A 57,671-nucleotide genomic window follows, 5' to 3' on the forward strand; every position below is an offset into this window, starting at 1 on the left:
GTCCGAACTCTATACAGACGTCCTGGTGGAGAATTATTGAGATGGGAATCGAACTGAAGATGCCCGCGCTCTCCCCCACGATGGAAGAGGGCACGCTGGCAAAATGGCTCGTCAAGGAAGGCGACGAGGTTAAGTCTGGCGATATCCTGGCCGAAATCGAAACCGACAAGGCGACGATGGAGTTCGAGGCGGTCGATGAAGGCACGATCGGCAAGATCGTGGTTCCCGAAGGTACGGAGAACGTGAAGGTCGGCACCGTGATCGCGGTGATCGGCGAAGACGATGGCACCGCTTCCGCTCCGCCGCCGCCTGCCGCCGCTGGAGAGCCAGCTCCGGCGCCCGCCGCCGCAACGGAACCGCCTGCGCGGCCCGTTCCCGCGGAAAGTGCAAAGCCCGTCGCCCGTGATCCCGAAGTGCCCGAAGGCACCGCGATGACGTCCGTCACCGTGCGCGAGGCCTTGCGTGACGCGATGGCCGAGGAAATGCGCGCGGACGACCGCGTTTTCGTGATGGGCGAGGAAGTGGCCGAGTACCAGGGCGCCTACAAGGTTACGCAGGGCCTGCTGGAAGAGTTCGGCCCGCGCCGCGTGATCGATACGCCCATCACCGAATACGGGTTTGCCGGCATCGGCACCGGCGCGGCGATGGGCGGACTGAAGCCCATCGTCGAGTTCATGACGTTCAACTTCGCGATGCAGGCGATCGACCACATCATCAACTCGGCTGCCAAGACCAACTATATGTCGGGTGGCCAGATGCGCTGTCCGGTGGTGTTCCGCGGACCCAACGCTGCGGCCAGCCGCGTGGGGGCGCAGCACAGCCAGAACTATGGTCCCTGGTATGCCAGCGTTCCCGGCCTGGTCGTAATCGCGCCTTATGACAGCGCGGATGCCAAGGGCCTGCTGAAAGCGGCGATCCGCACCGATGACCCGGTCGTGTTTCTTGAAAACGAGCTGGTTTATGGCCGCAGTTTCGACGTGCCCGAAGTGGACGACTGGGTGCTGCCGATCGGCAAGGCGCGGGTGATGCGCGAAGGATCGGACGTGACCATCGTTTCCTATTCCATCGGCGTGGGCTTTGCGTTGGAAGCGGCAGAGGCTCTCGCGGGTGAGGGTATCGATGCCGAAGTGATCGATCTTCGCACTTTGCGCCCGCTCGACAAGGAAACGGTGCTTGCCAGCCTCGCCAAGACCAATCGCATGGTCGTGGCGGAAGAAGGGTGGCCGCATTGCTCGATTTCCAGTGAGATCGTTGCGATCTGCATGGAGGAGGGTTTCGACCTCCTCGATGCGCCGGTCCTGCGTGTGAACGACGAGGACGTGCCGCTGCCCTATGCCGCGAACCTTGAAAAGGCGGCGCTGATCGATGCGTCACGCATTGTCGAGGCCGCGAAGAAGGTCTGCTACAAGGCTTGACGCTTCAACCGGGCGCGGCGGCCACACGCAGGCGCCGCGCCCGGATCACGTTTTGGGGTAACCTTCGAATACATCGCACGAGGCGACCCGGTCCGGATTGTTCGGATCGCGCTGGTATATCTGCGTAAGGTCGCGGCTGTCGCGCACGTTGAAGGCGGCCGTCGTCGAAATCGTCTTGGCCGCAGTGAAAAGCTTCGAGACGATCGGCTGGTAATCGTAGGTCACTTCCACGAACATCACCGCGTCGCCCTTGCTGGCGGTGATCTCGTCTCCCGCAGGGCCCATTCCCGATAATCCGCCGCCAAGGCCGGTCCCTTCGCCGCCATAGGCCGACGTCACGTCCTTTGCGCCCATGCAGCGTTGCCAGTGGATATATTGCTGGTCCGCTTCTCCGGGCACGACCTCCAGGCTGGAGATGATCACCCGCCCGTGATCGAACAGCCCGATGTTGCCCGACTGGATGTTCGCTCCGGCCAGGATATCGTCGATATCGCTTTCATAGATCTTCCGGTTTGACAGTTGCGATGTGTCTCCGATGCGCGAAGCGTTGTCGGCAATCTGCGTGGCGAGCTGGTTGATGCGCATGTGCACCATCGCGACGTTCGCGGTTTCCACGCCCCACAGGCCCACGCTCAGCAGCAGCGGAACCGAAAGCGCGAACTCGATCGTCGCAACGCCGGAGCGTGCGCGCAGCAAGTCGTGGAAAGCAGTAAGGGCGCGGCAACGGGTCATGGGCAATTCCTGATCTTTCCGTGTACCGCCTGGGCCTGGTACGGCTGGTTGCGCAGCACGGTGGTTGCCTTCATCGTCACGGTTTCGGGCAGGCCGATAAGCCCTGCCATCGGGAACAGGCGGGGATAGGTGGCGGTGACGGTATAGAGCACGGCATCGCGCGCACCGCCCAACCCGGCCGAACCGCGATCGGCGTCCCAGCTGCCGTTGTCGTTCGCGTCTTCGTATGGCTCACCGTTGTCGCAGGCGCCGTCGCCGTCGGTATCGGTGTAATCCTCGGGCAGGCCCACGTCGGTGAAGTTCGCATAGGACTGGCGCGCAAAGCTCATCGTGGCATCGGGAATCACGTCTTTCACCGCGTCGGTCACCAGCGTGTCGATGTCGGTAAGGTTTCCTGCCGCGGATTTTACAGTGGACGAGCGCGCCGCTTCCTGCACCGCGCCTTGCAGCATTGTTTGCGCATAGACGTTGAAGCCCATGTCGAACAGGCCCAGCACCGTCACCAGCAGGAACGGCGCCAGCAACGCGAACTCCACCGCGGTCACCCCGTCGCGGGCATGGCGCAAACGGCGGATCATTTGGAAAGCCTCAGGTCGCCGATGGACCTGGCGATGGCCGCGAAGGCATCGTTCAGGTCAGCGGAGTTCGCGGCATAGAAATAATGACCCGCCCCCGCACAGTTCTTCATCATCGGGTTGAGGTTGGTGCCGAAGGCGATGAATCACACGGTGATGTTGTGGTTCTTCACTTCGTTGCAGACGAAGCTGAAACGCTTTTCGACCGTCTGGTTCAGCGTAAGCGAGTCCGACGGATTCCAGCGCCTGTGGCTGAGCGGTTCGACCCCGTAAGCACCATAGCTGAGGTCCAGTGTCGCCGTCTGGCCGTCGGTCAGGAAGATCAGGTGGCGGTTTACGTCCTTGCCGTCGACGGTGTTCTCGTTCGCGAAAAGGCCCTTTGGAGAGATCAGCCGCGCGGCCCAGAGCAGGCCGATGTCGTGATACGTGCTGCCGCCGGCAGACAGCGAATCGACATAGCTGTCGAGGTTTGACTTCGACCATTCCTGCAGCTTCTTTGCCGGGGCGGGGCAGGCGGCAAGGCCGATCAAACCGGGCGCCACGTACTCTGCGTTCGTTGTGGATTCCGCCGCGTCCATTGTGCCCCGGCCGTTCCACTGCAGCGCGCGGTCATAGATGATGTCGGGGTATTCGGGCTTCCACTGGGTATCGGTGTCGCCTGCATCCGGAACGCCATCGATATCGAGATCCAGCGCCTGCGACAGGTCCACGTTGTCGTAATCGTCGATGTCGTAGGTCGCGCGCTCTTCCATGCAGCCGTTGCTGCCGGTGCGCCAGTCGCTGACATCCTTGGACAGCGACTTGTAATCCCACTTGCTGGAATGCTCCATCGTGGGGATCGTGATGTAGGGGATGGTATCGATATAGTTGTCATACGTCGTCCTGGTCACGACGCAGGTCTTGTCCTTCAGCGCAACCGAATAGAAGCTGCCGTCGCGCGTGCGGTTCCAGACGTCCGTCGTCTTCGTGCCGGATGGCGGGCCGGCATAGTCTTCCGAGGAGGTCGATATCTTTTTGGTCGTGTTGGTGCCCGTGCCGGTGGGCAGCGAGTGAAGGCACCGGTAGGTGTTCGACCTTGAATCGAACGAGGCCGTATAGGTCTGGTCGACGTTCGAACTGGATGAGCCCGATACCGGCGACCAGGCCCCCCAGAAGCTGGTCGTGCCGAATGCATCGCCGCTGCCGTTCAGTACGCGGGTGTCATAGTTCCATTCGGGCGCGACCCAGTCGTCCTTCAATATCGCGCCCACATTGACGTTGGTCGAATAGGGCACGAACCCCATGCGGATGGTCGACCCGGCCACCTTGTTGGCCATGATAGAGGTGTAAAACCCCTTCACCGTGCTTTTCAGCGTGGCCAGTTTCGACTGGCTGTCACCGGCCAGTGTCTGGTTCATCGATCCGGTGACGTCCAGCGCCATCATGATGTCGGTGTTGGCGTTATCCAGCTGCGCGGTGCAATCCACCGAAACGGGGATCTGGCTGAAGTTGAAAATCTTCATGATCGTTGTCGGCACGATGGCAGAGGCCGTGCCCCGCACCGCGTAATCGCTTCCGATCTCAAGTTTGAACGCACGCTGCCTGGTGCCATAGATTCCGGTTGGGAAATTGGCGTTGAAGAAGCGGTCGCCCTGGTCTTCGACCTTCATCGTATCGGCGCCGGAATCGAAGTTGGCGAATGTCGCCAGTTCCTTGCGTCCGCTCAACACCCCGGCATCGCAGGCGCGCTGCAAGCGCGACTGGACAAGGTAGGACCGGCCCATGTCCACACCGCTGCCGACAAGCGCCAGCAGCGGGAGGATTGCCGCCGCAACAAGGACGATGGTGTTGCCGGCGCGGTCTTGCAGCAGGCTTTTCGCAAGCCGTTTCAGGCGCTGGCATCTTGGTTTGAGTGCGATCCCGTTCATGTAACCTGGCTAACGCGCAGGCGTACAATTATCGCAAATAAACGTGGTTATCCAAGCTCTTACGATCGATCCGAATCGTACATTTCCGCGGGCTTCACGCCGAAGGAACGTAAAGATCCTTGTGGAAGCTGAGCGTGATGCCGTTAACGTCGAAGAACTGCAGGAAGTCGGCGGACTTGTATTCCAGGTCCAGCGTCACCTTGTCCGCGCCCGTGATGGCTGATGTGCCCGTCGTCGAATTGACGCTGAGGAACGCGGTGTCGAGATAATAGGGCTTGCTGGCTGCAATCGACACCGCGGTATCCTGAATGTCCGATTGGCTTACCGGCGCGCCCTTTTGATGCTGGACCACCACATAGCGCGAAAGGTCGTCCCCTACCGAACGCAGCGCGTTGTAGTTCTGGATCAGCACGGCAACCTGGAACACGCCGAACAGCATGGCCAGGAAGGCGGGGCCGATCAGCGCGAATTCCACCAGCGTCGAACCGCTCTGATTGCGGGCGAGCCGCTTCAGGAAGGGGATTGTCCGGGTCATGCTACCTGCGATGTCCTTGTAACGTCATAGGTAATGTCGTGACCGACGCCGAATTCAGTCCACATCGGTTTGTACGTGTCAGTGATGGTCACCTGGAGGTAGGTCGAAACCTCCTCGCCCGTGGTGCAGGTGGACGAACTGTCAAGCAGCGTGGGATCGTCGCCGCAGCGGTATTTCTTCAATACCGTGATCTGGTCGGCTGGCAGCTTGCTGGATTGCACCAGCACGTCCTTGATCTGGTTGACGTCGGTCGTCGCGCCCGAACCTGCCGCAAGCGCGATGGCCGTCGCTTCGCCGATGGCGCTTTGCAGAAAGGTCTGCCGTGCAAACATGCGCCCGGTGTCGAAGACGCCCAGCGAAATCACCACCAGAACGGGCATGACGATCGCGGTTTCGATCACCATCGTACCGGCGATGCTGCTCCGCAGGCGCGCGGACAGCGATTTGAGGGTCTGTTTCATGGTCATGCCACCAACTTCACTTCGCCGGGTGCGTAGCCAACGCCGTCGGTCTGGTCTGCGGTGCACAGCGTCTGCAACCAGGCGCCGCCCTGAACGGTAATCGTCTTGGCGGTGATCTGCAGGCACTGGCTGCTGACATAGGAATTGCCGCTGACCGTAACGTCGCCGGACGGCAGGTAGATGTTGCCTTCGATCATCGACGTCGCGTTGCCATTGATGACGTGGCCGGGCGATCCGGGATTGTTGTTGCGGTCCTCGTAAACGAGAATCCCGGAATAATCCTTTGAATAGCTGCTTGGATATGCCGGGGTCATCGCTTCGAAGTCGCCCGCCTGGATCGGTGAGAGGCTGATCGTGTTGGAGGTGGTGCCCTGGCCGCCCAGCTTTATCGTGGCGCCGTTCTTCAGAACGAACATCACGCCCTTTCCGGTAACATCATAATTCGCGCTCATGTCGAGCACGCCGCCGTCGATCACGTAGATTCCAGCGGCCAGACTGGTCGTGCATTTGACGACCAGTGACGAATAGGTGCCCTGCACCAGATTCGCCTGCTGCGTCTTCCTGCCGCCTTTGTTGACGTTGTTGCAGGAATAGTTCTGCGTGGGACCGTTGGTTTCCGGCGTGGAGAGATCTCCGAACGGATCTGTCAGACCCTGAACGTGTTCGCTGACCACGCTCTGCAACTCCGAGGGCACATCCGCGGTGCCGCATGTGGCAATCGAATCCGTTTCGACCGTTGCGCTGTCGGCAATCTGCACGGCTCCGTCCGAACAGGACAGCGCAGCCAGGCCGCATTGTGCCTTCACCGTCGCATTGCCGCCGATCGAAAGCGTGGTGCCGCCCTGCTTGATCGTGCGGATGCAGGCGTTGTAGGCCTTGCCCGGCGTAAACGCCGCCTGTGCCGCGGCCCTGAGAAGAAGCGGCTGGTTGGTCAACATGCCGCTGAACGGCAACATCTTCGAGATCGAGGCGCTGACGATGACGGAGTTGTTGGTGTCACCGGCATAGTCGGCCAACGCAATCGTGGGGGCAGAGGCCATGTTCTGCGTGATTTGCAGGTTGGCGTCGTATTCCTGAAGTGCGCGCTGCGTATATGTGGTGCTGGCCTTGTCTTTCGACAGGCTATAGGCACCGGCCAGCGCGGCCTGGTCAACCGCGTGCTGCAGTTCCTGCTTCCACATGTAATATTGCGCGGTATCCACCGCAAATCCGGCACCGCCGATCAGCGCGGGCATACCCATCGCTATGATAAGGGTGGCATTGCCGCTGGTATTCGCGGCAAGGTTTCGTGCCAGCTTTCCAAGCTTTATCAACATTGAGAAAGTGTCCCGTTACAGCATGCACCTCGTCGATCGTCGGAGGGTTTACGGGGGGTGTGGTAACGGGAATCTGTAAGTTTACGGTTAATGAATTGGTCAGCGCTTAAAAAGCTCGCAAGACGATGGATGAACAGCTGAAATCCCTGCAAAACGCGGTTCCGCTGGACCCGCTGCAACGCTTCGCGCTTGCCTATTGCCCCGCGCGTGCGCGGGATCACTGGCGCGGGCTGTTCGCGTTGGAAACGCGCCTTGCCGATGCGGCGCGCGCGGGACGCGAACCGATCGCCGTGCAGATGCGCCTCGCTTGGTGGCGCGACCGTTTCGCCTCCCCGGCGAGGACGTGGCCAGCCGGCGAGCCGCTGCTTGCCCTGCTTGAGGCGTGGGAGCGTGAGCGCGCCGCGCTCGGCTTGCTGGTTGACGGCTGGGAGGCGGCCAGCGTGGGTGAAGACGGCGGCGCGGAATTGCGCGCGGCACGTGTCGAGGCGATGGTCGCGCTGGCACGCCTGCTGGATTGCGAGGACGAGGATGCGGTGCGCGCAGCGGCAAAAGGCTGGACAGAGCCGGGCAGGGGGGAAGCGTTGCCGGTCCTGCCGCGCGTCATGCGTCCGCTTGCGGTGCTGCGCGGCCTTGCCGTGAGAGAGGCGCGCGCGGGCAAGCGGCGGCCGTTCGGCGATCTGTTTGCCGGTATGCGCATCGGGCTGACCGGGCGCTGATCGCTCCATCACGGAGGCGGTTGCCGTTCCGGTGGCTGCACGGGTCCGGTATGTTCCCGGCAAGGTAACCAGGGGATGCCGTTTGTGAATCGCAGCCTGCTCGGCGCGCTTGTTGCCCTGCTGATGGTGGCGGCAGGAACGTTCTGGTGGCAGGGGCGTGCTGCCGTCGAAACCGGTGCCCCGCCGCCCGATCTTTCGTCGGCTGCCGCGCTGAACGGGCAAGCGACCGATCCCGGCGCGCTGCCGAAAGCGGACGTTTCGGGGATGGAAGGGCCGGAACCGCCGGTGGCGCGTAAGGCGACGCGGGAAGAGCGACGCTTCAACCGTTATGACCGAGATGCCGACGGGCGCATCACCCGCAACGAGATGTTGGCCACCCGCACCGCTGCGTTCCGCAAACTCGATGTCGACGGCAACAACCTGCTGACGTTCGAGGAATGGGCGGCCTCCACCTCGGACCGCTTCAAAAAGGCCGACGCAAATGGCGACAACTGGTTGAGCCGCAAGGAGTTTGCCACCACGCGGCCGAAGCGCAAGCCGAAGCCCCGATGCAAGTGCTAGGACCGGTGCAAGTGCCAGGCGGCGTGTCGCCTTATGCGGAAACCTCTGCCAGCCAAGGCGCGATGTCCGCCTTGGCGCGCGCAGTGTAGGCTTCCTTGCGCTGCTTTTTCTTCACGCTTTCGTCAACCGGCGGGAACAGACCGAAATTGACGTTCATCGGCTGATAGCTCTCCGCTTCCGCATCGCCGGTGATGTGGGCCAGCAGCGCGCCCAGCGCGGAGGTGCGCGGCGGCGGCGTCCATTGTCGGCCCGAAAGCTCGGCTGCGGACATAAGCCCGGTCATCAATCCCACGGCGGCGCTCTCGACATAGCCTTCGCAGCCGGTGATTTGCCCGGCAAAGCGGATGTGCGGCGCGCCTTTCAGACGTAGCTGGCGGTCAAGCAGCATGGGCGAATTGAGGAACGTGTTGCGATGCAGCCCGCCCAGCCGTGCGAACTCTGCGTTCTGCAAGCCCGGAATGGTGCGGAACAGCCGCACCTGTTCGGCGTGCTTCAGCTTGGTCTGGAAGCCCACCATGTTCCAAAGCGTGCCCAGCTTGTTGTCCTGCCGCAGTTGCACCACGGCATAGGGCCATCGCCCGTTCGGATGTTCGGGCGTCGCCCAGTGCGGGTTGTCCAGCCCCACGGGCTTCATCGGGCCAAAGCGCAGCGTATCCTCGCCCCGCGCGGCCATAACCTCGATCGGCATGCACCCTTCGAAATAGGGCGTGTCGGCTTCCCACTCGCGAAACTCGGTCTTCTCGCCGTCAAGCAGCCCCTGACGGAAGGCGAGATAGTCGTCCTTCGTCATCGGGCAATTGATGTAATCCTTCCCGTCACCGCCCGCGGGGCCAATCTTGTCCCAGCGGCTGGCCATCCAGCACACGTCCATGTCTATGCTTTCGCGATAGACGATGGGCGCGATGGCGTCGAAGAAGGCCAGGCTTGCCGCGCCGGTTGCCGCGCCGATACTGGCGGCAAGCGATTGCGCGGTAAGCGGCCCTGTGGCGACGATGGTCAGCCCCGCCTGCGGCAGCGCGTCCACCCGTTCCCGCACGATATCGAGGTTGGGAAGGGTGGACAGGGCCTTTTCGACCGCGCCCGAAAACACGTCTCGGTCCACCGCCAGCGCCGATCCCGCCGGAACGCGCGCCGCATTCGCCGCTTCCATGACCAACGATCCGCAACCGCGCATTTCGTGATGCAGCAGGCCGACGGCGTTCTTTTCGTCGTCGTCCGAACGGAACGAGTTGGAGCAGACGAGTTCGGCCAGCCCCGCGCCCTGGTGCGCGGGCGTGGTATCGCCGCCGCCGCGCATTTCGGACAGCTTTACGCGGAAGCCGCGCCGGGCGAGTTGCCACGCCGCTTCACTTCCCGCCAGGCCGCCGCCGATGATGTGGATATCGTGGGTCATTCGCGGCCCTCTAACCATTGCCTTGGCATACGGACAACCCCATTGGTTCAACTTGGCCCATTGGTTCAACTTTGCCCAATAGTCGGGCTGGATGAAGGAGAGACCGCGCCTATGCCGCATCGCGCCCTTGCAGAACGCAGGCCATGGTTGCTTGCCAGCCTGTTTTTCGGCGTCACCTTCTGGTTCGTCTCGCAATCGGCAATGCCGGGGATTTACCAGATCGCGTGGAAGGGCGCGGGCGTGGCCATGCTTGCGGGCTATGCCTGGGCGCACCACCCCTCACGCGATGCGCACCTGCTGGCCATCGTGATGGCGCTTTCGGCAATCGGCGACATGGCGCTGGAAGTCAGGCCGGAAGCGGGAGTGGGCGCGTTCTTCCTTTCGCACCTTGCCGCGATCGCACTTTATGCACGGCACAGGCGCGTGGAAACGAGTGGCAGCCAGAAGGCGCTGGCGGTGCTGCTGCTGGTGGTGGTGCCGTTGCTTGGATACATACTTCCGGTGGATCGCGGTTCGGCGAACACCGTCGCGTTTTATGCACTGGCGCTGGCGGGGATGGCGGGCATGGCATGGACCAGCAGCTTTCCGCGCTATCGCGTGGGGCTGGGCGCGCTGATGTTCGTGGCAAGCGATCTGCTGATCTTCGCGAAACTCGGCCCGCTGGCCGATGCGCGGTTGCTGACCTGGCCGATCTGGCCGCTCTATTATTTCGGCCAGTTCCTGATCGCCACCGGTGTGATCGGCGCTTTGCGCAAGGCGGGCGAATTCAGCGCAGAATAAGGACGGGGCGGACCGAAACGTGCACGTGTTGCGAAGCGCTGATTTCAGCCGCGAAGGCCAGGAAATATCAAGGCAAATGCAACCCGGCGCGTGCCTGTTATCCAGCGGGTGGAAGGATGATCTCGCCCGCGTCGTCATAGCGCAGCGGGCCATAGGCGATCACCGCGGAAAGCGGCAAGGCCGCATAAATGTGCGGGAAAAGCGCGCCCCCGCGCGATACTTCCCATTTCACCGCTTGGCCCAGCACGGGCAGGTCAACCGCGACTAGGTGCAGGTTTTCCTGCCCGGCGAAGTGTTTCCCGATCGTTCCGGCAAGCTGGTCTTCGGTGGACAGGTGGATGAACCCGTCTGCCAGGTCGACGGGCGCGCCCTTGAAAACGCCCTCGTGTTCAAGCGTGTCCATCTGGTCTGCGGTCAGCACTTTCCAGGCAACAGTCGGGTGCGGTCTGGTCATGGCGATGCGGCTATCGTTGTGCGGTGGAGTTCGCGCCGGTGGCCTTCATAGCCGCCGGTCGCGCAGTGGAGAACGGATCGGTTGTCCCACATCAGCAGCATATCGGGCTCCCACTTGTGGCGATAGACGAAGCGTTCGCTGCCCTGCCATTCCTGCAAGTCTTTCAAGAGCGCGATGGCATCGCCCTGCGCCTTCCCTTCGATGCCGATGATATAGCCAAGCGTGGAAAAGAACCCGCGCCGCCCGGTTTCGGGATGTGCGGGAACAAGCGGATGCGTCCGCGCTTCCATCGCCGCGTCACCGGGGCGGATGTCCATGCTGCGCCCCTTGTCCCTATCGCCGTATGTGCCGTCTGGCGCATAGGCGAGGCGGGCCGAATGGATTGCCACCAGTTCGCCCAGATCGGCCTTGCGCGCATCGGAAAGGGCATCCCATGCGGCATGCTGGTTCGCGAACAGCGTATCTCCGCCTTCTGGCGGTATGTCTATCGCCAGAAGGCAGGTGCCGGCCGGCGGACGTGCCTGAAAGCTCCAGTCCGAATGCCAGTTCTCCGCAAAGATCGGGCTCGTCTCGTCTGCCTCCCGGCGAATCGCGGCGATGTGCGCCCGTCCGGGAATCGGAGCAAAGAACGGATCCTCGCCAAAGCCGCCGAACGCCAGCGTAAAGCGTTCAAGCGCGTCGTCGTCCATCGTCTGGCCGGGGAAGGCGAGAACGTGGTGCGCAAGCCACGCCTTGCGGATTTCGGCAACCGTTCCGGGATCGAGCGGCGCGGCAAGGTCGACGCCGGTTACGCGCGCTCCGCACGCCGCCCCCGACGGTTCGACCCTGATCGCCATCAGTCTTCGCCGCCGCTTTCGGGTGGTTGCTCGCCAGCCTGCGGCTGGTCCGGCGTCGCCACTTCGTCGGCTTCCACCTCGTCCGCGGTTTCCTCGGCAAGGCGCACCGCGCTGACCACCTTTTCGCCGTCGGCCACGTTGAACAGCCGAACGCCTGCAGAACCGCGCCCGATCACGCGCAGCGATTCGAGCGGCAGGCGGATCAGCTTGGCCTGATCGGTCACAAGCATCAGTTGTTCGGCCTGCGTGGCCGGGAAGCTGGCGACGACAGGGCCGTTGCGGTCGATGTTGTCGATGTTGGTGATGCCCTGGCCGCCGCGTCCGGTGCGGCGGTATTCATAGGCTGACGAGAGCTTGCCGTATCCGTTCGCGCAAACCGTAAGGATGAACTGTTCGCGCCCGGCGAGGAGCGCGAACCGTTCCTGGTCCGCCATCTCGCCTTCCTTTTCGGGCTTCCACGGGGCGAAGCGCAGATATTCCTCGCGCTCTTCCTGGTCACGCATACCGCCGCGATGGAGGATGGAGAGAGAGATTACTTCGTCGTCGCCCTTCAGTGTCATGCCGCGCACACCGGTTGAGGTGCGGCTGGTGAACTCGCGCACGTCGTCGCCCGCGAAGCGGATTGCCTTGCCGTTGCGCGTTGCCAGCAGCACGTCGTCCGTCGCTTCCAGCAGAGCGACGCCGATCAGGCGGTCTTCGCTGTCTTCTTCGAACTTCATCGCATACTTGCCGTTCGACGGGATGTTGGCGAAGGCGTCCATTGAGTTGCGGCGCACGCTGCCTTTGGCGGTGGCGAAAACGACGCTCAATGCGCCCCATTCATCCTCGTCTTCCGGCAGCGGCAGCACCGTGGCAATCGTCTCGCCCTGGTCGAGCGCGGGAAGCATGTTCACCACCGGCCGACCGCGCGTGGCGGCGCCGCCTTCGGGCAGGCGCCACACTTTCATGCGATAAACCTTGCCGGCCGTGGAGAAGAACAGCACCGGCGTGTGGGTGGAGGCAACGAACATCGTCGCCACCGCGTCCTCGTCTTTCGTGGCCATCCCGGCACGGCCCTTGCCGCCCCGGTTCTGCGCGCGGAAGGTGGAAAGCGCGGTGCGCTTTATATATCCGTCGAGCGTGATGGTGACGACCATGTCCTCACGCTCGATAAGGTCTTCGTCCTCGATGCCGTCGGCCGCGGGCGCGATTTCGGACAGGCGCGGCGTGGCGAAAAGTTCGCGCACTTCGGCCAGTTCCTGCTTCATCACCGCGTAGAGCTTCTGGCGGTCAGCAAGGATTTCAAGGTACTCGCGGATCGCGGCGGCCAGGCCTTCCAACTCGTCACCGATCTCGTCCCGGCCCAGCGCGGTCAACCGGTGGAGCCGCAGGTCGAGGATCGCGCGGACCTGCGTTTCCGACAGGCGATAGACGCCGCCTTCCTGCTCCTCGTTCAACTCGATCGCTTCGACGAGGCGGATATATTGCGCGATCTCGCCCACCGGCCATTCGCGTTCGAGCAGGCGTTCGCGCGCGATGGCAGGGTTGGCCGATCCGCGAATGATCGCCACCACCTCGTCAAGGTTGGTTACCGCGATCACCAGGCCCAACAAGATGTGCGCCCGGTCGCGCGCCTTGTTCAGTTCGAACTTGGTGCGCCGCGTGATCACTTCCTCACGGAAGTGAACGAAGCTTTCGATGATGTCCTTCAGGCCAAGGACTTCGGGCCGCCCGCCGCGGATCGCCAGCATGTTTGCCGGGAAGTTCGATTGCGCGGGCGTGTTGCGCCACAACTGGTTGAGCACGACTTCGGGCGTTGCATCGCGCTTCAGGTCGACAACCACGCGCACGCCTTCGCGGTTCGATTCGTCGCGGATGTCGGCGATGCCTTCGATCCGCTTGTCCTTGGCAGCCTCGGCGATCTTTTCGACGAGGCCCGACTTGCCCACCTGATAGGGAATGGAGGTCAGCACGATGGAGCGGCGATCGCCCCGGCCTTCCTCGATCACATGGCGCGCGCGCATGATGATGGAGCCGCGGCCCTCGCTATAGGCCTTGCGCGCGCCGGACTGGCCCAGGATCAGCGGTGCTGTGGGGAAATCCGGTCCGGGGATGATCTCCATCAGCTCTTCAAGGCTGATCAGCGGGTTTTCGATCCAGGCCAGGCAACCGTCGATCACTTCGCCCAGGTTGTGCGGCGGAATGTTGGTGGCCATGCCCACCGCGATGCCGCCCGCGCCGTTGACCAGCAGGTTGGGAAAACGCGCGGGAAGCACCGTCGGCTCCGCGCGCGAACCATCATAGTTGTCGGCAAAATCGACGGTATCCTTGTCGAGATCGTCGAGAAGGTAGTTGGCGGCCTTTGCCAGACGCGCTTCGGTATAGCGCATCGAGGCCGGCGGATCGGGGTCCATCGAGCCGAAGTTGCCCTGGCCATCGACCAGCGGCAGGCGCATCGACCACGGCTGCGTCATTCGCGCGAGCGCGTCGTAGATCGCAGCGTCGCCGTGCGGGTGATAGTTGCCCATCACGTCGCCCACGATCTTGGCGCTCTTGCGATAGGGCCGCCCGGCGACGAAGCCGCCTTCCTGGCTGGCGAACAGGATCCTGCGGTGGACCGGCTTCAAACCGTCGCGCACGTCGGGCAGCGCGCGGCTCACGATCACGCTCATCGCGTAATCGAGATAGCTGGTCTTCATCTCGTCGACGATGTCGATCCGCTGGATTTCAGGGTCTCCGCCCGGTGCGGGAGGATCGATGATGTCGGTGTCGTCGCTCACTTCGTCGGCTTTTTCGCTCTGTTGTCGGGAATGCTCCCCGCCCTAGGACACATTGGCAGCCAAGGCCAGCAATGCGCGCCCAAACCGGCGTATCTGTCGGCAGTTTTCCACATTTCGGCCCATCGGCGGCCTCAACTGCCTGAATGGACGCCCCACGATCCATTCAAAGCGCGTTCACCGGCAATTTCCTATCAGGGTCGCGGTTGCCAAACGGGCGTTTAGGCGGCAGTAGCGCATGCGCCCACTTGGTGAGAGGACCGGCGTAAAGCAGGGGGCTGTCCCGCGCGTCGCGTTCCGGGTCGAACAGGAGAATTTCATGAAGCGCGCAACTTTCGCAAACATCGGCAAGGCTGGCGCCGCCCGCGCCGCACTCGCCGTTGCCCTCAGTACCGGTCTTGCGGCAGGCGGGCTGGCAGTCAGCGCCGTGCCCGCGATGGCCAAGGACAAGAAGGAAGAAAGCAAGTCGCCCAAGATCTCGGCCGGGTTCCGCAAGATCGCGGCGCCGCTCAGTGCCGCTCTGGGCAAGGCGAAGGACAAGCCCGAGGTGAAGGCCGCGGGTGACGATCCGGCCAAGCTTGGTGCCGCCCTTGCCGACGAAAAGGCGATGGTGAACCAGGCCTTCACCGCCGCCACTTCGCCCGACGACCAGTTCGTTGCCGGCCAGTTCGCCGTGAACCTGGGCGGCCTGGCGAAAGACCCCGCGCTTCAGCGCAAGGGTCTGAAGGCGATGCTGGAAAGCGGTTTTACCCCGGCGGCCGAAGTGCCGAAGTACAGCTATTTCGTCGGTTCGCTCGCTTTCCAGGCGAAGGATTACGCCGAAGCCGAGCAATACCTGCAAAAGGCGATCGACGGCGGCTATACCGACAGCAACGCCGGCGCCCTGCTGGCCGAAGCGTATTTTGCCGATAACAAGACCCAGCAGGGTCTCGACGCGCTCAAGACCTCGATCGACGCGCATGCCGCTGCCGGCAAGCCCGCTCCGGCCGCGTGGTACAGCCGCGGCATCAGCATGGCCTACACGGCGAAGCTTGGACCGCAGGCGGTCGATTGGTCGCAGATGATGGTCAAGGCCTATCCGTCGGCGATCAACTGGCTCAACGCCGGGCAGGTGACGCGCGAATTCGCTTCGCCGGAATTCACCAGCCAGGAATCGCTCGACCTCGGCCGCCTGCTGCTTCGCACCGGCGCGCTGAAGAACGATCCCAAGTACACCGAGCGGGAATACGTGGAATACGTGCAGGCCGCCGACCCCCGCCGCCTACCCGGTGAGGTGGTCAAGGTGATCAACGACGGTATCGCCAATGGCGCGCTTCCGGCCAACGATACATTCGTTGCCGATTCGCTGAAGGAAGCCAAGGGTCGCATACCTGCGGACAAGGCTTCGCTTCCCGGTCTTGAAAAGGACGCCCGTTCGGCCGCCAATGGCGTAACCGCGATGGCTGCCGGCGATGCCTACCTTTCATACGACATGCCGGCGAAGGCCGCCGATATGTATCAGCTCGCGCTCACCAAGGGCGGCGTGGAGACCGAGCGTGTCGAAACACGCCTCGGGATCGCCCAGGTGGACGAAGGCAAGTATGACGATGCCAAGGCGACGTTCGCCAAGATCACCGGCCCGCGCAAGACGCTGGCCGCGCTCTGGACGATCTATGCCAACCAGAAGGCTTCGGGCGGAGCCGCTCCCGCTGCCGAAGCGGCCACTCCGGCAAGCTGACAGGCGGCCGCATCCGCCCAAACGGGCGTTGCGCGCGAATGAATCGGGCGGTCCCTTGCGGGGCCGCCCTTTTCGTATCTGTGCCTTGGATGGTTCGGCCGGTGCCTGAACAGCGGAATGGTACCAGCAGGGCGCACAATTAAAGTCGCAGCGCGGCGTGCCTGTTCCGAGACCGCTCTAAAGCGGTTAGTCCGGTCTGTTGGTGGCCTGTTACGAAACCGGCACGAGCGTGGACTCGATCACTTCGTCGCCGACACCGCGCATCTTCGAGATCAGGGCAAGCAATGATTGCTGCTCATCGGGTGTCAGTCGCGCATTCATTTGCGCTTCGTGGTGTGCAACCACCGCGCGCGCGCGCTCAAGAGCTGTCCGTCCGGACCGGGTGAGCCGCAATTGCTTGGAACGTCGATCAACCGGACTGGGGATGTATTCCAGGAAGCCGCCATTTGTCAGCGCCTTGATGAACTGATGAATCGTTGATCGTTTCAGTTTCAGGAAGCGCGCGATGTCCACCTGGTGGATTTCGCTGTTCGCGTCGGTCAGCCACAAGATCGTCACCAGCTTGGCCGTCAGCCCAAGCGGTTTGAGTTTGGGGTCCAGCGTCAAGACGGTCTGCGAATGGGCAATGCCCAGGTGCAATCCGATATTCCTGTCAAGTCCGTCCAGCTCAAGACTTCGTTCCACGTGTTTCGAACCTCCAGAATCATGCCCTGAAATGCATGGTGATACAAAGCATGGTGACACGTGGGCCTGTCCGCGTCCGACAAGACATGAACGCGTGCGGGCGGATGTCCGGTCTTCGATTTTGAACTGCATTGCGGTCGCGACGTCAAGATGACGAAGCACTCGCTCAATGTAGAGCGCATTCGCTCGTTCCAGTGCGCGTCATTCAGGTCAATACCCAATAACCGCCGTTCTGGCTTTGCGCCGTGCCCAACAGTGGCCTGCAACAGTCCGATTTCATTCGGAAATCAGAATGTCTTGCGGATGCCTGCCCACACCGTTCGGCCCGCGGGAGAGAGGAATTTCGCGTGATAGAGGAAAGGCGTTACCCCCGAGGATGTGCTTGCATGGGGGCGGGAGCCAAACAGGTTGTCGACCCCCAGACGGAGGCGGGTGCCGTTCCAAATGCGCCTGTCCGCGCCGAAAAGCCCGCTGCGACCGAAATCCACGAAGGCCGTCAGATCAATCTGCAGGCGGCCGGAAAATATGAGATGTTGTGGCGTTGACGTCGATCCGGTGGCGAAATTCCTGATGACGCTGGAGCTTTGCCATGTGGCACTGACTTCGCCGCCGAAGCCGGTTCCCACATATCCCAGCTTGCCTTTCAGGCGATTGTGCGGGCTGTTGCCGGGGTACCCCTTTGGATCTCCTGCAAGATAATCGACCGAAACCGTTTGGGCCAGCGTCAGGCGATCCCGCAAGGTCCATTCGTCCAGGATATATCCGTATAGGCGGGGGTAGGGGTGGCCGGAGCCGGATTGCCTGTAGGGGCCAAGCGGCCAGGACCAGCGTATGCCGACGTGCACGCTTTGCGTTTCCGCGCGGACGAAATTGACCGGACTGCTGTCGAACACCGCGATGCTGCCGTCACGCGCGCGGACGAAGCGATCGGGAAAGGCCAGCTGCATATCGGCGGTGGCCGACAGGAAAGCGATCGGATGGTGCGCCATCTGATCCGTGAACTCCACCGATAACGAAAGCGAACGCCTGCCCGAGTAGGGCTGATAGACAAAGCCGATCCGAAGGGTGTCATCGTCCTGCGAACGGAGGCCGGGATTTCCCTGACGCATGATAGTGGCGACCACATCCTCGCCGCGCAGGAAATCGACCAGTCGAACCCCGGAAACGAGTGTGCGCGGTGCCCAAAGCTGATTGAGGCCCGGCGCCTTTTCGTTGCGCGAAAACGATCCGTGAACGCTGACTCTGGGGATCGGCTGCCACGTGAGACTCACCGACTTGTCGAGCAATGTACCGAAATCGGAGATAGTCCGAACCTCGAACCCCGCGCCCAGCGTTACATCGCCTGCCCCGAAGGCGGGAGATGCGGCCTTGGTCAGAGGCAACTGGATAGTGGCACCCAGCCATGCGCTTTCGCGTGACAGGTCGCTTCGGGATGGCGTGACCGATCCGACTTCCGACTTTGCGCCTATCACCATCAAGCCACCGCGCAACCGCACCCACGCGGTGCCGGCCGATAGCTGGGCCAGCGGCCCGCGCGCGTCGAGATGGGCATCTCCCGAAGTCGTGATGAAGTGCGAAACATAGCGCGCGCGCGGCAGCAACAGTCCGGAGGGGATCGGGCCAAGCGGATCGGCTCCCATGTCGACGGCAAGTTGGAACGGGGCGAAATCGGGCGCAAGGTCGGCTGTGGTTTCGATCATATCGCGCTTCAGCGTGATACCGGCGTTCCAGGTCCAGCGTCCCTCCTGCCCACCCAGTTCCGCGCCGGCTTTCAGCTTGCTTGCCTGCGTGCGCTGCTCCAGCGGATCGAGCGAGCCTGAATAGCGCCGCACGACCAGACCGTCAGGAAGGGCCGGGGCGAAGATCGTTCCCGACGCAAGGCCCAGCTCGCGGTCGTTCCGGCCGAACTCTGCCGATGCGATAAGCGACAGATTGGTAAGCCCGCCAAGCGGGACGGTATATCCGGCCGATGCTTTCAGTGAACGCTTGCGTGGCAGAAGCGTGCGAAAGCGCGGGGCCGCGCGCATGAATGAAAGGTCGCTTGTCGGGATTTGCGTGCCTTGGGGGAGCGGTTCTGGTGCAAGGCCGCGATCTGCTTCGAAAAGCGGCGCATCGCGCAAGGCTGACAGATTGACGGTCAATCGCGTCGGGCCAGCGATCGAGGCATATGTCGCCTTCGCCTCTGTCTTGTCGAAGCCGCCCTCGGTTGGAACCGTTTCCGAGATGTTCAGGGTAACAGACTGAAATGAGGACCTTAAGACGATATTCAGCACGCGCGACCCCGGCCGTGCACCATAGGAAAGCGATGCGCGTTCGCCCAGCACCTCCACCCGTTCCACTGCCTCCGCAGGGATGCTCAAGATCTCCGACTTGTCGATCACGCGGCGTCCGTTGATCAGCAGGATAGGAGATGTGCCGTTGCCTGCGGTTCGCGGAGCAAGGTCGTCTATCAGCGATCCGACGGTATCGCTGCCCAGCTGGATGATTTCGTCCTCGGCCACCGTGCCATCGATCGGAAGGCTGCCGATGTCGGCATCGCTCCATTTCCGTCCCGTCACCAGGATATCTTCCTGCCCGCCTTGCGCCGCGTCGCGCGATCTGAGCGACGGCGCGGAAACGAACGGGCCTTGACCTGCGTTGGCCGCTGTCGCGTGCATTGCCACGCCGGATGACGTCGCGACGGCCAGGATGCAGAAGCAGGCGCTCATGCTCACAATGACTCGGGCAAGAGGGTAAGTCGCAGTGCGCTTGCTCAGGCCAAACCAGCCAGTCCCGGTGTGGGGCTGGCTGGCTTCGAACCCGGATGGCAGGCGCGGTTGCCGGTCTTGATCGACCGGATGGCCCCAAGCCTAGGGTTGATGGATTTCCGGCAGATGTTCGTAGATCCGGCCCGATTGGGAGTCGGTGCAAAAAGATGCGCCCGGCGGGACTTCGTACAGAAAATGGAAGCCGGGTCCGGGGCCGCCGGGCACCGCAGCGCCGCCATTGTCGCTGACCGTCGAACCCACGTCCGATGGCGGCCACGACGGGTCGGTCAACGTACCGCCCGCCACATAGTCGCGAATGACGTGCTGCCCGTGCACGTCGACGTATAGTCCGTCGACGTCGGAGCAGGTGGGTGTTCCCGCCGTCTGGGCGCTGGCCGTGCCCGCCAGGGCGAGAGCGGCGAGTGCCGCCGATGCTGCAACAAATCTCATTGGTCGTCTCCATTCTGGCTGAAATTCGGGACGCGTCTTGCGATCTTTTGATCGTCCCGGCTGCGTTCCGAGCCATTTGCGAGTGCGACCCGATCCCGGAATTGCATCGGCGCCACCCGCGAACCGTGAATTTGGCGTGAAATGCGGCTCACGCGCGCGCGGATCGTCCGAAATGGCGTTTATTTCCAAAGATCGGCGTTTGTGGCATTCTGGCTCCTATGGGAGCTTTTGCGAGGTCCACGTCGATCGCGCCCCCTTTCAAACTGAATTGGTGGGGCCGGTTCGGGCTAGTCGATTCGACGAGGTGCGATGTCACGCCCAGGGGCAAGAAGGCCCGGGCCATGATCGCATTCCTCGCCAGCCGCGCCGGTTCGCCGGTTTCGCGCGAAGCGCTTGCAGAACTGCTCTGGAGTGACGGAGACCCCGATCATTCACGAAACAGCCTTCGCAAATGCGTGCAGGAGCTTCGCCGGTTTGCATTTGGCGATACGCCCCTGTTGCGGATCGATCCCGATGCGATCCGCGTCAATGCAAGTGCGTTGTCACCGGATTCGAAAATGGAGATCGAAGCGGACAGACTGCCCACGCTCGACCATTACCGGATGGCGATCGTCGAGGGCGGCGGCGTTCTTCTGGGCGATCTCACGAATACCAGCGAGGGATTCGATGCGTGGCGGGAAGCGGAAGAACGAAGGCGATCGGCCAATCTGGTAACGGCTGCGCTGAAGGCGGCCGAAGGGAAGCTGGAAGGGGCCACCGCAACGGAAATCGGCGAAATTCGCGATCTGGTCGACAGGCTTGAGGTGATCGAAAGCCTTGACGAGCGCGTGGCCAGGCTGGGCATGAGGGTGGATGCTGCGCTTGGCGACCACTCGTTGCTGGTCCGCCGCTTCAACAGACTGGAACGCGCGTTGTGGGACGAGCTTTCGGTCGATCCGTCCAATACGACCAAACTCCTGCTTAACGAACTGCTGGACCAGACTTGCGAGCACCGGACATCTTCTGCCCGTGCCGCGCCAGACGACGGCGCGACAACGGCTGATCGGGACGTGAAAGAAACGAAGCCTGCCTCAGCGCCGTGGTTCGCGAACTGGAAACTTGCCGCGACGGGTGTCGGCGTGATCGCCTTGGCCATTGCCGCGCTGCCTGCCCTATATCCCGGCAGTTTCCAGGCGAGGGCGGCATCCAGCGTCATTTCGGTAATGCCGGCCCGCTCATCCACCGATCCCGCGCTGTCGAAGCTGTGGTCGGACAGGCTTGCATCAGATCTTGTCGATTTCGATGCGCCGGGCCTTGCGAACTTGCGCATTCGCTCTGCCGGCAATTCGCCGGAAAGGGCGGCTGACGGCTTCGTCCTGCTGGTTGACGCGAAGGCGCACGCGGGATCGGCGCGGGAAACAGAGCCTTTCGCACTCAGCCTTGTCAGCCCGCACGGCGATATTGTCTGGTCGCAAGCCTTTCCCGCTTCGCAGGCGGGGCCGGACATGTTCCGGAAACGGCTGGCTGTGATCACCGCAAAGGCGCTTATTTGCGCTCGCAAGGCCAGCAGCGAGGACGCACCGCGAAACGCGATCGCCAGTTACGTTGAGGTGTGCAGCGAACCCGGCGGGGCAGCAAGCTGGCGCAAGGTGATGCTGCTGCGTGCCATCGTTCGAGAAGCGCCGTCATTCCACCGCGCCAAAGCCGAACTGGCCCTTGAAGAAGCCATGCTTGCGCAGCAACAGATCATCGAAGCGAACGAAAAGATCGACGTGAAAACGTTGCACGACGCGGCTTCCGCGCACGTGGCCGCTGCCCAGGCGGGGGATGCGGGGCCGGGGGCGATCTTTCTTGCGAAAGCAATTCTCTTGCATCTGGACGCGCCGAAGGATCTTGTCGGCGAGGAGGCGCTTTTGCGGCAGGGCGTGGATGCCGATCCGGGATATGCGCCCCTGAGGGCGGAATATTCGCGCTTCCTGTGGTCTGTGGGGCGGGTGAGGGGTGCTGTCGACGCCGCGCGCGAGGCACGTGACCTCGATCAGTTCGCGCCTTCCCTGCAAGGCAATCTCGCATTCCTGCTTATCCATGCGGGGCGGACGGACGAGGCGCTTGCCGTTTTGAACCATGCCGAATCCATCTGGCCCGATGCACCGTCCGTCACGGATGCAAGAGTTTCGTATGACCTGCGATATGGCGATGCGGCGAAAGTGCTGCCAATCCTGAGTGACGGAACGTCATGGAAGCGGGCGATGCGCGCCTATGTTCTTGCCCGGTCGGCCCCCACAAGCGAGAATATTGACCGGGCCGTGAAGCTCCTTGACGAACAATACCGACTGATGCCGTTTACCGCCTGGAACTATATCCAGGTGTTGGGCCAGTTCGGCCGCTCCGACGAGGCGTTCGACCTGATAGACCATACGGATGTCAGAGACATCTCCATAGATACCACGATATATTTTCGAAGATTCATGAAGCCGCTTCAACGCGACCCGCGTTTCCTGAAGCTCGCCGCCCGGTCCGGCCTGCTGGCCTATTGGCAGGAAAGCGGCCAGTGGCCCGATTTCTGCTTCGAAGCGGATCTTCCCTACGATTGTCGGCAGCGTGAGACCGAAACATAGGAAACGGCGGCACATCGCGCGACCGCCATTTCCCGGGCCGGAAATGTTCAGAACCGCAAGGTCAGTCCGGCCCTTCCTTGCACGTAGTTATAGTTTGGCCCGCCCGTGATGGAATCGTTGGTGTAGGTAATTTCCGCGAAGGCATCGATTTTCCTCGACGAACGCGGGCTCTCTACGCGTAACTGGGCGAATCTGGCCGACGTCCATCCCCCTCCGGTGGTATTCTGCGCGCCGAAGCCGCCGGCTGCGAGATACATCCATCCATTGGCATCGAACCTGCGCACCTGCAGGATCGGCAAGGCGCGAACGAAATTTTCCGGCGAGAAATAGTCGAACTCGTTTGGCGCGGTCGAGTGGTAGTATTGCACGTAAAGCTGCGCGCTGAGGCCCGCGTCCGGCTTGATTACGTGAACGTATCGTCCGCGCAGGTGAAGGCGTTCGTTCCTGCCAGAGAATTTCTGCACGCCTGCCACGACGGCAAAGGTGTTTCTGTCATTGATCGGGATGTCCGTCGATGCGCCGACGAAGGTATAGTAAATCGGGCGGGTTAATCCCTGCTCCGTTTCGACGATGTCGCGCTCTACGAAAATGCTGCGGGACCAGTCCGCCTTGCGCAGTTCCGCGCTGCCAAGGACCGTATGCCCGTCCGTGCCGACCCTCGCGCGCCAGCGCCAGTCCGCGTTCAGGCTGTCCGCAAGGTCCAGATAAACGCGATCGGCTACCCTGGCCCGGCCGCGAGCGGGGCTGAACCACGCGTGTTCGACAGCGATCCCCGCATATTTGTCTTTGCCTTCGAAGTTCCACAGGGCGCGCCCAAGCACCTTGATCACATCGGTTCCGTCGGAATCCGTGCTGGCCGAGACTTCGAGGCCCGCAGCGGGACTTGGGCCTGTGCCGTCTTGTGCAACTGTCTGTGCGAGCGCCGGGCCTGCCCAGATCGCAGACGCGGCCAGGGCCGCCACAAGGGTAACGCCAGGGTAGCGCGCGGCGCGGATCATTTCGTATCCCAGTTCTTGCGAAGGCCGAACAACTCGGCAAGGTATCCCCACACGCAGACCGGTTGCATCAGAAGGCTGTAGCCCAGCGCATAGAAGAGGAATCCGCCGGGATTCTTGCGTATGACAAGCCCCTCGCGCCGATAGACGTTCGATTGGATGCGGAAGATGATCCCGTTCCACAGGATCGTAAGCGGCAGGACGGCGATGGTCAGCGGCCCGGCAATGTAGAAATAGCCGAAGCAGGCCAGGATCAGGCCCGGCATGAAGATCAGCGTATAGACAAGGTCGAGCGGCAGGAAGCACACGTTCCACCAGACGAAGAGCGTGGACATGCGCGCCTTGAACAGCAGCGGCCAGTGCGCCTTGAATGCCTCCATCAGGCCGCGTGACCAGCGTTTGCGTTGCAACGCGAATTGCCGAAGCGTTGTGGGGACATTGGTGAAGGCAAGCGCGTCGTCCGCGTAGCCGATCCGGTAATTGCGGCGCAAAAGCGCCCAGGACAGGACGATGTCCTCACCCACGCATTCGGGCCAGCCCCCCACATCTTCCAGCGCCTTTCGGCGATAGATCGAGAATGCGCCCTGCGCGACAAGGGTGCCGTGATACATTCCCTGCATGCGCTTTACGGATGCGATGCCGTGGAAATAGTCCCACTCCTGCGCCCGGCAGAGAAAATTCTCTCGTGAATTGCGAACCATTACCGCGCCGGCAACGGCTTGTGTGTCGGGCGGATCGGAAAAGAGCCGTTCGACGAGCTTGCGCAATCCGTCCTTCTTCACCCAGGAATCGCCGTCTATCGTGAGGATCAGGTCGTGGCTGGCTTCGCGCAGGCCATCGTTCAGAACGGCCGATTTTCCGCGATTGACGCCAAAATCGATGATCCGGACCGTCATGTTCGCGCCGAATTCCAGGCTGGCGATCGTCTCGGAACCGATCTCTACCGTCCTGTCGGTCGAACCGTCGTTAAGAACAAGGATTTCAACCGGCCCGGCATAGTCCTGCCGCGAAAGGCTGATCAGCGTATCGCGGATCGCGGCTTCCTCATTGTAGGCGGCAACCAGGATGGTTGCGCCCGGACACGTGCGCAGCGCGACGCGGGGAGGCCGCCTGTCGAGCAGGAGCGTCGACAGGAGGAAGGCATTCATGAAGCCGGGAACATAGGCGATAAAGGTGATCGCAATCACCGCGAACACGATGCCCGCGACACTTGCGAGCTCATGCAGCCACGGGAACGAAAGCCACACGCTCATCGTCGTCCACGCGACCGCAAAAAGGCAGGCGACCACGAACTTCGCTTTGAGGAATAGATACATGCTCTTGCCGTGCCCCGGTTCGGGGCTGGACGGATCGTGCTCGCCACCAGGACGCACTTCGCGCGTCTCTGAGCCGGACGGATCTATGCGCTGAAAGAACATCCTGCGCGCTTAGACCCGGTTCGGATGATATTTGGTTAACGCGCGCCTATGTTGTCGTTACGTATCATCGGACGAAGCCCGTGCGGCGAGTCCCGAAAAGACAGCACCTTTGTCCTCGCGGATAGCGCCGATAGCGTAGGACTACGCATCATGGGCGTACCGAAGCATTAGCCATCTTCGCGTTAATGGCAGCGTATGTCCTTAATTGTTCAGACCGATCGGCGGCGTGAGCGTGCCAGCGGCTTCCGGTTGCCGCGTTCGGTCGTCTTCCAGATTCCGGCTTCACTGGCCGCGCCTGTCCTTGCCGCGATTGCGGCGTTGACCGTAACAGCCGACTACCTTTTCCCTCGCGACGTCTGGCTTGGGCCGGTCTATTTCCTGTTGGCCGCATTCGCCGCGTGGTTCGTGAACTGCCGCTTTTCCATTGCGCTTGGCGTAATTGTCCTTTCGGTCAACGGGCTGACCGGCAATCACAGCACCTACCCTTACGGTCCGCATTCCTTTGTCTTGAACTATGCGTTGAAACTGTTCTGCGTGATGGCGGTGGCCGTGATGCTCGGCCTGGCACGCAGGGCGCTTGAGCGGGAATGGCAGCTGGCCAGGACGGACCCGTTGACCGGCGCCCTGAACCGGCAAGCGTTCTTCGAAATTATTGAGGCAGCCACCGGCAGGAAAGGTCCGGCGATCCTTGCGTTCGCGGATGTCGACGGATTGAAGCGCCTGAATGACGAGAAGGGCCATGAACTTGGCGACAAGGGGCTTCGCGATTTCGCAAACCGCGTAACGGATACGATCCGGCAGAATGACCTCTTCGCCAGAATCGGCGGGGACGAATTCGTCATTTTCATGAAAGTGAAGGATGAAAGGGCTGCAAGAACAGTCGCCAACCGTTTGAATCAAAACCTGAACTCTTCCCCTGGCCTGGATGAGGCCGCCCTGAAATGCAGTTTGGGCATCCTGTTCCTGGCTGGCGGATCGAGCTCGATCGACGCCGAACTGAAGCTGGCGGACAAGCTGATGTATTCGGCGAAGCGCGTTCGGGCCGGCTATCTTATGGCGACCGCGCAACAGATGAACGGTCGGGACAGCCTGTCCCCGGCTTTGGAGACGGCGCTGCCTGCCAATCTCAACTCCGTAATCCGGCAAAGGGACGGCGGCATGATCGCCCATCCCGGGATCGATCCGACGCCAGGCGAAAGTGCGCTTGCGAAGATTTCGGCGGTTTGATCTGCTTCTACGGGTGGAGCCATCCGGTTTGACGTGACGGGTTCTTTGCCCGCGTCCCGCCCAGCAACGTGGTAAGCCCGAAATTCCCCGGAATTGGAATGCCCTGTCGAGCAGAAGGCAATGCCTTGCGTTGAAAATACGCAAAAGTTTCATGGCGGGTTTCCCTTTCAGTCTCGTTTCTAGACGCAGAAGGGCGCGCGGACATGCGGAACCGGCTTTCGGTGGAACCGGACAATCGGGTTTCGCGCCTTTCCGATCATAACCGGAAATCCGGGGCAGGCTGGGGGATGGAGCGGGCTTTTCCTGCTCTGGATGTCGGAGGCTCACTTGTGCCCGACAGGGCGAAACGGGGAGTCACGATCATGACCAGAACGCTCAGAACCAGGTTGCGCATCGGTGCTTCGCTTGCGCTTGCGCTTTGCGCCGACCTTGCATTCGCGCCGACTTCTGCCTTTGCACAGGAAAAGGCCGAAGGCGCGGATCGCGGCAACGCGCCCGCTGCCGAGATTGTCGTGACCGGGAGCCGCATTTCCGAAGCCGACAAGGCGATCGGCACCGACGAAGTGACCGCCACTGTCGCGGTGACGCGCAAGGCGCTGCTTTCCGCGCCGTCCGGCGTGTCGGGCCTCAAGATGCTTGAGCAGCTTCCCGGTTTCAACGTGCAGACCGACGGATCGCTGGGCCTCTATGAGTTCGGCAACAGCGTGCACGTGCGCGCGTTCGACCTGTCGCAGATCGGCTTCGTCCTCGATGGCGTGCCGCTTGGCCGCAGCGATGCCTTCGGCGGCAGCCCGGTATTCCGCTATGTCGATAACGAGAACCTGGGCAGCGTGGTCGCTTCGGTGGGCGCTGGCGATGTCAGTATGCCCAGTTATGACTCGCTGGGGCCGGTCGTTGCCTACAACTCTATTGAACCTCAAGAAGACCTTGGCCTGTTCGTGTCGCAAAGCTTTGGCGATTTCGGCATGAAGCGGACGTTCATCCGGCTTTCGACCGGGCGCATCGGGCCGTTCAAGGCCTATGTCAGCCGCACCAAGCTGGACAGCGACCTGTGGCGCGGGGCGGGCGGCGTGCACCGCGAGCACTGGGAAGCGATTGCTCATGCCGACATCGGCAGTTCCAGCTGGTTGCGGCTGAAATTCGTGTCGAACGACTTCAATGACAACGATTCGCCGTTCCTTTCGCTTGCCGGATATACGTCGGGAACCGACCTTGGCGGCAAGAGCGGGCGCTGGCAGGGCTATATCGACGTGCCGCCACCCACTACGCCGGGTTTCACGTCCACCGTCGCGGGTGTGGACTATTCCAATTCCAACTATACCTACACCTATCCGCTGGCGATCAATATCCGGCACGACCGGCTCTATGCGGCAACGCTCCACGGCGGCATCACGGACAACTTCAGCGCGGAATCGACGCTGTATTGGGAGCATAAGGCCGGGTTCGGCGTGTCGCCGGACAGCTATGCCAACAGCCTTGGTCTCTATAGCCGCGAAGCCGCCTATGGCCTGCCGGTCACGGCGCCCAAGGGCGTGCAATACGGCAAGTCGGGCGTGCCGGGGGATCGCTATGGCATCACCGCAAAGCTGAGCTGGGAATGGGGAATCCAGTCGATTGAGGCGGGTATCTGGGCCGAGACTGACAAGTACCACCGCACCCAGCTTCGCCTGAATACGACGGACGGATCGCCGGCAAGCCCCGCAACTGACGAAGCCGTCTATCTGCGCCGCGACTATCATTCGAAGCGCGACACGACCCAGTTGTTCTTGCGCGACCGGATCAAGTTTATGGACGATCGTCTGATTGCCGATCTTGGCGTCAAGGCGCTGAACCTCGACTACACGCTGAACGGCTATCGCGACTATGCCGACTATTTCCCGTACTATGCGGGGCAGACCGCGGCATACGGGCCGGGCGTCGGTTCCGCGCATTACAGCGACTTTTTCCTGCCGACCGCGGGCCTGCTGTTCAAGCTGGACCAGCGGACCCAGTTCTTCGCATCTTACGCAGAGAACATGGCCCTGCCGCGCGGCATGGACGACATCTTCTCCACCACGCTGAGCAGCACGTCGGCCTTCGTCCCCGCGCCCACGCCCGAACGGTCGCGCAATTTCGAGCTGGGCGTGCGAACCAACCAGTCGCAGTTTTTCGCTTCGCTGGCGTTCTATTACACCCGCTTCAGCAACCGCATCCAGCAACTGGCGGTGCCGCTGCCCGGATCGAGTGGCGCGACCGAAAGCTATTACGTGAACGTCGGTCGGGTGAAATCCTATGGCGCAGAATTCGCCGGGACATACAAGCCCGCGTTCCTGAACGGGCTGGCCTATGCCAACCTGAACGTGACCTACAACGTCGCGAAATACATGGACAACATGCCGGATGGTACGCCGTCTGCGGATCACTACGTGGTTGACAGCCCGAAGTGGCTTGTTTCGGGCGGTGTGACGGTGGAGCCCGCGCCGTGGCTGGTGGCGAACTTTTCGGGTAAATACACCGGCAAGCGCTATGCCGACGTGACCAATTACGAACCCATCGCGGTGCGGCCCTATACGGTGTTCAATGCCTACGTTGATATCGGTGAGGGTATCCAGGTCGGCCCGCTCAAAAGCGTGAAGGCGCGCATCAATGTCGACAACGTGTTCGACAAGGATATCCTTTCGTTTATCCTGCCGCTGGCACCGCAGTTCGCCTATTACCGGCCGCTGTCGCCGCGCACGTTCCAGTTTACTATTTCCGCGGAGTATTGAATTTGGCCCGACACGTTCGTTCGTTGCTGGCGGGAGCGGCCCTGCTGCTCCCGCTTCAGGCCGCGCAGGGGTCTGACGGGCAGGTTCCGCCCGACGTCATGGCCTTCCAGCGCCAGATGATCACGCTCGACACGCATCTGGATACGCCCGCTTCGCTGGACCGGCCGGGCTGGTCGATCATGGACCGGCATGACGTTCATGCCGACTATACCCAGGTCGACCTGCCACGGATGAAGCAGGGAGGGCTGGATGGCGGGTTCTGGGCGATTTACACGCCGCAAGGACCGCTGGACACCGCTGATTATGAACGGGTTCGCGATTTCGCGGTGATGCGCGGAATGTCCATCCGCATGATGGTTGCCGCGCACCCCGACCAGTTCGAACTGGCACTGAAGGCTGGCGATGCCGCGCGGATCAATGCCGAGGGCAAGCGCATCGTCTATATGAGCATTGAGAACGCCTATCCGCTGGGAGAGGATGTTTCGCTGCTCAAGCTGTTTTACGAGATGGGCGTGCGCGAAACGGGCTTCGCGCATTTCCGCAACAACCAGTTTGCTGACAGTTCGACTGACCCCGACGGGCCGAAATGGCATGGACTGAGCCCGCTCGGCTTCAAGCTGCTGGCCGAAGCGAACAGGCTGGGCATGATTATCGACGCTTCGCATTCCAGCGACGAGGTGCTCGACCAGTTGATCGAACATTCGACCACGCCTGTCGTGCTGTCGCATTCGGGCTGCAAGGCGATCTTCGATCATCCCCGCAATGTCGACGATGATCGTTTGCGAGCGCTTGCGGCGAAAGGCGGCGTCATCCAGATCAACAGCTATGGCTCGTACTTGCGCGCGACAATGCCTAATCCGGAACGGGCCGCGGCTTACAAGGCGCTTTTCGCGCAGATGCGCGAAGACGCAAAACTTTCGCCCGAAGCCTATTCGGAAATGCTGGCAAAACGCCGCCAGATCGACGCGGAGTATCCCGATACAGACCGGCCGACGTTCGACGATTTCATGAAGCACCTGCTTCATGCGCTGAAAGTAGTCGGGCCGGATCATGTCGGCATCGGCATGGACTGGGACGGTGGCGGCGGTGTCGTCGGGCTCGAAGATGCCAGCGGCTTGCCACGGATCACGCAGGCCCTGCTCAAGGCCGGTTACAGCCGGCAGGACATAGCGAAGATCTGGGGCGGAAATATCCTCAGGGTCATGCGACAGGTGGAGGCCGCCAAGGCCGTTTGAAGGACAGGCCGCGCAGCCGCCGCGGTGTGATCCGCGGTCGGTGCGCGGCCCGCCTGCCTAACTCGTTCGATCGTCGGCGTTGGTCTTCACCTGCGCCTGTGCGGGGCCGATCCAGCCACCTGCGGTCGCAACATACAAGCGGGCTATATCCAGGATCTGCCGCGCGCGCGCTTCGGCAAGGTTTGAACGTGCGCGCTGATATTGTCGCTCGGCATCCAGTATCTGGAGAATACCGGTATTGCCGACCTGATAGCTGCGTTGCGACAGGTGCAGCGACTTTTGCGCCACGGCGGTTGCCTCGCGCTGGTTGTTTACCGAACGCGCGTCGCTGTTTACCGCCTGAAGCAGGTTGGCCACTTGCCGGAAGGCGTCGAGCACGGTCTGGCGGTAGGTCGCCGCGGCCGCGTGCGCCCGGTCGACCGCCGCGCGCCGCTCTGCCTTCAGCGTTCCGCCGTGAAAGATCGGCGCGAGAATGCCGCCGAACAGGTCAAACCCGCGCGTGGACTTGCTGAACAGGTGATCGATGTCGTTCGATCCCTGCGTGACCGTCGCGCCAAGCGTGACGTCGGGATAAAGGTTTGCCGTGGCAACGCCCACCGCCGCCGTCGCGCTGTGGAGATTGGCTTCGGCTTGCAGGATATCTGGCCGCTTGTGCACCAGCCCGGACGGAAGGGTAACCGGAATGGATTGCGGCAAGGTGAGGGTGTCGAGATCGAAATCCGTGGCGCCAAGGTCGGCCGGCGCGATGCCCACAAGGGTGGCCAGAAGATGGCGGGCTTCAACCAGTTGCTGGTCAAGCTGTGGGATGTCGCTGCGGTCGTTTTCGAACTGGCTTTGCGCATTCAGCACTTCGACCAGCGTGCCTTCGCCAGCGTCCTTGCGCTTGCGCGTCAGGTCTATGTTGCGCCTGTCGTCGTCGAGCAGCGCGTTGGCGGTCGCGATGCGCGTGCGGATCGCAGCGATGGTCAGCACCTGATTGACGACCTGTCCCGCGATGGAAAGATGCGCGGCTTCCACCTGGCGCTGTTGTGCTTCGGCCTTCGCCGCGGCTTCCTCTACGCCGCGACGCAACTTGCCGAACGGATCGAGGTTGAAGGAAACACCTCCGCCGATCGAATAAAGGTCGAACTCGGGATTACCGTTCAGGCCAAGCCCGGAATTGGGCTTGAACCCGAAAGCCGCAAGATTGGCCTGTTCATGCTCTATCCGCGCGTTGGCATCCACTTGCGGCAACCGTTCGCCGCGGGTGGCGGCAAGCTCTTCACGCGTGGCGGCAAGCGTGGCGTTGCTCGCCTCCAGGCTGGCATTATGGGCAAGAGCCCGATCGACCAGAGCGTTCATTTCCGGCGAATTGAATGCGGTCCACCAGCGCAATTGCGGCCCGGCCCCCTGATTCACGGCCGGGACGCCTTTTGCCTGTGACTGCTGCTCTTCTGCCGTGCTGCGGTAGGTCGAACTGCCCGGAGAGGCGGGCGGGGTAAAGTCCGGGCCGACCGTGCATCCTGCCAGTGCGGCAATAGCCGGTCCGACGAACAGAAGATTTCTCAGGTGATGAAGTGTGGGCATTGGTCAGTCCAGGTGCATAACCGGTGCATCGCCGCCCCTTTTCGGGGGGCTCATGAACAGGATCAGTGGGGCGACGATCAGGGTCGTGATGAACAGCGCGTGGTAAGCGTCGGTGTAGGAAACCATGCTCGCCTGTCGGGTCACTTCCGCGTTCAGTTTCGCCAATGTGGAAGGAAGGGTGAAATCTACGCCTGGCATTGCCTTTTGCAGCATGGGGTTGTCCGGTCGGACGCCCTCGACGAGGCGAGAATGGACGGTATCCGCGTTGCGGATCGTCATTGCCTGCAGAACGGAAATGCCGATGGCGGAGCCGATATTGCGCACGAGCGTGAACATCGCCGCGCCTTCGTTGCGCAGGCGCGAGTCGAGCGATGAGAAGGCAATTGTCGAAAGCGGTACGAAGATCAGTCCGGTGCCGATCCCCTGGATGAAGCCGGATGAAATGACCAGGCTTTCATCCATGCCCAGCGTAAAGCCGCTCATCCGATAGGTCGAATAGGCGGCGATTGCCATTCCTGTTCCGATCAGCAGGCGTGCGTCGACCCGCTCAATCAGTCGTCCGACGATGACCATCGATACCATTGTGCCCACGCCGCGCGGGGCGGTGACCAGACCGGTAAGGACCACAGGATATCCCATCAACCCTTCCAGCATCGGCGGAAGCAGGGCCAGGACCGAAAAGATCAGAACCCCCAGGAAGAAGCCGAGAATCGAGGAGGAGACGAAATTGCGATCCCTGAAAAGGGCCAGGTCGATGAAAGGTTCGTCTGCTGTCAGCGTGTGGACGATGAACAGATAGAAGAAAGTCACGGCTGCGGTGGCCTCGCCGCAAATTTCCCATGAGGAAAACCAGTCCTGTTGCTGTCCTCGATCCAGCATCAGTTGGAGCGATGCAATCGCCAGCGCCAGCAGGGTGAAACCGAACAGGTCGAGCCGCTGGGGCGCGGGAGACTTTGAATCTGTAAGGAACAGCCAGAGTCCGGCAAATGCGACGACCCCGACCGGCAGGTTGATGTAAAACACCCATCGCCAATCAAAATTGTCCGTCAGATAGCCGCCCAGCGCCGGACCGATGATCGGGCCGAGGATCGCGCCCATGCCCCAGATCGCCATCGCCGGGCCGTGCCGTTCGGGCGGGTTGATGTCCAGCAGAATGGCCTGGCTCATCGGCACCAGCGCAGCCCCGAAAATGCCCTGCAAAAGACGAAAACCGACCAGTTCGCCCAGACTTGTCGACAGACCGCACAGGCCCGAAGCAATGGTAAATCCGACGATCGACCATAGGATCAGCCGCTTGCGGCCGATGCGTCCGGCCAGCCAGCCGGTAAGCGGCGTCATGATCGCCGCCGCGACGATATAGCTCGTCAGTACCCAGGTGATCTGGTCCGCCGACGCCGCGACGCTGCCTTGCATATGTGGCAGCGCGACATTCGCGATGGTGCTGTCCAGCGAGTTCATCACGGTCGCCGCCATCACCGATGCGGTGATGAATGCCCGTGTCGCCGGAGCGGGGTATTGATCGTCCATCCTACTGGCGGGCGGCCGGCTGCCTGGGCGGGGCGTCCGGACCGAACAGCTTACGCCGATGGCCGGTATCGACTTCCACTTCGACGCTCAGCCCTGCGTGAAGGTGCGCATCGGCAGGCAGGTTATCGAAGGAAAGCAGGACCGGCAGCCGCTGCACGACCTTCACCCAGTTCCCGGTGGCGTTCTCTGCGGGTAGCACTGAAAACGCGTTACCCGTTGCCGGGCTGAAGCTTGAGACATGAGCCTTGAGATCGAGGTCGGGATAGGCGTCTATCGTTATCGTCGCGGGCTGGCCCAGCCGCATATATTGCAGCTGGTCTTCCTTGAAGTTCGCTTCCACCCAGATGCGCGTTCCCGCTTCCATGAAGACGGGCCTGCCGGCGGTGACGAAATCGCCCACCTGCAACTGGTCCACCTTGGCCACGACGCCGTCCTGCGCCGCGCGGACCACGGTATAGCCAAGATCCAGCTTCGCCTGGTCGAGGACCGCCTGGGCAGCGCGAACCGAAGGCTGGCTGCTTAAAGGAGCCGAGGCATTGCCGGACAGTTTTGCCTGGATCGAGGCGTTCTGTTGTTCGACCGTCCGCACGTTTTCGCGGGCCGTCCGTGCCGCCAATACCGCCTGTTCATACTGGTTCTGGCTGGAGATGCCTTCGGCCAGCAACTCCTTCTGCCGGGCCATCTCGCTTTCGGCATAACTCGTCTGCGATTGGGCGGCTGCCAGCTGCGCCTGTCCCTTGCGCAAGTCCGCCCGCTGTGACGATACTTGCGTTTTTGCATCGGCAAGGTCCGCCTCGGCTTTGGCCACGCGCGCCTGGAAGGGGGCTGGGTCGATGCGAAACAGCACTTGTCCCTTGGTGACGCGCTGGTTGTCGTGAACGGCAACCGAGATGACCCGACCGCTGATGTCCGGGCTCACCGAAACGAGGCCCGTTTGCAGGAATGCGTCGTCGGTCGATTCGTAACGCCCGCCGCTGAGATAGACGTAAAGCCCGCCCACGAGGAGAACGACAGGGGCGAGCATGAGCAGCGCCTTGCGATACTTCTTCAGGCCGCCGCGTTGTTTTGTCTGTTCGTCCGGCGATGTTTCGGCGCTGGTCGATTCCGAAAACGCCGGGTCTGTGCTCCATTCGTCTCCTAGCACATCGTGGCCTTGTGCCGGACGTGTTTCCTCCAACGGAGATGATTGCTCCACTTGCGGGATTCCTTGCGACGATTGATAGACGATGTTCTGCCTGAGGGCTTGAAGACCGCCGGTATAGTGCGTCGCAATAATTTATCTAATGGCGATTTGGCCGATATGATATGAACAGAATTCATGAAACAGATTGATCTCAACCTCCTGCAAACTTTCGATGCCCTGTTCGAATTGCGCAGCACCACGCGCGCTGCCGATCGGCTAGGGTTGACCCAATCCGCCGTAAGCCATGCATTGCGCCGGTTGCGCGCCGCGTTCCAGGACCCGCTGTTCGTGCGATCGGGCCGATCCCTGCAACCAACCGCCAGGGCCGTGGAAATGGCGCCGGAAATTCATGCGGGCCTGGTTCGGTTGAGAAACGCGCTGACGCCGGGCGAATTCGATCCCGCGACTGCCCGGCGCACGTTCACGCTGGCGGTGGGTTCCTATTTCTGCACGCTTATTGCCCCGCAGTTGATCGCATGGGGGCGCAGGGCTGCCCCCGGTGTTACGTTTCGGCTGGTTCCGCCCGACAAGGATTTGCCGGCAATGCTGGAGGACGGATCGGTCGATCTGGCGGTCGGCCTGTTCGATCAAGTACCCGATCGCTTTGTGACCGAGCCGCTGTTTTCGGACGAATTCGCCTGGATCGCGGCATCGGATCATCCGCTTGCCTCCCGTCGCCCGGTCACGGTTGCCGATCTTGAGGCAGCGCATCACCTGCAGATCGGCACCGCGCATCCGTTCGGTTTGCCCAGCGCCTTGATTGAAACACGCCAGGTGTCCGATGTCGGAGGGGCGCAACGCGTATTCGACATGGATGCCAGGGCGGTCGTTTACGATGCCCAGACGGCGATTGCCGCCGTAAGCGAGAGTGAGCTTATCGCGCAGGTTCCGCGCCGCCTGGCGACCAGGGTCGGTCGGGGCATGGGGGTGGTTTGTCTCGACACGCCGGCGCGTTCGGTCAGGTTCACCATGATGGCGCTGTGGCAAGGCAGGTTGCGCCAGGATGCGGGTATCCTGTGGCTGCTTAACCGGCTGAAGGAAATATAGCGTCGGGGCAGGGCGGATGGCTTGATCGACTCAAAAATAGAACATAAAGAGAACAAATGAGAGTCGCCCAAGCCCCGTTCCACAAGTGCGAATCGCAGATTGCAGAGTCTCGCTGGCCAAGCGGAGCGGCATCGCTCGATGCGGCGCTGGCGGGCGGCTTCGCCTGTGGCCGGGTGCATGAAGTCTATGCGGCGGAGGCCGATGATGCTGCCGCCGCCGCAGGCTTCGTGGCCGCGCTTGCCAGCGGCATGAGCGAGGATCGGAGGCGCCCCCTGTTGTGGTTGCGCACACGGCGTGACGCGGGCCGCACCGGCACGCTCCAGGCAAATGGCTGGGCAGAGCTGGGCGGGCGGCCAGAACGCTGCCTGTTCGGCCTTGTGGCTGACGAAAAGATGTTGTTGCGCGCGGCAGTCGATGCCTTGCGCAGCGCCGCGCCGGGTGCCGTGGTGATAGAGGGATGGGGGAAGATGTCGGGGCTGGACCTGACGGCGAGCCGCCGCCTTGTCCTTGCCGCCGAAAAATCGGGCGTGCCGCTGTTTGTGCTGCGGATAGATGCCTGCCCTTCGTCCAGCGCGGCGCAGACCCGCTGGCAGGTGTCCGCCGCTCCGTCGCGCGCCTTGCCCGGCCATGCGCCGGGACGGCCCGTTTTCGCCATCGAATTGCTCCGCCAGCGTTCGGGTCCGGCGGGCCTCGCCTGGAAACTGGAGTGGAACCGTGATCAACGCATGTTCCGGGAAGCGTCGCTATCTGGCGCTGTGGTTCCCGTTCCTGCCGGCGGAGCGGCTGCGGATTCACGCGCCGGAACGATTCGCCCCGTCATCGGACGACGCGCCGCCTGATACACCGCTTGTCCTTGTTACCAAGGTCAAGGGCGCACTGCGGCTGGCCGCGGTGGATGCGCGCGCGCGCGCGCTCGGCCTCGCGCCGGGGCTGGGCCTTGCGGATGCGCGGGCCCGCCATCCGGACCTTGCCATTGCCAAATGGAACGAAGAGGCCGACCGTCACTGGCTGGATCGCCTGGCGCGCCGCTGTATCGGCTGGTCGCCGCTTGTCACCGCCATGCCGCCCGATGCCATCGTGCTCGACATTGCCGGGGCCGGGCATCTGTTCGGCGGCGAGACGAGGCTTGCCACCCAAGCGGAGGAAACGTTCGTCGGCACCGGGATGACCGTGCGGATCGCCTGCGCCGATACTGCCGAGGCGGCATTGGCGCTTGCCTGCCATGCACCGCTGCCGGTGCGTGACGAATACGATGCGATCCGCGCCTTGCCGATCGCGGCACTGGGGCTGGAGCCGGACGGTTCGACCGCACTGCGCCGCGCCGGGCTCAGGACCGTGGGCGATGTCGCGGCGCGCCCCGCGGCGTCCATTGCCGCGCGTTTCGGGGCGGAAGCGATCATCGCGCTGCGCCGCCTTACTGGCGAGGAGCAGGCGCCGATCCCCGCGCTTTCCCAGCCCGAACCGCTGCGCTTCCAGCGCCGCTTCGCAGAGCCTGTCAGCCACCGGTCGGCGATCGCCAACTGCTTCCTCGAGCTGTTGCGGGAGGCGGCGCAAGTGCTGGAAGAACGCGGGCTGGGCGGGCGCGCCTTCCTTCTGGTGCTCGAACGCAGTGATGGCGCGCGCCAGCGCCTTGAAATCGAAACCGGCCGGCCCACGCGCGATCCCGCGCCGGTGCTGCGCCTGTTCGACGAACGTATCGCGGCACTGGCCGACCCTCTCGATCCCGGTTTCGGCTATGACCGTATCGTGCTCCATGTCGGCGTGACCGAGCCACTCGCCCCTGCGCAGCCTGCGCTCGATGGCGAGGAACGGGCCGGGGCCGCGCTTTGCGATCTGGTCGACCGGCTGAGTACGCGGCTGGGGGCGGACGCCTTGCAACGGCTGGAACCGGGCGACAGCCACATCCCCGAACAGGCCCAGCTTGCCTTCCCCGCGATCCGCGTGCGCGCACCGGTGCGCTGGCCCGCGCCGCCACCGGACGAACCGCCGATGCGCCCGCTGTTCCTGTTCGATCCGCCGCAGCCGATCGAAGTTATCGCCGAAGTGCCCGACGGCCCGCCGCATCGCTTCCGCTGGCGGCGCAAGTTGCACGAAGTGCGGCTTTACGAAGGGCCGGAACGCATCGCTGCCGAATGGTGGCGGCGCAAGGGGGGAGAGCATCCCGGCAAGGGCGGGATGACGCGCGACTATTACCGCGTAGAGGATGTGCGTGGACGGCGTTACTGGGTGTTCCGCCACGGCCTTTACGAAGAAAAGCCCGATCCGCGCTGGTATCTGCACGGCCTGTTCGCATGAGCGAAGAGGTCCACAAAAATGGCCTGTTCGCATGAGCGAAGAGGTCCACGAAAATGGCCTGTTCGCATGAACGCCGAACCCGCTTTCGCGGAACTGGCCGCGGCGACCAACTATTCGTTCCTGCGCGGCGCCTCGCATCCGGCCGAGATGGTCGAACGCGCCTGGCAACTCGGCATGACGGGCATTGGTATCGCCGACCGCAACACCGTGGCGGGCGTGGTTCGCGCGCACATGGCGTGGCGCAGGATCGGCGGCACGACGAGCGGGTTGCGTCTCGTCACCGGAGCGCGACTGGCCTTTGCCGACGGCACGGAAGACGTGATCGCCTATCCCGCCACGCGCCACGGCTGGGGACGGCTGACGCGTCTGCTGACGCTGGGGAACCGCCGCGCCGAAAAAGGTGACTGCATCCTGCGTCTCCCGGACCTGCTCGATCATGCAGACGACTTGTTGCTGATTGCCACCGGGCGTGACCGGCAGATGCTTGACCGGTTGGCCGAAGCCCGCGCCGGTGCGGTGTGGCTGGCTGCGACGATGCACCGTTCCGGGGCCGATGCGCGGCGATTGGTCGAGGCGCAGGCGCTGGCCAGTGCGGCCAGGGTGCCTCTCCTTGCTACCAACGACGCGCTTTATGCGAAGCCAGAAGCGCGGGTGCTGCACGATGTCGTTACCTGCATGCGCGAAGGGGCGAGCGTGCAAACGGCGGGCCGCCGTCTTGCCGCCAATGCCGAACGACACCTGAAGCCGCCGGCCGAGATGGCGCGCCTGTTCGCCGCCTGTCCCGAAGCGATCGCGGCGAGCGGCGATATTCTTGGCCGCATTGTATTCACGCTTGACGACTTGCGTTACGAATATCCGCACGAGCCGGTGCCCGAAGGCTGGGAGCCGCAAGGCTGGCTGGAACACCTGGTGACGGAAGGCGCCCGCGCACACTTCCCCGATGGCCTGCCCGATGCCTATCGCCGCGCGCTGGACGAAGAGTTCCGGCTGATCCGCGCGCGCGGTTATGCTTGTTATTTCCTCACCGTGCATGACGTGGTGCGCCATGCGCGCAGCCTCGATCCACCGATCCTGTGCCAGGGGCGCGGATCGGCGGCGAATTCGCTGGTCTGCTATCTGCTGGGCGTGACCCCGATCGACCCGGTGCGGGAAAAGCTGCTGTTCAGCCGTTTCCTGTCCGAAGAGCGCGACGAACCGCCCGACATAGACGTGGACTTCGAGCATGAGCGCCGCGAGGAAATCATGCAGTACATCTATGCGCGCTATGGCCGCGAACGGGCGGGGATCGCCGCCACGGTGATCCACTATCGCCCGCGCAGCACGATCCGCGAAGTGGGCAAGGCTCTGGGTCTCAGCGAGGATGTGACCGCGCGGCTTGCCGGCACAATCTGGGGGAGCCTGGGCAGGGAGGTGGGCGAAGCGCGCGTCGCCGAAGCCGGGTTCGACCTTGCCAATCCGCAGATCGCGCGGCTGAAGGAACTGGTCGACCGGCTGCTCGATTTTCCGCGCCACCTGTCGCAACACGTCGGCGGCTTCGTGCTGACCGAAGGGCGGCTTGACGAACTGGTGCCGATCCACAACGCGGCGATGCCCGAGCGCACTTTCATCGAGTGGGACAAGGACGATATCGACGCGCTGGGGCTGATGAAGGTCGATGTTCTGGCGCTCGGCATGCTCACCTGCATCCGCAAGGGCTTCGACCTGCTGCGCGCGCACGGCCTGGGCGAGGTTACGCTGGCCACGGTCCCGCGCGAAGACCCGCAAACCTACCGGATGCTTCGGCGCGGGGATTCGATCGGCACCTTCCAGGTCGAAAGCCGTGCGCAGATCGCGATGCTGCCGCGCATGAAGCCGGCCGAGCTTTACGATCTTGTCATCCAGGTGGCGATCGTGCGGCCGGGGCCGATCCAGGGCGGCATGGTCCATCCCTATCTCAGGCGGCGCAATGGCGAGGAAGCGGTTGTCTTCCCTTCGCCCGCGCCGCCGCACGACCCGGACGAACTGCGCGATGTGCTGGGCAAGACACTGGGCGTACCGCTGTTTCAGGAACAGGCGATGAAGCTTGCCATCGTGGCGGCCGGGTTCACCCCTGCCCAGGCGGACGGTCTGCGCCGCGCAATGGCGACCTTCCGCAACCACGGGACGATCCACCGCTATCGCGAACAGCTTGTCGGCGGCATGGTGGCGCGCGGTTATGACGAAGACTTTGCCGAGCGGTGCTTCGAACAGATCAAGGGTTTCGGCGAATACGGCTTTCCCGAAAGCCATGCGCAGGCATTCGCCTGGCTCGCCTATGTTTCGGCCTGGCTCAAGTGCCGCCACCCAGCGGTGTTCACCTGCGCCCTGCTCAACAGCCAGCCGATGGGGTTCTATGCGCCCGCGCAACTGGTGCAGGACGCGCGCGAACACGGGGTGGAAGTGCGCGCAGCCGATGTGAACGCCAGCGATTGGGACTGCACGCTTGAAAACACGGCAGATGGCGCGCTGGCGCTGCGGCTGGGCCTGTCGCGCATCCATGGCTTCCGGCAGGATTGGGCAAAGGCCGTTTCAACCGCGCGGGCAGGCGGCAGGTTCGTGTCGCTTGAAGATATTGCCCGCCGTGCCGGGCTGCCATCCGCGGCCTTGCATAAGCTGGCCGATGCCGATGCCTTCGGTTCGCTGGGCGTAAAGCGCCGCGATGCCTTGTGGGAAGCGCGGCGCACGCCAACCGGGCAATTGCCGCTCTTCGCCGCCGCCGAAGCGCCCGAACTGGGCGCGGAACCCGATCCGGCGCTGCCCGCGATGTCTGCTGCAGAGGAGGTCGTGGCCGATTACCAGACCACGCGTCTTTCGCTGAAGGGCCATCCGATGCAGTTCCTGCGGCAGGCACTCGCGCAGGAAGGCGTGCTGTCCTGCGCAGCGGCCAATGCCATGCGCGAAGGCCGCAAGGCGCGGGTGGCGGGCGTGGTGCTCATCCGCCAGAGGCCGGGCAAGGGCAACGCCGTGTTCATCACGATCGAGGACGAGACGGGGATCGTGAATGCGCTGCTGTGGGCGCGCGATATGGAGCGTCAGCGCCGCGCGGTCATGGCGGCGCGGCTTATGCTGATCGAAGGCACGATCCAGCGTAGCGACGAAGGCGTGGTCCACCTGATGGCGCAGCGCATCGTTGACCGCACCGCTATGCTTGACCGGCTTTCGGAAAATCCCCCCGCCGGTCCCGATGCACCGCACGGCGGCGATGCCGCGCCTTCCGGTTACTCCCGCCCGCGCAGCCATCCGCGCAACGTCAGGATATTGCCACGGTCGCGGGACTTTCATTGACTGGCAGTAAACGGCATTGCCCGGCAATCATCGGCTTTGGCGTCGCCGCACGAAAAATGTCCGCGCCGCCTGCTCCGCAGTATTGCCGCGATTGCGCCATATCGACATGAATGCCATGCTGATTGCGGCGCCTGACCGTCAAGCGATTGGGAAAGAGCAATGACGACGCCCTTCAGTTCGTTTGACGATGATGACATTCCGCTTCCAGACCCTGCGCGACAGCCCGAAAATCCCCGTGTAGGCGCTCGTACCGCGATAAGCGCAGCCTGGGTGATCGGGTCACGCCTGATGGCCAAATGCATCGACCTGGCGTTGCTGGTGGTTCTGGCGCGCCTGCTGACCCCCGCGGATTTCGGCGTCGTCGCAATCGCGATGACGCTGGTGCAGATCGTGGAGGCGGCGTTCGAACTGCCGGTGATCCAGGTTCTTGTGCGCATGTCAGAAGTGGATCGGCGCCACTATGACACGGCCTTTACCATGGGCCTCGCGCGTGGATTGGTTCTTGCGGTGGCGCTCGGCCTGATGGCTATCCCGTTCGCCTCGTTCTATGGCGATCAGCGCATAATCCCGATCATTGTTGCATTAAGCTTCGCCCCCGCGTCACGCGGGATGCTCAGCCCGCGCATGGCGGATTATGCGCGCGCTATCGACTTCCGGCGCGACGTGGCGATAGAAGTTGGCGGAAAGCTTGTCGCCTTTGCAATCGCGACGGGCGTTGCGTTTGCTACACACAGTTACTGGGCGCTGGTGATCGGCACCGTCACCACGCCGTTCACCATGCTGGTGATCTCGTTTGTCCTGGCGCCCTACAGGCCGCGCCTGTCGCTGTTCGACTGGCGGACATTCGCGGATTTTCTCAGCTGGACCACAGCCTCGCAGATCATTGTCGCCTTCAACTGGCAGTTCGATCGCCTGTTGCTGGGCCGCTTCGTCAATTCGACCAGGCTGGGCCTCTACAGCATGGCCAACGACCTGAGTTATCTGCCCGAGCAGTCGATCATCGTGCCGATCAAGCGCCCGTTGCTTTCCGCCTTCGCAGCCATCGGAAACGATCGGGAGCGCGTTGCCGAAGTCTATCTGCGCACTTCGGCCTTGTTGCTGGCAGCGGGCCTGCCGCCGATTGCGGGGCTGAGCGTTCTGGCCGAACCGGCGGTGCGGCTGGCGCTTGGCGCGAAATGGCTTCCTGCGGTTCCGATCCTCCAGTGGCTGGCCGTGACCATGATCGCGCCGCTGTTCGTTTCCGCCCTCGGCCCGCTGGCGCTGGCGCTGGGGCAAACGCGGATACTCCTGCGCCAGAGCGTAGTCGAACTTGTGGTTCGCGTCCCGCTCATGACCGCCGGCGTGCTGGTCGCCGGGCTGTGGGGGGCGGTCGCGATGCGGATTGTCGTCGGCGTGATCATGGCCGCCGTATCGTTCTGGTTCGTCAACCAGATCGTCCGTATGCCGATGCGGCGCCAGCTTGCTGCCGCGGGATTGCCGCTGTTTGCCGGGCTGGTCCTGACGTTGACGCTTGTCGCCCTTCGCCCGCTTCTTGACGGGGTTACGGGCCTTGCCCTCGCCATCGGGCTCGGCCTGACGGGACTGGCCGGACTGGCAACCTATATTGCGACCATATTCGCTGTCTGGCGGTTGACCGGACGCGGGCTCGGGATCGAGGACAGGATAGTCGACTACCTGAAGACGCTTCCCGTCTTGCGCGGAAAATCCTGATCGGCGCCAGTCCGAGCCTGCACGATATAGAGCCGTCCATCCTGCTCCAGAAGGAGTAATCACATCAGGGAACTTGCCGTCGGCAGGCAGGGAGTGCGAGACTTTCCCGGTGCTTGAGAATGGGTTGGCACTAAAATTCGGAGTTCCCGATACCATCCGAAGAACCTTCCCGACTTCCGGATGATTTCCAGTAAAGGTTCGGTCAGATGAAAACTTCATACGATATGGCGAACCTGGATGCGCACGAACCCGACGACGTGCTGGAACTGACGCCCGATTTGCGGATGGAGGAAGCGGCGCTGGATTCCGGTTATATCCGCGAATGGACGCGCGCACTGAAAGTATGGGAAGACCTGCGCAACGAGCGCGCGGCGCCGCTCGTTTCGGACACTGGCGGCAAATTCGACGCATTCGGAAACGGTCAGATTGTGATGCTCGATTTCTCGCGAAGCCGGCAACGCCCTGCAATAGAGCCAGCCAGCCAGAATGTTCCGCCGGTTTTCCAGGCCCTGCGGGACGAGGAAGGGCGCCTGAACCCGTTCTCGATCCGGCCGGGCTTTATCGAAAGCTGCCTTCAGGCGTTGGAAGCACAAGCCCCGACAGATGGCCAGCTCGTCCGCTCGGGGGAAGGTGGGCGGTCGTACCCCGTTTTGCTTCTGCCCTTTTCCGTGGATGGCGCCGCGGCGTCGCAGGTCATGTGCTTGCTGCCAGAGCAGGAGCATGACGATCACGCTGACGAACTGCTGCTCTACCAAGAGCTGGACCCGGATGAAGAGCCCGCGTTGTCCGGTCAAAAGGAAGAACACCATGACCGGCCATTCTTTCATGTGATCGCGGGGGAGAAACCGCCAGTCGTAAGACCGGCGCGGGCCGCCTCGGCCAGCAGCCGGTTGCCCGTGCCAGCGATGGCTGCGCCTTCGATTTCGTCCGTTGCCGTCTCACCGCCCGGTTTTCCCACCGGTTCCAATGCCACCCTGCACGATTACCTGGCTATTGCACGGGAACTTGCGCAGGCGGCGGGCGAACTGGAATCGCGATCGCGCGGAGCGCTTTATCGCGCATTGGGCGGAGCCTATGATTTTGCCCTTGCGGTCGTGCAGGAACCTGCGGGATTTACCGAGCTTGCGCACGATGCCGGGCTGACGATGCAGGCGCGTGCGCCGATGATGCCGCTTCTCAAGCTGGTTTTCGGATTGAGTTATAACAAGACGCGCCTGTCCGAATACGCCACCATCCTTGACCATGCCCTTCGGGTCGGCATCTGCAAGGGCCACCTGGAAGAATACCTTCTGGAGAGCCAGGGCGGGCTAAAGTCCATCGTCAATGCAGAGCGGCAGTTGCGCAAATCCGATCGGCCGGCTGCAATTGCCCGCCGCGCCCCTCAGCCCCAGATTGCGCGCGCCCTGCGGTCCATGCCGGCTCTGCGCTTGTCGGATTTGGCCGATCAGGCGGATAGCAACGACGAATTCGTGCTTATCGTCGCGCGGCGCGACGGCGGACGGCGTCTCAACCTGATAGGCGAAGTGCCGCAAGACATCGCACTGCTCGAGCGCGCGGCCCGCAAGATGCTGAAGGGGGCAGGACAGTAAGCCGGCTGTTCCGGCGAACCGGTTAGACTAAAGAGCCACAGGCTAATCCCGAAGAGAAATAGCGCCTCGGTATCGCGGCTGACATCTTGTCATGCGTGGACGTGTCGACCAACTCCGTGGCCGTTCCCGGTCAATTTTTTCCGGCCTCACCACTTCGGACCGGCGTGCGCAGCCTTGCCTCTGCCAAACGCTGGCACATCGCGACGGCGCTGGCCGGCGTGGGGGCGCTGGCCGTCGCCAGTCCCTTGGTGATGGGAACCACGCAATCGGGGGCGCCATTGCAAAATGGTGCGACCGATCAGCAACCTGCACGCATCATGGACGATCGCCCGCCGACGCCCATGATGCGGCTGCTCAATTCGATGCGCGATCTCGACATGGCAGGGCCGATCAGGGCGAACCTGGAGCTTGCGCCTGCCGTGCCCGATGCCGCCCATCCGCTGATCTTCGCAGGGAAATCGGATGACAGGCAACGTGCGCTGTCCTGCCTTGCCACGACGGCGTGGTATGAAGCCGGAAACGATGCGGCGGGCGAGCGCGCCGTTATTCAGGTGGTGCTCAATCGCGTTCGGCACCCGGCTTTCCCCAACTCGATCTGCGGTGTGGTGCTGGAAGGCGCGAACCGCAAGACCGGCTGCCAGTTCTCCTATCTGTGCGACGGATCGCTGCAACGAAGGGCACCGTCTTCGCGCGATATGGCGAAGGCCGTGGCGCTGGCGGAAAGCGCGCTCGGCGGTTCGGTGGACAAGGCCGTGGGGCAGGCGACGCATTACCACGCCGACTATGTCAATCCGTTGTGGAACGCGGTCATGCAGCGCGTTTCGAAAGTCGGGCCGCACATCTTCTATCGCTGGGGCGGGCTGCGCGGCGCGCTGAACAGGAAACTGGTGTTCGACGACCACGGTGAGCCTGCCATAAAGCCGGTGCTGGACCGTAATGCATCGAATGCAGGCGACACGAAGCAAACCGGCGATACCACCCGTCTGGCCCTCGATAGCGATGCGCTCAACTGGGCGAAGCCGGGAGAGAGCCAGGTCGGGGGGCAGGGCGGCCTGGCGACCGGCGGTGCCGTGCGTACCAGCCAGAATTCGATGAAGGTCATGCTGGTCGATCAGGGCGGCCCGAACGGGCGATGGGCGGTGTCGGCCATGAATCTCTGCCCCGGCGATCAGGCGTGCCGGGTGGCCGGATACGGGAAAGCGGGCGAACCGGATGCGAATGCTCAGCCCGGCGACGTCGCGAAGGGCAAACCCTTGTTCCTGTTCGTGCGCGATGGCTCGGGCATGTCCGTCGCCCTTTGGGATTGCCAGCGCGCGCCGCGTCCGGATGCCAGGCAATGTATGCCCGACGGTGCGGAACTGGCGGGGCTGATGGGAAAATAGGCGGGCGACCGCGATTGAGCGTCCCGATCCCGATAGCTGTTCTGCTGCATTCGTCCCGCGTCCGGAATCGATCCGGACGCAAATTAACGGGATTAGCCGGAGTGGAAAACGGAATCAGGCAGTTTGCCGAACTTCGGAAAATCCGTGCGAACTGGCCCAGATCGCGGCCTGGGTGCGGTTGCTGACCTTCAGTTTCCTGAGGATCGCCTTTACATGAACCTTTACGGTTGCTTCGCAGACGACCAGTTCGCGCGCGATCACCTTGTTGGAATAGCCGGCGATCAGGCAACGCAGCACATCCTGCTCGCGCGGGGAGAGGCATGCCTCTTCGGTGCAGGCGCTCGGAATGGATTCGGGCCTGCTTTGCCGTCCGCCGTTCTCGAAAAAGTTCATGAGATCGGCCGGCACAACGCGCTCACCCACGGCGGCAAGCCGCAATGACGCGATCAGCGGCGCGGCCTTGATCGATTTGATGATATAGCCCTGCGCACCTGCATGAAAGCAGGCGACCATCTGTTCCAGATCGAATTTCTCGCTGAGGACAACGATCACCGATTGCGGATTGGCATCCTTCAGATCGCCGACGGTACGGGCCTGGTCGGAAGAATCGAGCCCGTCAAGCAACACGATCGCTTTCGCGTTATCCCTGTTAGTTTGAAATCCCGTGTAATCTTCATATGCACCGGCAATCGAGAAACCTTCGGATTGCAGGATATTCGACAAGCCTTCTCTGGCTATGTCATTAGGACTGATCAGGAAAACTTCTTGAAACATTAGTATCTCCCGAAGATTCCGGCACGCAGCAACGCTGCACCCCATGTGCCGCCTCTGGAACAATTTTCCATGACGCAGCAGTGCGACTCCGGTTAGATGAGTTAATTCTGTTGCAACCGCGAACGAGAATCAACCGGATTAATTAATCCGGCTTACGGATGATTGCGTATCGTTCCGGGAATTGCGAAGTCTCTGCGACCCATTCTCAATGTCGCGTGTCGGGGCATCGCGATCATGCGAAGGATTGGCGAGGCAAGGCTTGTCCCTCTCCGGATGGGATAATCCTGGTCGGAAGAGGGATGGGGCGATTGCCCCCACCATTCGGATGCCGCTTCAGAAGAACGCTTCTTCAACCGTGATCGTGTCGCTCGGCGCGATCTTCAATGCCATGTCGCCAAGCCGGATCCGGCGCGCGTTGGGCCAGTCGGCCCGCTTCAGGCGAACCACGCTCTTGTTCGCGCGGGCCGTAAAGCCACCTGCCATCGCAATCGCCTGGTCGAGCGTCAGTTCGCCGCTGTAGGGATATTCGCCCGGCTTTTCGACTTCGCCCAGGATGTAGAAGGGACGATGCTCGACAATCTCGACGGAAACGCGCGGCGTCAGCACATATCCGCCTGCCTTCAGCTCTTGCGAAATGGCGTCCGCCAGACGCAGCGTCGTCATTCCCTTGACGTTGATCGGCTGAATCAGCGGCATGGAGAGCACACCGCCATCGCCGACCTGGTATTCCCCGGTCAGGGCGGTAACGTCGAACACGTTGACCTTCACCTTGTCGCCCGATGCGAGGCGGTAGCCGTCGGTCAGTTCGCTGTTCGCGGACTGGGCTGACATCACGGGAAGATTGCTGGTGGCACAGCCGGATATGGCAATCGTCAACAGGCAGGCCAGCGCCGTGCGAAGCAGGGCGCGGGCGTTGCGATCGAATTGACCGATCAGGTTTCTAAAACCGTTCATGCTTGATCCTGTCAGCTGCGCCTTGCCGGGCGTGTCCTCCATTCGGTCTGCAATGCCGGACAGGCCGGAAAATCGACCGATTTCAATTCAAAATCGTAAGTGCAAGCATCTGCCAAAGATACTGCTCTTTCGAGGCAAACCGGATGATGCAGATCGGCGGAAACTATCCCGTTTGGGCTAATCGGACGATACAACCGATGCCCGTTTGTTTCGAAGCGCAAACTGGGAAATTGTTGCGAAGGGGAGAGTTGTCGCGGGCTCATCGGGCCTGACCTCTAAGCAACGGAACCAGAGCGCCAGTAGGATGGAAAGACTTAAGGACGACCTGATTGCTCGCCGTTTCGATGCGGCTCCGGAAATCTGGGACTCGGACGCCTGGGCCCGTGACGAAGGCTTTCGCGCGGCTGGAACTGCCCGGTCGAGCGATTATGAGGCGCTGCTGATCCGCCATATCGATGAGAGCATCGGCCAACCGTGCGAAGCGCCACGCCGTGCCGGGGCGCCCTTGCCCCAGTCCGCGCGTTATCGCCGGGCGAGCCGGTTTCTCGACATTGCCGTGTCTATGGCGCTGATCGTCCTGCTGGCGCCGGTGCTCGTTTTGCTGACGCTTGTCGTCGCGATCGCCAGCGAAGGATCGCCCATATTCAGGCATCAGAGGGTGGGCCGCGACGGCAAGGCCTTCGATTGCTACAAGTTCCGTTCCATGCCGCTGGACGCGGACAAGCAGCTTGAACGCCTGCTGCGCGAGGACGCCGGCCTGCGCCGCGAATGGGAACAGCATCACAAGCTGACGAATGACCCGAGGATCGGCAGGTTCGGGCAATTTCTTCGCAAGACGAGCCTGGATGAACTGCCACAGCTCTGGAACGTGCTGCGCGGGGACATGGGCCTTGTCGGTCCGCGTCCGATCGTGCGGGCCGAATTGCGGCACTATGGCCGCCATGTCCCGACGCTGCTGTCGATGAAGCCGGGCCTGACCGGACTTTGGCAAGTCACTTGCAGAAGCGAGGCATCATACCGGCGCAGGGTAGCGATCGATCGCTTCTATGCGCGGCACCGCAGCCTCGGCTTCGATATCCGGATCCTTTTTGCAACAATTCCCGCCGTGCTTCAGCGCCGCGGCGCCTGTTGAGCGACGGGCGATGACAAGAGCTAGGCGACCAGCCACATGAGCAAACCCCACAACGCAATGCCCAGCGGAACGGCAAGCAAAAGACCGCGCGCAAAGCTTCGCTGCGGCCCGGGCACGCATTTGCGTCCGTCTTCGCGGTCTGTGCGCGACCGATTCTTGGTCCTTGAGAAGCTATCCATCCGGATAGGGGTATTACTCCCTTCGGCTGGTCGGGGCCAGCGCTTTCCCGTCTCTGTCGATCCGTCGTCGGGCACAGGGCGGCGAGGGGCAGGCCGGTTGGCGTATTTCCGGGACGAGATGCTCACCATCGGGACGATTTTCGCCCTTGCCATCGGCAACGATCCCGACAAGCACAGGAAGATAGAACAGGCTATCCGCCTTGGAGATGCCAACCGCCCGAACGCCGCGCCAAAATCGGGTATTGCGGGTCTGGCTGCATTTGTCGTCGCCTGCCTGGCTGTGCCCAGTCCGGCGCTTGCCGCGGAGTCCAAGCCAAAGACACCGATAGACCTGTTCCTGCCCGAGGAAGCGCCGGGCGTGCACCTGTCGCCGGGGCTGGTGCTCAAGGCGTCTGCCGATGCAGCTGTCGAATACGATAGCAATATTTATAACATCCGGTCGAACGTCCGGTCGGACACGGTCGGCATCTTTATGCCGGAACTGACGGTCGCCACCGACTGGGCGCGCCACAGCCTGGCCCTGATAGGGTCAGCCGAGATCCGGCGCTATTTCGACACGACCCCGGAAAACAGCAACCAGTGGGCGATCAAAGGCGTTGGCACCTTCGATCTCGGTTCCCGCGCAAGCCTGTTTGTCGAGGGCGGGCTTGCGGATTTGATAGAGCGGCGCGGGACATCGGGTGACACGTTCTTCACCGATCGGCCGATCTCCTATCGGCAGCGGCGCCTGAAAGTCGAACTTTCCCGTTCCGGCGGGATTATGGGGCTGTCTATCGGGGGCACGATTTCGAAGCTGACATACAGCGACGCGACGCTTCAGGGCGTGCCCATCGACTTGTCCTATCGCGACGTGGTCCAGCGCGAGGGTCACGTGCGATCCGATTTCGACGTCGGAGCGAAGCTTTCGGTCTATGCCATCGTCAGCGGAAACCAGGTCGATTATTCCCGGAATATCGGCGTGTCGCGTAATTCGAGCGGTTATTCCGTGCTCGGCGGTGTTCGCTATCAGGTCAATGCCCTTGTCGATGTGGAAGGCGCGGCCGGTTACATCCACCAGACCTTCGACGATCACAATGCGCAGTCGGTCGGCGCGGCGAACTTTCACCTGGCGGCGAACTGGACGCCGACGCCGCGCTGGAAGCTGACCGCTTCGGCTGGCAAGTCCGTCGATCCCAGCCCGTTGTCCAACGTTCCGGCGGTGGTCCGCACCAGTTTCGATCTTCGGGCACAATACGCGTTCAGCGACAAGGTTCTGGTCGAAGCGCACGGCGCTCACGTCGTGGACGATTATCGCGGTTTCACCGGCAGCGACAAGCGCACGGGTGTCGATGCATCGATCAAGTACCGGCTTTCCGGGCACCTCGTCGCATCGGTCCACGCCGGTTATCGCGATGGGCAACGGGCCATCGAACCCGGCCACTATCACGGCTTCAACGTAGGCCTGACGCTGGGAGCAGCGCTGTGACCGTCCTGCAGCCATCGATCCTTCGGGCCGGCTGCCCGCTGGACCCTCCCTTCGGAGACAACGGATGAACAGCCACTCACTCGAACTCGTCCCGCCGGGCGGGAATGGCGGTGGAATCGCCCGGATCGGAGAGCAGTCGCCCGCTGCGGCGGATCGCCTAGACCTGTCCGAAAGCGTTACGTTCATTCGTCGCCGGCTGATGCTGATCGCCGGAATTGTGGCGTTGACACTCGCCGCCGGCCTGCTGATTTCCCTTCTGTCCACCAAGACATACAGGGCCGAAGCGACCGTGATGGTCGAGCAGCAAAGCAATGTGGTGGACCAGACGGCCACGACCGCAACTGCGCCGCCGGAAATCAGCGGCGAAATGCTTGAAACCCAGTTGCAGATTATCCAGTCGCGCGAAATGGCGTCCGCGGTCGCGCGCAAGCTTGGTCTCGACAAGGGCATGGGTGATGCGCAGCGCCGCGAATTGCTCGACACCATGCAAAAGAACGTCAAGGCGGCACGGTCGGGCGAAAGCTTTGCTTTGACCATCTCCTATGACGATTCCGATCCGCACATGGCCGCACGGATTGCCAACACCTATGCTTCGACGTTCGCCAACTGGCGCGTCGGCGTGGACCAGGCGCGCAACGACGAGGCGCGCAAGGAAGTGGCCGCCCGGCTGGCCGAACTGCGCACACAGGCGCAGAACGATACGCAAAGTCTTCAGCAGTATCGCATCGCCAACAACCTGCTTTCCACTACCGGTGCTTCGCAGACAGAGCAGGAACTGTCCGATTACAGCGTCGAAGTGGCCAAGGCGCGCGCGCAGGCGGCAGAGGACCAGGCGCGCCTCAACACGGCGCTTTCCCAGTTGCGCTCAGGCTCGAACGGCGACGACGTTGGCGAGGCGCTTGATTCCCCGGTCATTTCGTCGCTCCGCACGCAAGAGGCAACACTTGCCGCGAAAGTGGGGAGCCTCTCGTCAAGCTATGGCCCGAACTATCCCGCACTGATCGATGCGAAGGACCAGTTGAAGCAGGTCCGTGCCAGCATCCAGGCAGAAATCTCGCGCGTGGTATCCAACTTGCGCGCCCGCTCGGAAGTGTCGCAGCAGCGGCTTGCCTCGCTGAACGGCAGCCTGAACGGCGCGCGAAACAAGCTGGCGAACAACAACGAGGCGATGGTGGGGTTAAGCGCGCTCCAGCGCACCGCCGAAGCATCGCAAGCGATCTATGAGACATACCTGAACCGCTACAAGCAGCTTCTCGCGGCGGAAGGCACCGAAAAGCCCAACGCGCGAATCCTGACGTCGGCCGTGCCGCCGCTGAAGGCGCGCACGCCCAACCTCAAGCTGAACCTCGCGCTTGCGCTGGTCATCGGGCTGGGGCTGGGCATCGTGGTCGCCTATATCGCCGAAGCGCTGTTCCAGGGCATCACCAGCGCGGATGACGTGCGCAAGGATCTGGGCGAGACGTTCCTGACGTCGATACCGCTGATGCAATCGGTGGACAGGCAGAATTCCAACGCGGTGCAGACCGTCAGGGAAGATCCGCGATCGGCGTTTACCGAATCGTTCCACAACCTTGCCGTTTCGATCGACCAGGCCGCCCGCGGCCATTCTCAGGTCATCGCCATCACCTCCGCGCTTCCGGGAGAGGGCAAGACGTTGATGTCGTGCTGCCTTGCCCACGTTCTGGCGCAGGGTGGCGAACGCACCGTGCTGATAGACTGCGACTATCAGCGGCGCGGGATCACCAAGCTCCTGGATGTCAGGCCCGAACAGAAAGGGCTGATCGAAATTCTCGACGGCAGCGCCACTTTCGATGTCGACCAGATGGTCCACAACCTGTCGTTCTGCGTGGTTCCCTTGCAACGGGGCGACGGCGGCGACGAGCATCTTCTGGCGGGGCAGGAATTCATCGATCTGCTGGACGAGCTGCGCGGCAAGTTCGATCGCATCGTGCTGGACCTGCCGCCGATCCTTCCCATGGCTGTGACGCGCACGATAGCCAGCCGCGCGGATGCGGTGGTTCTTGCGCTGCGGTGGCGCAAGACATCGAAATTCGCCTTCCGCGCGGCGCGCAGCCGCTTGCCGGACGATCTGGTCAACGTGGTTGGCGTTGCGCTCAACCAGGTCGATCTGCGGCGGCGCGGCTATTTCGATCCCAATGACGTTGCCTATTACTACAATCGCTACAAGGACTATGCGGCTTGACCCTGGGCAACGACGCCAGAACCGCGGCATACATTCCCGCGCTCAGCCCGTTTTCCAGTCCGCGCGTTGCACTGGTGCATTACTGGCTTGTATCGATGCGCGGCGGGGAGAGGGTGCTCGAACGCCTTCTGGGGCTCTATCCCGGCGCGGACATCTTTACGCACGTCTATGACGCGAAGAGCGTATCGTCGCGCATCAGGCAGGCGCAGGTAAAGACCAGTCTTGTCAGCCGGATGCCGTTCTCGCGCCGGCTCTATCAGTATTACCTGCCGATGATGCCGATGGCGCTGGAGGAGTTCGACCTGGGCCAATACGACCTGGTGATCAGCAGCGAATCCGGTCCCGCAAAGGGCGTGGTCACACAGCCCGGCAGCCTTCACGTCTGCTATTGCCATTCGCCGATGCGCTATCTGTGGGATCATTATCACGTCTACAAGCAAGCGGCGAACCCGATCGCGCGACTGGCGATGCCGACGATATACCACTGGCTGCGCAACTGGGACGTCAGTTCCAGCGCACGGGTTGACCGGTTCGCGGCAAATTCGTCGTTTATCCAGAGCCGGATCGCCAAGGTATGGCGGCGCGATTCCGAAGTGATCAGCCCGCCGGTGGACACCAGTCTTTTCACGCCTTCGCTTGAGCAGGATGATTACTATCTGTGGGTCGGCCAGATGGTGCCGTATAAACGGCCAGACCTGGCGGTGGACGCATTCAACGAAACCGGCCTTCCGCTGGTCATGGTCGGCACGGGCGGCATGATCCGCAAGCTTCGCGCGCGGGCGAAGCCGAACATCACCTTCATCGAACGGATGGACTTTGCGCGCCTGCGCCGCACCTATGCACGGGCGCGCGCCTTCGTGATGACGGCAGAGGAAGATTTCGGGATTACGCCGGTCGAGGCGATGGCATCTGGCCGCCCGGTCATCGCCTATGGTCGCGGCGGTGTGCTGGACAGCGTCGTGCCCGAACAGACGGGAATTTTCTTCGGCCGGCAGGAGGTTCAGTCGCTCGTCGAAGCCGTCGGCGCGATGGAACATTTCCTTCCGCACTTCGATCCGCGCAGGGCCATCGACCGGGCTAACCTGTTCGCGCCCGAGGTCTTCGATCGCAGGATGCGGGAATTCATCGCAATGGATTGAACGGGAACACGCCGGTGACCAGCCTTGCAATGCAGTATTTGAAATCGATGGCGATGCCGGTCCTCAACCTGGCGACGCGCAGATACGTTGCGGGAGAGCGAGTGGCCGATGCGGTCGACCTGGCGGCGCGCGCGCATTACGACGGCCTTGGCTGCACGCTGTGCTATTGGAACGACGGCACGGAAGATCCGCAATCCGTTTCGTCGCAGTATATGTCCATCGTGTCGGCAATCGGGCAACACGGCCTCGATGGTACGCTGGCCCTGAAGATTCCGGCGCTCTGGGATCGTGAGGATGAAGTCGCGCGGGTTGTCGAAGCGGCCCGGCAGGCAGGCACCCACGTCATGTTCGACGCACACGCGGCCGACCAGTCCGACGTAACGCTGACCTATCTCGAACGTCTTGGCGGACAAGGGTTGGGGCTGGCGATTCCGGGCCGCTGGCGGCGCAGCCTGCGCGATGCCGACCGGGCAATAGAGGCCGGGGCGGCCATCCGCGTGGTCAAGGGGCAGTGGCCCGACCCAGATGCGCCCGGCATGGACTTGCGCGAGGGATACCTGACGGTGATCCGCCACCTTGCGGGCCGCGCACGTTTTGTCAGCGTCGCAACGCACGACGCACCGTTGGCGGCGCAAGCCATGGAAATACTGGCGGATGCGGGAACGCCGTTCGAGCAGGAATTCGTGTTTCCCCTGCCGATTGCCGCCGCGCGCAGGGAAGGCGCCCGCTTCGGCGCGGCGGCGCGGCTGTATATCCCTTATGGCGAAGCGTGGTTGCCCTATTCGCTGAAGCGCGCCTTGCGAAATCCCAGGACTTTCTACTGGATCGCCCGCGACATGCTTGGCGGTGACAAGCTGGACCTGCCGCCCCTCCCGGCGTCGACGCTGGGGCGGTAAAGGAAAGGCAGGATCGGGGCGATGGACGGGCCGAAGGCGCCTTCAAGCTGCTTCGGTGCCTTCGTCCCTGTCCTTGCCGCGAAGCATGGTTGCCAGCCGGCTGATGGCAATGCGCGATGCGTCGCTTGTCAGGGCGGTCACGCCAGCAATATTCCGGGGATAATAGAACAGCTTCATGCGCGGGCGTTCGCCGGTCGTCCATAACCTTGTCCATGGCGCCGCCTTGCCCAGAAACTCGAAGTGGGTCAGCCCATTGCGGGCCGCACGTTCGATGCTTTCCAGCATCAGGATCTGGCCCGGAGAGCATCGGGCAAACTGCTCGTCGTATCCGATCTTCAACAGCCAGAAGCGATTGTCGCATTCGACGGCGATCTGGACCGCGGCAATATCCGACCCGATCTTCAGGAACGCGATGCGCAGGATGCCCTCTCCGGCGGCGAGCTTCGCGTATCGACGATAGAATGCGCTTTGAAAGGGATTGTCCGCGATCGCGGTGTTGGCGTGGCCTTTCCATCCCCTGGCTTCGATGTCTATCGCCCGGTCGAGCAAGTCCGTGACATTATCGGTCGTGGGCGAATGGAATTCGAAGCGCAATGCCCCCGCAGATTCCGCCCGGCGGCGCATCCGGCGAAAGTCGGCCCGGCGTCGCGCGTTGAACCTGTCAGGCGCGCTGGTCCAGCTATCGTCGAGTTCGATAAACGGAGATCCTTCGGTGGCGAAGGTGAACAGGATGCCGGCCTTGCGCGCCTGCCGCACCATCGCATCGGAGAACGCGGTATCGGCCGGGGGCTGGCCAAGCCGGATCGGGCGCTTTTGCGCAAGCATGAGCGCAGCGAGATTTTCAGCGGCGACCTGGCCTGAACAGGCCGGCTCGCACGGTTCGCCGAGTTCTTCTGCGGTGGCGAGGCAGAGCGGGCCGCGCCTGCTTTGCTGCAACATCAGCGCGATTGCACCATCCGTTTCCAGCAATTGCGACGTTCTGCCACGGTTTTCGGCCGCAAGTCCGGCTTCGTTCCAGATGCGGTGCTGCATCGGCGTGGCCGATACCGGCAGACAGGCATCCCACCGCGCGCGCGGCGGCAAGTTGCCTGTCGCCGGTGAGCGTTCCGGGACGCCGGCGCTGTCGTTGACTGCTGCGGCGGTGCCTGTCTTGCGCATGTCCCGCTGGGCATCCGCCTCGATGCCGCGCGGCGGTTGCCGGACAGGGCCAACCGCTTGACGGCGCACCGCGCCGGGCGATCCGTTCACAGATGCTTCCATCTCCTGAAACGTCACCAGGAATGGCTCCAGTAAGTCACCATCTCCGCGCGGGGAAAAACCCAGCGGGCGATCTCGGGTGAAAGCAGGCGTGTATTGCGGTTCAGATGGTTGCGCAGACCCTTGTGAAACGGGTTCGTCCAATCGAGCGGATACCACGTCTCGCCATCTAGGAGGGCCACACGCCCGATGTGCACGGTTTCCTTTTGCCGATCGGTTAGATTCCGAACGACCGGCGCGATGCGTTTCATCAGGGCCTCGTCGTCGAGGCGCTGGAACTCGTCGAAGCTGCGCTTGAGCAAGACGGGGCCGGTCAGTTCTTCCGGACCCGCGCGTAAAAGCATTTCCGCCGTCGGGTGGCTTTCGAAGATATCGATCATCCGCTGGACAACCAGCAGCCAGAATGCCTGGCCCGGGCGCGACGCCATCATTGCATTGGGCACCGAATGCTCGAATGACGGGTCGTTGCCCATCCGGCCGAGAACGACGGCCTCATTGCGCTGGCCAAGGTTCAACGGCTTCAGGCATTCGCTGTCCATATCGGCGTAAAATCCGCCGAATGCGAACAGGAAGAGGTATCGCACCGCGTCGGCCCGGAATATCTCCTTCGGGAATGCGTCATACATGTCGAGCAGCCAGGGGAACGCCTTCGCGATGAACGCGCGATTGTCCTCGTCGTCCCACAGGACCACTTGCGCTTCGGGGTTGCGGTCGATGATCGTCTGGCGCCAATAACGATAGTTGCCCGGGATGTCGGAACGGCTTTTCCAGGTCTGGAAAATGATCGGCGGAATGCGGTCGAAATGCACCGGTTCGGGGGGCACGATCCGCTCTACGGCGGAAGGTTCCGGAATGCCCACCATCGCCCCGCCCGGCGCAATTCGCGTTACCACGCCAAGCGATCGCCAACCGGACGGGTCGGCCAGCGCCCGCACCACACGCTTCATTCTCCGGCCAAGCGGATCGGTCATGTTTTCGGTTCGGCTCCGCACGTTCTGAAATCGCCCGCATTGTAGGCGATCGGCCGGGCCTTACCCAATTCAAATCAAGGGTAATCCTTATGCGCAATGGCTGGATTTCCACGTGAAATGATAACTTTCACAGCATTGAAATCCCGATGTCGATAGCGCGTCGACTGGAATGGGCCGCAGGCTGGCAAGGCCGTGCGCAGGTAACGTTTGGAGCGTGGGTTGGAGTTAACGTTCGTCGGCCTTTTCCAGATTGTGGTTGGCGGTCTGATCGTCCTTGCCGGTCGTCCGGGCAGCGCGCTTGCGTTCCTTATCGCCAGTTCGCTGTTCGATGGGTCTGCCGCGATCGTATTGCCGGCACTGGGCGGATCGTCGATCCCGCCCGTGCAATTCGCTTTGCTGTTCGTCTATCTGCGCATCCTCGTTCCCCGGGGCGGATTGTACGGCCACTTTCCGGCGGCGTTGCGCGCAAATGCCTGGCTTGTGCTGTTTTGCCTCTATGGACTGGCGATGGCATTCATCGGCCCACGGCTGTTCGCCGGATCGATCGACGTCTTTCCCATGCGCCCGAACCCGAACGGGGGACTTTTCGACGTGGTTCCCCTGCATCCCACGTCGCAGAACCTGACCGGCGGCACCTATATGGTCGGCGCGATGTTGCTTGCAGTCGGCGCCTATGTCCTGGCGCGATCGGAAAAGGCCACGGATGCGCTGGTTTCCGCATCGGTGTGGAGCGGATGGTTTCTGATCGTCACCGGCCTGCTCGATGTCGTTTCGCGCGGGACGCCGCTGGAAGGTGTCCTCAACATGTTCCGCAATGGCGATTACGCGCAATTCAGCGTGGACGT

General features: G+C 62.6%; 45 protein-coding genes (2 of these 45 only partly in view). 23 read left to right on the forward strand and 22 right to left on the reverse strand.

Annotated elements, in window-relative coordinates:
• Both pdhA and RXV95_RS07485 read left to right on the forward strand, forming a co-directional pair.
• A protein-coding gene (gene pdhA / locus RXV95_RS07480; protein WP_338468527.1) for a pyruvate dehydrogenase (acetyl-transferring) E1 component subunit alpha crosses the window boundary here: on the forward strand, positions 1-40 show its end. Its footprint begins 971 nt before the window's first position; the window shows 40 of its 1,011 coding nt (coding positions 972-1,011); its start codon lies off the left edge, out of view; its stop codon occupies positions 38-40.
• Position 41: 1 nt separating this feature from the next.
• The gene (locus RXV95_RS07485) at positions 42-1,415 is read left to right on the forward strand and encodes a pyruvate dehydrogenase complex E1 component subunit beta (protein WP_338468379.1); all 1,374 of its coding nucleotides are present in this window, start codon (positions 42-44) and stop codon (positions 1,413-1,415) included.
• A gap of 45 nt (positions 1,416-1,460) precedes the next feature.
• Here RXV95_RS07485 and RXV95_RS07490 read toward each other — a convergent pair whose 3' ends face one another.
• The 6 genes from RXV95_RS07490 to RXV95_RS07515 all read right to left on the reverse strand — a co-directional run bounded on the left by RXV95_RS07490 (position 1,461) and on the right by RXV95_RS07515 (position 6,941).
• Positions 1,461-2,147: a TadE/TadG family type IV pilus assembly protein gene (locus RXV95_RS07490; protein WP_338468380.1), complete on the reverse strand. Its 687-nt coding sequence runs from the start codon at positions 2,145-2,147 to the stop codon at positions 1,461-1,463.
• Positions 2,144-2,725 (reverse strand): TadE/TadG family type IV pilus assembly protein, encoded by a 582-nt coding sequence (locus RXV95_RS07495; RefSeq protein ID WP_338468381.1) that lies wholly within the window; start codon positions 2,723-2,725, stop codon positions 2,144-2,146. Before RXV95_RS07495 ends, RXV95_RS07490 begins: the two co-directional genes overlap by 4 nt.
• 143 nt (positions 2,726-2,868) lie before the next feature.
• Positions 2,869-4,629 (reverse strand): Tad domain-containing protein, encoded by a 1,761-nt coding sequence (locus RXV95_RS07500; RefSeq protein WP_338468382.1) that lies wholly within the window; start codon positions 4,627-4,629, stop codon positions 2,869-2,871.
• Between the two features lie 94 nt (positions 4,630-4,723).
• Positions 4,724-5,164: a TadE/TadG family type IV pilus assembly protein gene (locus RXV95_RS07505; RefSeq protein ID WP_338468383.1), complete on the reverse strand. Its 441-nt coding sequence runs from the start codon at positions 5,162-5,164 to the stop codon at positions 4,724-4,726.
• Complete coding sequence (locus RXV95_RS07510) at positions 5,161-5,625, reverse strand: TadE family protein (RefSeq protein WP_338468384.1); 465 nt, start codon at positions 5,623-5,625, stop codon at positions 5,161-5,163. The genes RXV95_RS07505 and RXV95_RS07510 overlap by 4 nt, the downstream gene beginning before the upstream one ends.
• Positions 5,626-5,627: 2 nt before the next feature.
• Positions 5,628-6,941, reverse strand: coding sequence for a TadE/TadG family type IV pilus assembly protein (locus RXV95_RS07515; protein ID WP_338468385.1), 1,314 nt, complete (start codon positions 6,939-6,941; stop codon positions 5,628-5,630).
• Between the two features lie 125 nt (positions 6,942-7,066).
• Between RXV95_RS07515 and RXV95_RS07520 the strand changes: the two genes are divergently transcribed.
• Both RXV95_RS07520 and RXV95_RS07525 read left to right on the forward strand, forming a co-directional pair.
• Entirely contained in the window at positions 7,067-7,657 is a 591-nt protein-coding gene (locus tag RXV95_RS07520) for a hypothetical protein (RefSeq protein ID WP_338468386.1), read from the forward strand.
• Positions 7,658-7,732: 75 nt separating this feature from the next.
• The gene (locus tag RXV95_RS07525; protein ID WP_338468387.1) at positions 7,733-8,218 is read left to right on the forward strand and encodes a hypothetical protein; all 486 of its coding nucleotides are present in this window, start codon (positions 7,733-7,735) and stop codon (positions 8,216-8,218) included.
• Between the two features lie 31 nt (positions 8,219-8,249).
• Here the strand turns inward: RXV95_RS07525 and trmFO are convergent, their stop codons facing one another.
• A complete protein-coding gene (trmFO, locus tag RXV95_RS07530; protein ID WP_338468388.1) occupies positions 8,250-9,611 on the reverse strand; it encodes a methylenetetrahydrofolate--tRNA-(uracil(54)-C(5))-methyltransferase (FADH(2)-oxidizing) TrmFO in 1,362 nt (453 codons plus the stop codon).
• 111 nt (positions 9,612-9,722) lie between these two features.
• Here trmFO and RXV95_RS07535 point away from each other — a divergent pair, with 111 nt between their 5' ends.
• On the forward strand, positions 9,723-10,391 hold the full coding sequence (locus RXV95_RS07535) for a lysoplasmalogenase (RefSeq protein ID WP_338468389.1): 669 nt from the start codon (positions 9,723-9,725) through the stop codon (positions 10,389-10,391).
• Positions 10,392-10,488: 97 nt separating this feature from the next.
• Here the strand turns inward: RXV95_RS07535 and RXV95_RS07540 are convergent, their stop codons facing one another.
• The 3 genes from RXV95_RS07540 to gyrA are packed head-to-tail and all read right to left on the reverse strand — an operon-like array spanning position 10,489 to position 14,440.
• Complete coding sequence (locus tag RXV95_RS07540) at positions 10,489-10,845, reverse strand: DUF952 domain-containing protein (protein WP_338468390.1); 357 nt, start codon at positions 10,843-10,845, stop codon at positions 10,489-10,491.
• The gene (locus RXV95_RS07545) at positions 10,842-11,681 is read right to left on the reverse strand and encodes a TauD/TfdA family dioxygenase (RefSeq protein ID WP_338468391.1); all 840 of its coding nucleotides are present in this window, start codon (positions 11,679-11,681) and stop codon (positions 10,842-10,844) included. Before RXV95_RS07545 ends, RXV95_RS07540 begins: the two co-directional genes overlap by 4 nt.
• Positions 11,681-14,440 carry a DNA gyrase subunit A gene (gene gyrA, locus RXV95_RS07550; protein WP_338468392.1) on the reverse strand — a complete coding sequence of 920 codons (2,760 nt, stop codon included), beginning with the start codon at positions 14,438-14,440 and terminating at the stop codon, positions 11,681-11,683. Before gyrA ends, RXV95_RS07545 begins: the two co-directional genes overlap by 1 nt.
• Before the next feature lie 316 nt (positions 14,441-14,756).
• On the opposite strand from gyrA, the gene RXV95_RS07555 reads away from it, so the two are divergent.
• Positions 14,757-16,154 (forward strand): hypothetical protein, encoded by a 1,398-nt coding sequence (locus RXV95_RS07555; RefSeq protein WP_338468393.1) that lies wholly within the window; start codon positions 14,757-14,759, stop codon positions 16,152-16,154.
• 210 nt (positions 16,155-16,364) lie between these two features.
• Here RXV95_RS07555 and RXV95_RS07560 read toward each other — a convergent pair whose 3' ends face one another.
• The 3 genes from RXV95_RS07560 to RXV95_RS07570 form a co-directional block, all read right to left on the reverse strand.
• Positions 16,365-16,838 (reverse strand): MarR family transcriptional regulator, encoded by a 474-nt coding sequence (locus RXV95_RS07560; RefSeq protein WP_338468394.1) that lies wholly within the window; start codon positions 16,836-16,838, stop codon positions 16,365-16,367.
• Between the two features lie 287 nt (positions 16,839-17,125).
• Entirely contained in the window at positions 17,126-19,546 is a 2,421-nt protein-coding gene (locus tag RXV95_RS07565; RefSeq protein WP_338468395.1) for a TonB-dependent receptor, read from the reverse strand.
• A 141-nt stretch (positions 19,547-19,687) separates the two neighbouring features.
• Entirely contained in the window at positions 19,688-20,035 is a 348-nt protein-coding gene (locus tag RXV95_RS07570) for a hypothetical protein (protein ID WP_338468396.1), read from the reverse strand.
• 341 nt (positions 20,036-20,376) lie between these two features.
• Between RXV95_RS07570 and RXV95_RS07575 the strand changes: the two genes are divergently transcribed.
• On the forward strand, positions 20,377-22,632 hold the full coding sequence (locus tag RXV95_RS07575; RefSeq protein WP_338468397.1) for a BTAD domain-containing putative transcriptional regulator: 2,256 nt from the start codon (positions 20,377-20,379) through the stop codon (positions 22,630-22,632).
• A 47-nt stretch (positions 22,633-22,679) separates the two neighbouring features.
• Here RXV95_RS07575 and RXV95_RS07580 read toward each other — a convergent pair whose 3' ends face one another.
• Positions 22,680-23,630 carry a hypothetical protein gene (locus RXV95_RS07580; protein ID WP_338468398.1) on the reverse strand — a complete coding sequence of 317 codons (951 nt, stop codon included), beginning with the start codon at positions 23,628-23,630 and terminating at the stop codon, positions 22,680-22,682.
• Complete coding sequence (locus tag RXV95_RS07585) at positions 23,627-25,045, reverse strand: glycosyltransferase (protein WP_338468399.1); 1,419 nt, start codon at positions 25,043-25,045, stop codon at positions 23,627-23,629. The genes RXV95_RS07580 and RXV95_RS07585 overlap by 4 nt, the downstream gene beginning before the upstream one ends.
• Positions 25,046-25,426: 381 nt before the next feature.
• Between RXV95_RS07585 and RXV95_RS07590 the strand changes: the two genes are divergently transcribed.
• The 3 genes from RXV95_RS07590 (at position 25,427) to RXV95_RS07600 (ending at position 30,254) form a co-directional block, all read left to right on the forward strand.
• Entirely contained in the window at positions 25,427-26,272 is an 846-nt protein-coding gene (locus RXV95_RS07590; protein WP_338468400.1) for a GGDEF domain-containing protein, read from the forward strand.
• Between the two features lie 362 nt (positions 26,273-26,634).
• Positions 26,635-29,019 (forward strand): TonB-dependent receptor, encoded by a 2,385-nt coding sequence (locus RXV95_RS07595; protein ID WP_338468401.1) that lies wholly within the window; start codon positions 26,635-26,637, stop codon positions 29,017-29,019.
• 2 nt (positions 29,020-29,021) lie between these two features.
• Positions 29,022-30,254, forward strand: a complete 1,233-nt coding sequence (locus RXV95_RS07600; RefSeq protein ID WP_338468402.1) for a dipeptidase — start codon at positions 29,022-29,024, stop codon at positions 30,252-30,254.
• Between the two features lie 57 nt (positions 30,255-30,311).
• Here the strand turns inward: RXV95_RS07600 and RXV95_RS07605 are convergent, their stop codons facing one another.
• The 3 genes from RXV95_RS07605 to RXV95_RS07615 are packed head-to-tail and all read right to left on the reverse strand — an operon-like array spanning position 30,312 to position 34,542.
• Complete coding sequence (locus RXV95_RS07605; RefSeq protein WP_338468403.1) at positions 30,312-31,820, reverse strand: efflux transporter outer membrane subunit; 1,509 nt, start codon at positions 31,818-31,820, stop codon at positions 30,312-30,314.
• A 3-nt stretch (positions 31,821-31,823) separates the two neighbouring features.
• Positions 31,824-33,347 carry a DHA2 family efflux MFS transporter permease subunit gene (locus RXV95_RS07610; RefSeq protein ID WP_338468404.1) on the reverse strand — a complete coding sequence of 508 codons (1,524 nt, stop codon included), beginning with the start codon at positions 33,345-33,347 and terminating at the stop codon, positions 31,824-31,826.
• Position 33,348: 1 nt separating this feature from the next.
• Positions 33,349-34,542, reverse strand: coding sequence for an HlyD family secretion protein (locus RXV95_RS07615; protein ID WP_338468405.1), 1,194 nt, complete (start codon positions 34,540-34,542; stop codon positions 33,349-33,351).
• A gap of 123 nt (positions 34,543-34,665) precedes the next feature.
• On the opposite strand from RXV95_RS07615, the gene RXV95_RS07620 reads away from it, so the two are divergent.
• The 7 genes from RXV95_RS07620 to RXV95_RS07650 all read left to right on the forward strand — a co-directional run bounded on the left by RXV95_RS07620 (position 34,666) and on the right by RXV95_RS07650 (position 45,856).
• Positions 34,666-35,577, forward strand: a complete 912-nt coding sequence (locus RXV95_RS07620) for a LysR family transcriptional regulator (protein WP_338468406.1) — start codon at positions 34,666-34,668, stop codon at positions 35,575-35,577.
• 56 nt (positions 35,578-35,633) lie between these two features.
• Positions 35,634-36,416, forward strand: coding sequence for a hypothetical protein (locus RXV95_RS07625; protein ID WP_338468407.1), 783 nt, complete (start codon positions 35,634-35,636; stop codon positions 36,414-36,416).
• Complete coding sequence (locus RXV95_RS07630; RefSeq protein ID WP_338468528.1) at positions 36,367-37,872, forward strand: DNA polymerase Y family protein; 1,506 nt, start codon at positions 36,367-36,369, stop codon at positions 37,870-37,872. Before RXV95_RS07625 ends, RXV95_RS07630 begins: the two co-directional genes overlap by 50 nt.
• A gap of 66 nt (positions 37,873-37,938) precedes the next feature.
• On the forward strand, positions 37,939-41,175 hold the full coding sequence (locus tag RXV95_RS07635; RefSeq protein WP_338468408.1) for an error-prone DNA polymerase: 3,237 nt from the start codon (positions 37,939-37,941) through the stop codon (positions 41,173-41,175).
• Between the two features lie 159 nt (positions 41,176-41,334).
• Entirely contained in the window at positions 41,335-42,885 is a 1,551-nt protein-coding gene (locus RXV95_RS07640) for a lipopolysaccharide biosynthesis protein (protein WP_338468409.1), read from the forward strand.
• A gap of 206 nt (positions 42,886-43,091) precedes the next feature.
• A complete protein-coding gene (locus RXV95_RS07645; RefSeq protein WP_338468411.1) occupies positions 43,092-44,474 on the forward strand; it encodes a hypothetical protein in 1,383 nt (460 codons plus the stop codon).
• A gap of 164 nt (positions 44,475-44,638) precedes the next feature.
• Positions 44,639-45,856 carry a cell wall hydrolase gene (locus RXV95_RS07650; RefSeq protein ID WP_338468412.1) on the forward strand — a complete coding sequence of 406 codons (1,218 nt, stop codon included), beginning with the start codon at positions 44,639-44,641 and terminating at the stop codon, positions 45,854-45,856.
• A 114-nt stretch (positions 45,857-45,970) separates the two neighbouring features.
• Here the strand turns inward: RXV95_RS07650 and RXV95_RS07655 are convergent, their stop codons facing one another.
• On the reverse strand, positions 45,971-46,675 hold the full coding sequence (locus tag RXV95_RS07655; protein WP_338468413.1) for a response regulator transcription factor: 705 nt from the start codon (positions 46,673-46,675) through the stop codon (positions 45,971-45,973).
• A gap of 288 nt (positions 46,676-46,963) precedes the next feature.
• Positions 46,964-47,584, reverse strand: a complete 621-nt coding sequence (locus RXV95_RS07660; protein WP_338468414.1) for a polysaccharide biosynthesis/export family protein — start codon at positions 47,582-47,584, stop codon at positions 46,964-46,966.
• Between the two features lie 304 nt (positions 47,585-47,888).
• Between RXV95_RS07660 and RXV95_RS07665 the strand changes: the two genes are divergently transcribed.
• From RXV95_RS07665 to RXV95_RS07685, 5 genes are all read left to right on the forward strand, one after another.
• Positions 47,889-48,716: a sugar transferase gene (locus RXV95_RS07665; RefSeq protein ID WP_338468415.1), complete on the forward strand. Its 828-nt coding sequence runs from the start codon at positions 47,889-47,891 to the stop codon at positions 48,714-48,716.
• 276 nt (positions 48,717-48,992) lie between these two features.
• Positions 48,993-50,360: an outer membrane beta-barrel protein gene (locus RXV95_RS07670; protein WP_338468416.1), complete on the forward strand. Its 1,368-nt coding sequence runs from the start codon at positions 48,993-48,995 to the stop codon at positions 50,358-50,360.
• 64 nt (positions 50,361-50,424) lie between these two features.
• On the forward strand, positions 50,425-52,563 hold the full coding sequence (locus RXV95_RS07675) for a Wzz/FepE/Etk N-terminal domain-containing protein (protein WP_338468417.1): 2,139 nt from the start codon (positions 50,425-50,427) through the stop codon (positions 52,561-52,563).
• Entirely contained in the window at positions 52,560-53,702 is a 1,143-nt protein-coding gene (locus RXV95_RS07680; protein WP_338468418.1) for a glycosyltransferase, read from the forward strand. The genes RXV95_RS07675 and RXV95_RS07680 overlap by 4 nt, the downstream gene beginning before the upstream one ends.
• A gap of 14 nt (positions 53,703-53,716) precedes the next feature.
• The gene (locus RXV95_RS07685) at positions 53,717-54,598 is read left to right on the forward strand and encodes a proline dehydrogenase (RefSeq protein WP_338468419.1); all 882 of its coding nucleotides are present in this window, start codon (positions 53,717-53,719) and stop codon (positions 54,596-54,598) included.
• A 42-nt stretch (positions 54,599-54,640) separates the two neighbouring features.
• Here RXV95_RS07685 and RXV95_RS07690 read toward each other — a convergent pair whose 3' ends face one another.
• On the reverse strand, positions 54,641-55,846 hold the full coding sequence (locus RXV95_RS07690; protein ID WP_338468420.1) for a GNAT family N-acetyltransferase: 1,206 nt from the start codon (positions 55,844-55,846) through the stop codon (positions 54,641-54,643).
• Between the two features lie 23 nt (positions 55,847-55,869).
• The gene (locus tag RXV95_RS07695) at positions 55,870-56,826 is read right to left on the reverse strand and encodes a glycosyltransferase (protein WP_338468421.1); all 957 of its coding nucleotides are present in this window, start codon (positions 56,824-56,826) and stop codon (positions 55,870-55,872) included.
• Between the two features lie 219 nt (positions 56,827-57,045).
• On the opposite strand from RXV95_RS07695, the gene RXV95_RS07700 reads away from it, so the two are divergent.
• On the forward strand, positions 57,046-57,671 hold the 5' portion of the coding sequence (locus RXV95_RS07700) for a glycoside hydrolase (protein WP_338468422.1). It continues 826 nt past the right edge of the window; only the first 626 of its 1,452 coding nucleotides appear in the window; its start codon is at positions 57,046-57,048; its stop codon lies off the right edge, out of view.

Origin of the sequence: Novosphingobium sp. ZN18A2 (assembly GCF_036784765.1) — a bacterium.
Lineage (GTDB): Bacteria > Pseudomonadota > Alphaproteobacteria > Sphingomonadales > Sphingomonadaceae > Novosphingobium.

What these genes read in the sequence shown, in the direction of transcription:
- RXV95_RS07485 (WP_338468379.1), top strand. Translation starts at nt 42, where the DNA reads ATGGGAATCGAACTGAAGATGCCCGCGCTCTCCCCCACGATGGAAGAG.
- RXV95_RS07575 (WP_338468397.1), top strand. Translation starts at nt 20,377, where the DNA reads ATGATCGCATTCCTCGCCAGCCGCGCCGGTTCGCCGGTTTCGCGCGAA.
- RXV95_RS07505 (WP_338468383.1), bottom strand. Translation starts at nt 5,164, where the DNA reads ATGACCCGGACAATCCCCTTCCTGAAGCGGCTCGCCCGCAATCAGAGC.
- RXV95_RS07585 (WP_338468399.1), bottom strand. Translation starts at nt 25,045, where the DNA reads ATGTTCTTTCAGCGCATAGATCCGTCCGGCTCAGAGACGCGCGAAGTG.
- RXV95_RS07595 (WP_338468401.1), top strand. Translation starts at nt 26,635, where the DNA reads ATGACCAGAACGCTCAGAACCAGGTTGCGCATCGGTGCTTCGCTTGCG.
- RXV95_RS07570 (WP_338468396.1), bottom strand. Translation starts at nt 20,035, where the DNA reads ATGAGATTTGTTGCAGCATCGGCGGCACTCGCCGCTCTCGCCCTGGCG.
- RXV95_RS07605 (WP_338468403.1), bottom strand. Translation starts at nt 31,820, where the DNA reads ATGCCCACACTTCATCACCTGAGAAATCTTCTGTTCGTCGGACCGGCT.
- RXV95_RS07535 (WP_338468389.1), top strand. Translation starts at nt 9,723, where the DNA reads ATGCCGCATCGCGCCCTTGCAGAACGCAGGCCATGGTTGCTTGCCAGC.
- RXV95_RS07540 (WP_338468390.1), bottom strand. Translation starts at nt 10,845, where the DNA reads ATGACCAGACCGCACCCGACTGTTGCCTGGAAAGTGCTGACCGCAGAC.
- RXV95_RS07580 (WP_338468398.1), bottom strand. Translation starts at nt 23,630, where the DNA reads ATGATCCGCGCCGCGCGCTACCCTGGCGTTACCCTTGTGGCGGCCCTG.
- RXV95_RS07510 (WP_338468384.1), bottom strand. Translation starts at nt 5,625, where the DNA reads ATGAAACAGACCCTCAAATCGCTGTCCGCGCGCCTGCGGAGCAGCATC.
- RXV95_RS07515 (WP_338468385.1), bottom strand. Translation starts at nt 6,941, where the DNA reads ATGTTGATAAAGCTTGGAAAGCTGGCACGAAACCTTGCCGCGAATACC.
- RXV95_RS07555 (WP_338468393.1), top strand. Translation starts at nt 14,757, where the DNA reads ATGAAGCGCGCAACTTTCGCAAACATCGGCAAGGCTGGCGCCGCCCGC.
- RXV95_RS07640 (WP_338468409.1), top strand. Translation starts at nt 41,335, where the DNA reads ATGACGACGCCCTTCAGTTCGTTTGACGATGATGACATTCCGCTTCCA.
- RXV95_RS07490 (WP_338468380.1), bottom strand. Translation starts at nt 2,147, where the DNA reads ATGACCCGTTGCCGCGCCCTTACTGCTTTCCACGACTTGCTGCGCGCA.
- RXV95_RS07645 (WP_338468411.1), top strand. Translation starts at nt 43,092, where the DNA reads ATGAAAACTTCATACGATATGGCGAACCTGGATGCGCACGAACCCGAC.
- RXV95_RS07620 (WP_338468406.1), top strand. Translation starts at nt 34,666, where the DNA reads ATGAAACAGATTGATCTCAACCTCCTGCAAACTTTCGATGCCCTGTTC.
- RXV95_RS07695 (WP_338468421.1), bottom strand. Translation starts at nt 56,826, where the DNA reads ATGACCGATCCGCTTGGCCGGAGAATGAAGCGTGTGGTGCGGGCGCTG.
- RXV95_RS07655 (WP_338468413.1), bottom strand. Translation starts at nt 46,675, where the DNA reads ATGGGGTGCAGCGTTGCTGCGTGCCGGAATCTTCGGGAGATACTAATG.
- RXV95_RS07635 (WP_338468408.1), top strand. Translation starts at nt 37,939, where the DNA reads ATGAACGCCGAACCCGCTTTCGCGGAACTGGCCGCGGCGACCAACTAT.
- RXV95_RS07545 (WP_338468391.1), bottom strand. Translation starts at nt 11,681, where the DNA reads ATGGCGATCAGGGTCGAACCGTCGGGGGCGGCGTGCGGAGCGCGCGTA.
- RXV95_RS07520 (WP_338468386.1), top strand. Translation starts at nt 7,067, where the DNA reads ATGGATGAACAGCTGAAATCCCTGCAAAACGCGGTTCCGCTGGACCCG.
- RXV95_RS07675 (WP_338468417.1), top strand. Translation starts at nt 50,425, where the DNA reads ATGAACAGCCACTCACTCGAACTCGTCCCGCCGGGCGGGAATGGCGGT.
- RXV95_RS07565 (WP_338468395.1), bottom strand. Translation starts at nt 19,546, where the DNA reads ATGAGCGCCTGCTTCTGCATCCTGGCCGTCGCGACGTCATCCGGCGTG.
- RXV95_RS07525 (WP_338468387.1), top strand. Translation starts at nt 7,733, where the DNA reads ATGCCGTTTGTGAATCGCAGCCTGCTCGGCGCGCTTGTTGCCCTGCTG.
- RXV95_RS07660 (WP_338468414.1), bottom strand. Translation starts at nt 47,584, where the DNA reads ATGAACGGTTTTAGAAACCTGATCGGTCAATTCGATCGCAACGCCCGC.
- RXV95_RS07500 (WP_338468382.1), bottom strand. Translation starts at nt 4,629, where the DNA reads ATGAACGGGATCGCACTCAAACCAAGATGCCAGCGCCTGAAACGGCTT.
- RXV95_RS07625 (WP_338468407.1), top strand. Translation starts at nt 35,634, where the DNA reads ATGAGAGTCGCCCAAGCCCCGTTCCACAAGTGCGAATCGCAGATTGCA.
- trmFO (WP_338468388.1), bottom strand. Translation starts at nt 9,611, where the DNA reads ATGACCCACGATATCCACATCATCGGCGGCGGCCTGGCGGGAAGTGAA.
- RXV95_RS07665 (WP_338468415.1), top strand. Translation starts at nt 47,889, where the DNA reads ATGGAAAGACTTAAGGACGACCTGATTGCTCGCCGTTTCGATGCGGCT.
- RXV95_RS07495 (WP_338468381.1), bottom strand. Translation starts at nt 2,725, where the DNA reads ATGATCCGCCGTTTGCGCCATGCCCGCGACGGGGTGACCGCGGTGGAG.
- RXV95_RS07610 (WP_338468404.1), bottom strand. Translation starts at nt 33,347, where the DNA reads ATGGACGATCAATACCCCGCTCCGGCGACACGGGCATTCATCACCGCA.